The sequence below is a fragment of the Pseudomonas sp. A-R-19 genome, from assembly GCF_019956575.1.
Taxonomy (GTDB): domain Bacteria; phylum Pseudomonadota; class Gammaproteobacteria; order Pseudomonadales; family Pseudomonadaceae; genus Aquipseudomonas.
Genome location: NZ_JAHBDR010000059.1, coordinates 1 through 56,995 on the forward strand (window position 1 = coordinate 1; position 56,995 = coordinate 56,995).

Here is a 56,995-nt window from a genome sequence, read left to right on the forward strand (position 1 = left end):
CGGAAGAAGACACGGATTGATCAAACGAACTATGATTTTTCATGGACTCGCCCTCGCTGTCGTTGGCTGTTTAGACTGCCACCGTGGCGCATTGACGCCTCGGCTTGGGCGAGTCCATCCAATTACAGGGTATGTGGCGTTCACAAAACCTGTGGGAGCGGGCTCGCTCGCGAAGGCGTCAGCCGCCGCACCACTGGACCAGGATCAAACCGTCAACCGCAACCGCGCCAGATCCCGCAACGGCGGCGCCCCGAACAACCGGCTGTACTCCCGGCTGAACTGCGACGGGCTTTCATAGCCGACCCGATACCCCGCCGCCGAAGCCTCCAACCCTTCGGCCAGCATCAACCGCCGCGCTTCCTGCAGGCGCAACTGCTTCTGATACTGCAACGGACTCATCGCCGTCATCGCCTTGAAGCGGTGATGCAGGGTCGACACGCTCAGGTTCACTTCCTTCGCCAGATCATCAATACGCAACGGCTGTTCAAAATTGCCGTTGAGCCACTTGATCGCCAGGCTGATGCGATGGCTCTGACTGTTGGCGATGGCGATTTCATACAACCGGTGCCCCTGCTTGCTGCGCAACAGGCGATAGAGGATCTCCCGGCGAATCAGCGGCGCGAGCATGGCGATGTCTTTCGGCGTGTCCAGCAAACGTGCCAGGCGCAGCACCGCATCGAGCATCGCGGTGTCGAGTTTTTCGACATACAGCCCGCGTCCGGTCGGCCGTGTGGGCACGCCGAGGGGGCCGGCATCGGCGATCAGCGCGGTGATTTCCGCCGGATCGATGTCCAGGCGCAAGGCCAGGATCGGTTCCTCGGCCGAGACATCCACCACCCGTCCACTCAGTGGCATCGAGACCGAGACCACCAGGTAGTTCAACGGGTCGTAGTTGAAGTACTCATTGGCCAGCTGAACCTCCTTGCGCCCCTGGGCCATGATGCACAGCGCCGGTTGCGCGAGCACCGGTGCGAACTCGTGGGACTGGCTGTGGCGGGACATGAACAGCGAGCCGATGGCCGTGGCATAACTGCCATCTTCGGCGGTGTTGCGGCGGATGATCGCCGCCAGTTCCGCGCGCTGCTTTTCCATGTCGGTGTCCAGCGGGGCTTGAAAGTGATCGAGCGACGACATGCGCGGCATCCTCGGCTAGGCATGGAGGGAATGGGGCACAGCATATGTTTGTGCAAGTGAGAGCGGTAGACACATCCTGCCGGATGCTTGCCTGATTCTGCCCGGAGACGACCGGCGGTGTTAACACTAGAGCCTTGTGCCGCAAGAACTTGCTTGAAACTCGCATGGCAGAACCGTGACAGGGTTTTACAGCTTGTTACAGGCTTGTCATGCAGTTTCGCAGGATTGTGCAACGCCCCGGCAGGAATCGACTAACCAGACAGGCGTCGCGGCCCTTAACCTTTGATCCTGTCGCAGCCCGTCCCCCGGCTGCCACGCGACTCCCCGGGAGGGTTCACCATGTCCAAGCAGATCCCCGTCAGTCATATGGCCTTCGTTCGAGCGCGCGCCGGGCGCTCGGCGGAACTCGGTGTGCGCCTCAGCGCCCTGATCGAACCGTCCCGCGCAGCACCAGGCTGCCTGAGCTTTGCCTTGCAGCATTCGCAGTGCGATCCGCAGTTGTGGCTGGTGTCCGGCTTCTGGAGCAATCAACAAGCCATGACCGCGTACTTCAGCACGCCGGCGATGGAGGTGTTTGCCGAGTTGGTGCAGGAACTGGTGGTCGACAGCCTGGACTTCCACACCTTCAAGGAGGTTTCGGCAGCGCAGGCCCTCGGTCAGTCAGGTGCGGCGGTACACAAACTGGCCGGTTGAGGGTTTAATGACGGCATTCTCAACCAGCCAGGATTCGCGACATGGCACGTAAAGCCTTTGATCACTTCGAAGCTGTTTCCGCTGTAGTACCGGGCGAGGGCGGTTACCACGCCGCTATCGCCGTCAAAGCGCTGGGTGGTTCCGGCGCCCCGCGTTTTCACAAAGTGCTGGAAGGCCAGACCTTCAAGACCGCTCACGAGGCCGATGATGCGGCCGCCAAGGAGCTGACCCGCCTCAAGGACGTCAAGGAAAACACCGACCTGCTCTGGTGATTCTCACCGCCCCGGGCGGTACATCTTGAATAACGCCTCAGGCCCCAGCTGGAAATAATCCGCTGGCCCGCCGCCGCGCAGAATCGGTTCTGCCGCGGCGGTGTCGTATACCCCGTCTTTCAACAGCCACTTGGCGATATGCACGGCGACCACTTCGCCGAGGATCAGCCAGCTAGGCACCACATTGCCATCCGCCCGCTGCAACTGAATGATCTGCGTGACCTTGCACTCGAAGGACACCGGGCTTTGTGCCACCCGTGGCACCTGGATGACCTTGGAGGCAACGGTCGTCAGGCCGGCCAGTTCGAATTCGTTGACCTCAGGCCCGACCATGGCGCAGCTCTGGTTCATCTGCTCGGCCAGCGGTCGGGTGGCCAGGTTCCAGGCGAACTCGCCGGTTTGCTCGATGTTGTTCAGGCTGTCTTTGCGCCCGATGCTGGAAAACCCGATGATCGGCGGAATGTAGTTGAAGGCGTTGAAAAAACTGTAGGGCGCCAGGTTCAAGCGGCCCTCGGCATCCTGCGAAGAAATCCAGCCGATGGGGCGCGGGCCGACGATGGCGTTGAACGGATCGTGGGGCAGGCCGTGGCCGTTGGAGGGTTCGTAGAAGTGGATGTCGTCGGACATGGAAATTTCCAGAGCTTGCGGGGAGACGTGCATGGTGCAAGCACGCGCCGCATATTTCCAGTCGGATGACGATCACTGTAGGAGCGAGCCTGCTCGCGAAAAACTCAAGGGCACCACATTTCTCCAGGATTCGCGCGTTATCGTTGACGTCCATCGCGAGCAGGCTCGCTCCTACAGGTTTGAGGTCAGCCGATGGCTTCAGCGCTACCGGTTTTATCAAAACCGTCAGAGGCATAGGTGCGGGACTGGCTGTGTTCGATGGCAGCACTGGCGCCGGAACCGAACGAGGCCGAACCGGTTTTGTCGTAACCGTCGGCCGCAAAGGCATTGGCCGCCAGCACGGAAAGGGTCAGGGCAAGGATCAATCGGGTTTTCATGACAGGTACTCCAGGTACGTTCGCTGTGGGTACGTTCAGACACTCCTTCGAGGCCTGTAACGGATATACGTGCGTCCTGTTGATTTGGATGCAGTCAGCAGCAGGGTGCTGCCGGTGCATTAACCGATGATTAGCTTGCTGGAGGGGGAGACGAATGGTGCCCTTCGCGAGCAAGCCCGCTCCCACACTGAAGCCATGCGGTCAGTGTGGGAGCGGGCTTGCTCGCGAAGAGGCTAGAGCTGCGAGCCTCGATTTGCCGATCAGTCAGTGACGATCCGCGAGTGCTTGCGGGTGTCCTTCATGGTGACGTACACCAGCAACGACACGGCAATACACGCGGTCACGTACCAGTAGTAACCCGTTTCCATGCCGATGCTCTTGAACCACAGCGCGATGTATTCAGCGGTGCCGCCGAAGATCGATACGGTCAGTGCGTACGGCAGGCCCACGCCCAGGGCGCGGATTTCGGTCGGGAACAGTTCGGCTTTGACCACGGCGTTGATCGAGGTGTAGCCGCTGACGATGATCAGCGCCGCCATGATCAGGAAGAACGCGCCCCACCAGGTCGTGACGGTGTGCAGGGTGGTGAGGATCGGCACGGTGAACAGCGTCCCGAGGATGCCGAAGGCAATCAGGATCGGCCGGCGACCGATTTTATCCGACAGCCCGCCGACGATCGGTTGCAGGCACATGAACAGGAACAGCGTGGCGGCGGAAATGGTGGTGGAGTCGGAAATGCTCATGCCGACGGTGTTCACCAGGTATTTCTGCATGTAGGTGGTGTAGGTGTAGAACGCCAGGGTACCGCCCATGGTCAGGCCGACCACGGTCATCAGTTCCTTGGGGTGGCGCATCAAGGTGCGCATTGCGCTTTCCTTGGCCTTCTCTTTCTTGGTGAAGGACTCGGTTTCTTCCATGCCACGACGCAGGTACAACGCCACCACGGCACACAGCGCGCCGATGGCGAACGGAATGCGCCAGCCCCAGGCGTAGAGCTCCTCGGTGGTCAGGAAGTTCTGCAGGACAATCAGCACCGCCAAAGCGATGAGCTGGCCGGAGATCAGGGTCACGTACTGGAAGCTGGAGTAGAAGCCGCGACGCTCCTTGGTGGCCATCTCGCTGAGGTAAGTGGCCGAGGTGCCGTATTCGCCACCCACCGACAGGCCTTGCAGCAAGCGCGCGAACACCAGCAGGATCGGCGCGCCGATGCCGATGACTTCATAACCCGGGCTCAGGGCAATCAGCAGCGAGCCGAAGCACATCAGGTACACCGAGGCCATCAGGGCCTTTTTGCGCCCGACCTTGTCGGCATACAGGCCCATTAGCCAGCCACCGATCGGACGCATCAGGAAGCCCACGGCGAAGATCGCGGCGGTGTTGAGCAGTTGGGCGGTGGTGTCGCCCTTGGGGAAGAAGGTCTTGGCGAAGTACAGGGAGAAGGCGGCGTAGACGTACCAGTCGTACCACTCGACCATGTTGCCAACGGAACCGCTGAAGATCGATCTGATGCGGCTGGAAGTGGTTCTTTCCTTGGCCGGCACGGCAGCCGACCCAAGCGGCAGGGAGTTGGAGTTATCCATTGAAGGATCCTTCATTTAATTGTTTTTGTGGAGCGCGATTAAACGCAGCCTGCAGGGGCTATAGCAGGAGCTGTGCCAACGGGGAGAGGGCCGGTCTAGAGGGGTGAGGGTGTTTTGGTGAGCGGAAATCCGCCTATAAAAGTTTGGTGGTGAGCGGAAAACTGCTGATTCGATTTGTGGATTTGCAATGCCCGCACTGGCCTCTTCGCGGGCAAGCCCGCTCCCACAGGGGGGTTGTGTACGCCGAACATTGTGGGAGCGGGCTTGCTCGCGAAAGGGCCAGTTCAGACGCTACAGGAACATCTCCCTGCTCAACCCATGCCGCTGCATCTTTTCATTGAAGGTCCGGCGCGGCAGTTGCAGTTCTTCGAGCACCGCTTTCACATCGCCCTTGTGCCGGGTCAATGCCGCACGCAGGCATTGCGCCTCGAACGCTTCCTGCTGCGCCGCCAGCGACTGGCCGGGCTCGATGCCGATTGGCTCCGGTTCACCCAAACCCAAGACCTGACGCTCGGCGACGTTCGCCAGTTCGCGCACATTGCCCGGCCAGTCATGGCTCAGCAGGTGACTCAACTGCGCGCCGCTCAACGGTGGAAATTTACGTCCCAGCCGTTCGGCGGCGTTTTGCGCAAAGGATTCGAACAGCAGCGGAATGTCTTCGCGGCGTTCGCGCAAGGGCGGCAGGCGCAGTTCCGCGACGTTCAAACGATAAGCCAGGTCTTCGCGAAAACGACCGGCCCGCGCTTCGTCGAGCAGGTCCGGCTTGGTCGCGGCAATGATGCGCAAATCCACGCGGATGCTCTGGTTCGAGCCCAGTCGCTCGAGTTTTTGCTCTTGCAACACCCGCAGCAGTTTCACCTGCTGGGCCAGCGGCATGCTTTCGATTTCATCGAGAAACAGCGTGCCGCCGTCGGCGTATTCGAGCTTGCCGATGCGCTTGCCGGACGCCCCGGTGAACGCACCGCTCTCGTGACCGAACAGCTCGGCCTCGAACAGTTGTTCGGGGATGGCCGCGCAGTTGAGCGCGACAAACGGCTTGTCGGCCCGCGGCCCGAAGTCGTGCAGGCAACGCGCGACCAGCTCCTTGCCGCTACCGGTTTCCCCGCGAATCAGTACGTTGACCGGCAGGGTTGCCAGGTCCAGCACCTGCCGGCGCAGAGTCTGTAAACCCCGGGACACGCCGAGCAGCGTGGCATCCAGCTTGGCGCGGTTGTCCGCCTGCTCGTGCAAGGCGCGGTTTTCCAGCACCAGCCGGCGCTTGTCGAGGGCGCGGCGCAGGCTGCCGAGCAGGGTTTCCGGGCTGAAGGGTTTTTCCAGGAAGTCGTAGGCGCCGTCGCGCATGGCCTCGACGGCCATCGGTACATCGCCGTGGCCGGTCAACAGGATCACTGGCAAATCGGCATCCCGGCGTTGTACTTCGGCCAGCAGTTCCAGGCCGGTCATGCCGGGCATGCGCACGTCGCTGAGAATCACCCCGGCAAAGTGCCTGGGCAACTGCGCCAGGCACTCATCGGCGCGGCTGAACAGCTGCACCTCGAAACCCGACAGGCTCAACCATTGCTCGACGGCACTGCGAATGCTGCTTTCGTCATCGACCACGATCACTGAGTTCAGCATGGTGCATGCACCTCCAGGTCGATGGGCAGGGTCATGGTAAACACGGCACCTTTGTCATGATTGTCGGCGCTCAGGCGCCCGCCAGACTCGTGAACGATGGCAAACGATACGGCCAGACCGATCCCCAGGCCATCGCCCACCGGTTTGGTGGTGAAGAACGGATCGAACACCTTGGGCAGGTTCTCTTCGGCGATACCGCCACCGTTGTCGATCACGCTCAGGCGCCACAATTGTTCGTCGGCTTCGAGGCGGATTTCCAGGCGTTTGCAGGGTTTGTCCTGCATCGCGTCGAGGGCGTTGCGCAGCAGGTTGATCAGCACCTGCTCCAGGCGTATCGCATCGCCGCGCACCCAGGCCGGGCGGGTCAGGTGCAGCACGGTGCTGACCTGTTCGTCGCGCAACCTTGTGTCGAGAAGTTGCAGCGACTGGTCCACCACCGCCGCCAGGTCCAGGCGCTCGCGCAAACCGCTGGGGCTTTTGCGGGCGAAGGTTTTCAGGTGGCCAGTGAGGGCGGCCATGCGCGTGAGCATTTCGTCCACCGGTTTGAGCGCCTTGTAGGCGTCGTCGACACGGCCGTGGTCGAGCAGCAGCCTCAGAGTAGCAAGCTGCATGCGCTGGGCGGTGAGCGGCTGGTTGATTTCATGCGCGAGGGCGGCGGACATCTGCCCCAGCGCTGCGAGCTTGGCCGATTGCACCAGGCCTTCCTGGGCGGTGCGCAGGTCGCGGGTGCGCTCCTCTACAAGCTGTTCGAGTTCTTCACGACTGCGCTGGCGCAGTTTGGCCAGGCGCCAGCGCTGGTTGAGAAACAGCAGCAGGAACACCAGGGTCAACCACAGCCCGGCTGCGGCAAGCGCGGCGTTGCGGCTGTCTTCGAAGGCGACTTGCGGGCGCCGCAGCAGGTGCAGGGTCCAGCCTTCAGTCGTCAGCGGCAGGGATTCCCACAGGTAATCCGCCTTGCCGTCCGGGCCATCGACCCGGGCCAGGTCGCTGTTGTCGTCGAAGCGCCGCAGCGATTGAAACCCGAGCGGCGTCAGCGGCTGCTTGTCGTACTGGCGGGTGGTCTTGAGTTCGGCGTGATCGCTGTCGCTCAGCGGTTTGAGCAGGCGATAGCGCCAGCCCGGCTGGTTGGCGATAAAAATGATCCCCCGCGCATCGCTGACCAACAGCGTGTCGCTGCCCTGACGCCACTCGCGTTCCAGTTCGGGAAACTCCAGCTTCACCACCATGGCGCCGAGGAACTGGCCGTCGTCATCGGTGACCGCGCTGGAGAGGAAGTAGCCAGGAATCCCGCTGGTCACGCCCACCGCGTAAAAACGCCCGGTGCCCTGGGTGCGGGTCTGGTTGAAATAAGGGCGGAAACCGTAGTTGTGGCCGACATAACTGCTGGGCAATCGCCAGTTGCTCGCCGCCACGGCGAGGCCGGTGCGGTCGAGCAGTTCCAGGGTCGAGGACTCGGCCGCGCCGTTGATCTTTTCCAGTTTGCGGTTCAGCGCATCCTGCTGCTCGGGACTCACCGCGCCCTTGAGCGCCGAGCGCAACTCCGGGTCCAGCGCCAGCACGGCGGGCAGGGCGCGGTAACGTTCGATCAGGGTATGCAGGGACGTGGCGTACAGCGCCAGTTGTTGATTGGCACGGGCCGCGTCTTCGACCATGGATTGGCGCACGGCGTGGCGCATGGCCAGGGTGGCGGCGATGGCGGCGCCGGCGATGATCAACAGAATATACAGCGACAAACGCACGTTACGGGAAATCGGCAGCATGCTGGCACAAACAGGTAGAAAGTCGGGCGGGCACGATAGCATGGCGCACCCGCTTGAAGAGACAAGGGTTGCAGGAGATCCGCCGCCCCGCATCAGCCAAGGTTGTGTTTGACAACCTCGGCCATCCCATTGCTCAACGACTTGTCAGGCGTTCAATGGATTGTCCAGTTCGTCTGCCGTTTTGCGTGCGGCGGATCAAACAAGTCGTTCTCATCAAAGGCAATGTTGTACCAGGTGCGATAGCGTTGTTCGCGGCGCAACGGTTTCTCTTGCGGTGGATGGCCCTGCAACATTTTTTTCGCCAGAACGGTGTGTGTCGGGCGGCCGGCGGCGTCGTAGAACTGTTGGTCGTGGTAGCCCGATTCGCGAATCGAAGCGTCGTTGATGTAGCGATAGGCGCTGGCAAAGTAAGGGCGATAGATCCGCACTTTCTCACCTTTGTTGTTGTATTCGACCCGTTCGCTGACTCGCCAGCGCCGCTCTGCCTGTGCTTCCTTGGGGCGGCCGTAGTTGTCGAGTGTCAGTTCGCCATTTTCGTGCACCCACCAGGCCAGTCCGGGTTCGACTTCTTGCTTGGTTTGCAGGGAACGGCCGAAACCGTCCCAGCAGGCGATGGCCGCGCGGATTTGCAGCTCCGGATCGCCGGGATAACGGTCGGCCTGCAAGGTGACGACATGTACGGGTTCGCGATGAGCATTCTCGATGTAGCGCTGCAGCCGCTGCTCGTCCGCTGAAGGATTTTGCAAGCCCTCGAGATGCACGCGAGCCCGGCTACAGATATGGCCGTCGGGCAATACAAAACCTTCGTTGCGAGCCCAGCGCAGCCATTGCGTGGGATCGATCGCGGGGACTTTGCCCATCCAGCTGAAGGGCGCAGAGAATGTGGCAGTGGCGTAGTTGCCGATGGCTTTGTGCTTGTCGGCGATAGCGCCCGCTGGCGTGCGGTCTTCCGGTGGCTGGTAGCCGCTGAGCGGGTAGAAACCGACCTCGACACCCAGTTCCGTGCCGTGGAAGCTGGTCACCAGCACTTCGCCGAACGCGTTGTAGCGAGCCTCCTGGGTGTTTTGATTGGGGTCGATGATGCCTGCGGGCAGGAACGATCGGTAGTCGACATCGAGAATCCGTGTCGTGCAGCCATCCGGCAGGGTGACGGCGGTGCTCAGGCACCAGTGTTTGTCATAGGCGACCGTGGTGATGCCATGGCTCTTGGTCTGCTGGAACTTCTCGACGTTATAAAAACTGTCCAGGCCATGGTACGTGGGGAAGCTTTTGCGCACGGACCACAGAAAGCTCTTGGCATTGGTCGGGTCCTTGGGTTCACCTGCAGGAGCGTCTGGCAAGAACCGATCAATGATGTGATAGCCGACTTCTGGGGATTCGAGTTTCTCCTTGAGGTTGAACGGCATGTTGCCGTCCGCGTCCTTGAGTTTGTCGTAGGCGCTCAGGGCGGTGGCATCCAGTTCGGCGGTTTCCGTGTAGTCGGGCAGGGCGCTGAAGACCAGTTTATCCGGGTCCAGTAACTGGCCTGAGGCCGGATCCTGATAGCGTTGCAGCGACAAACGGGTCAGCACCGCCCGGGTTGCCCAGGCTCCGCCGTCGACGGCCCGCTCGAGGAAGTTTTCGTGGTGGATGTCGACAGGCTTGAGTTCGTCCTTATCCAGCACCAGCGCATTGCCGCGCTGACGATAGGGGATGCCCAGACGCCAACCGTCAGGATTTTCCAGATGGCGGTACTCGGCCTTGGCTTCGGTCAGGTACCAGCACTGTTGTGCTTCGTCATGGGCGTCCAGCCACCATCTGTTCTCGTAGTCTTCATCGCTTTCGTCGCCAGGCGTTTCGACGGCGAAGGGCGGACTGTCCTTGTCGGTCTTGCGCCGGGCGTAGTGCACGACAAAACCGTGGGTGAGGCTGCCGAACTTGTCCCACTGCAGGTTGAGTGTGTGCTGGACCAATGGGTCGTCGGCCACCTGCGGCTCGTATTGGTAAGCGATGCTTTCCAGCGCCAGTGATTGCAGCACGGCATAGGGATGATGTTTGCCCTTGGGGCGCAACTGGCGAATGAGCGCGCGGTTTTCCTGCACGGAGTAGGGCACGGCCGTTTCGGGATCGTCGTCGGCGGCAAACACCTCCGCGCGCAGCACCGAGCCGCTGAGGGTACGAGCTATTTCGCGGGCGAGGTCTTCGTCGGGATCAATCACACGACCCGCTGCGTCGTTGAGGTGATACTCGTGCACAAGCGTCGGGCGCAGTGGCACTGCCTTTGCGTCGCCGGCGTAGTAACCGTCGTCGCGCATGTCGATGGCGCGGCCGGTGTGAAACCAGGTTTTGCTCAGGATCGGCGCGGTGAAACCCAGGCTTGAGCGTTCAGCCGCCGAAGCTTCGGTATCGGTCTGCAGCAGCAGGCCGAACCCCCTGAACTCGCGCTCGTAACTGTCGTAAAAACCCTGGCGATAGGTGAAGCACTGGGTCAGCCGGTTATCGGTGATTTCATCCAGCTGAGTCTGCCGGCTGACCAGGTGCATGGCGAACGGCAGGTGTGAAACAGGCGCTTTGCCGGCCGCGATCAGCTCGGCTTTTTCGTCCAGCCATTCCTGGGCCGAACTGCGATAACTCACGCCTGTCACGGCGCCCATGTTGTTGTGGCTGGCATTGACCAGATACGGTTTGGCGTTGACGAAGTCATAGCGCCAATGCTGGGGCTTCATGTGAGGCACGGTGAGGATCAGACTGGAACAACCCAGCCCTTGCACGTCAGCGATGCTCACTTGGCAGAAGCGGTCGTAACGCACTCCTTGCGGCCATGGCATTTTCACATAGTCATTTTCGAAGCCTTTGCCGCCATGATTCATGTATACCCGGAAACCGTCGGACTCCAGGTAGATCAGGTCTACCGCGCCCGAGCCGTCCAGGTCCGCCAGCCGCACCCGCGACGAATCGAACTCTGCATACTTGAAATCCAGCTGGCAAAGGATGAAACCCTTGCCGAATTTTCCATGCCCCAGATTCGGCCAGACTTTGACTTCGTTGTGGCGGATGCGGATCAAGTGTTGTGTCGCGCTGCCCAGCGGATCGCTGAAAGCCACCAGTTCGGTCTGGGTGCTGCTCAACAAGGGGAGCGAGTCGTCGTCATGAGGCACGTTGGTCCCATGGCTGAACCCGACGGCGCGACGGCTTGAATACAGGCGCACGCTACGCGGGCCGATCAAGGCCAGGTCGGTCAGGCCGTCACCCACCAGGTCCGCCAATTGCGCCATGGGATGAAAAAACTCATTGGGACACGCCAGGTAGGCCACGAAGTTCGACCAGCTTCGGTCAGGATTCAGGGTGAAAAAGCCGGACAGGCCGGGGCGGGCGATTACCCAGTCGAGCTTGCCGTCGCCAGTCAGGTCGCTGAGGGACTGGCGAATGGGCTTGCTGCTATCGGCCACGGGAATACCGGGCAATAACTCCCAGTCGCCATAACTCACGTCGTTGCCACCACTGTCGGCGCGCAGCGGTTCTCGGTAGTACCAGGCCTTGTCGCTGCTGAACAGCACGCCGGGCATGCCCTCGCCATACAAGTCCACCAGTTGATAGCGCTGACCGTCATTGAGCCCCGGCATCTCGGGGAACTCGCTGTAACCTTCGCGCGTGGGGTCAAGTTCAAACGGGTTGTAGAAAAACTCCATGGGCGGGCGACTTTCCATCTGCCCCTGGTTGTCATAGGCCTGGATGTGCGCGGCGGTCAGGTGGTTGTAACCCAGCGTGCTCGGGCGATGTTCGAGCAGCAGGCGCTGGACCAGCACCGGGTCGTTACCCAGTTCTTCGGTGAACTGGTGAAACATCAGGACCTGACGGCACAGGCGCCGGGAACCCAGTTCGAACCCGTAGGCGTAGTTCCAGAAGGGGTCCTTGCGCGGTGCGCCCCACTCGCCGCGTTCTATGCCGGGCAAGTCGTAAACCGGCACTTGCGTCAGGTCGGCACTGCGTTCGCCGTAGTCAAACAGCAGGTGGAAATGCCAGGTCGCGTCTTTCCAGCCATCGGCTTTCCATGCATACAGGTTGGCGTTGGCCTGGGCATTACCGTACAGAACCCGACGCAGGTAACGCTGGCTGCGGAAGTCGCGGAACTGCGGGGCGGTCGGCGCTTCGACTTCCGCCTGGTACAGGTACACCACATGTTCACCGCGCAGGTTCAGGCTTTCATCGATCAGCCAAACACCGACGTGGGACTTTTCGATCGGATCGGCCCGGCGTGACGCTTCGGTTTTGCCGTAGCAGTGCAAGCTGCCGTCCGCACCATGGATCAGCCAGAAGCCCGCTGGATTGTCGGCATCACCCTCTTTGGTCCAGTGCTCGATCAAATCGAAAGCGCCTTCGACCCGCGGCCAGTAGCGCACGACCTGGTGAGCACCTAACTGAACGCCGTTGTATTCGGATACCAATTTTGAAATGACTTTGCCATCGTCATTCTTCTCGGGCATCCACACATCACCACCGGGGCCGACCACCTGATCGTTGCCGTCATACTTCGGCACACCCTTGACGGTGCGCAGGGTGATGGCATTGGTGGTCAGGTGCCAGCCGATGCCGAACGGACTGTTGCCGACGTCGCTGCTGTAACCCAGGCTCAGGGGCGGAACCAGGCCACGATTGGGTGCCTTGCTGATTGGCAGCGGCAGTTCCTGTGATGCGGTTCCTTTGCTACCGACACCACCCGAGCCCTTGCCGATGCTCTGGATGGCACCTCCGCCCTTGGGGAGGGCGGGGGCGTTGATTTCAATGGTGCCTTGCTGTTCAGTTGCCATGGAAGTGTCCGCCGTGACAGAGAGTGCATCGAGTGCATTCAAGCTATCAGCGACACTGATGGCTGTAACCTGTCAGATCTGACAGGTCAGCCCGGTGTTTTCAGATCAAATGATGCGCAGGTTCGAGCCTTCGATCACTTTTTATCAGGCGTAAAAAAACCGGTCCGCCATTGCTGGCAGACCGGTTCTTATTGCGTCGTGTCAGCGTTTACTGCACTTCCACCGCCAAACTTTCACTGATCTTCTTCTGCCAGATGGCAGGACCGGTGATGTGTACCGACTCGCCCTTGCTGTCGACTGCAACGGTGACCGGCATGTCCTTGACTTCGAACTCGTAGATCGCTTCCATGCCCAGTTCGGCAAACGCCAGCACCTTGGACTTCTTGATCGCCTGGGCGACCAGGTAAGCGGCGCCGCCGACGGCCATCAGGTACACGGCCTTGTTGTCCTTGATCGCTTCGATCGCGGTCGGGCCGCGCTCGGATTTGCCGATCATGCCCAGCAAGCCGGTCTGCTCGAGGATCTGGCGGGTGAACTTGTCCATCCGCGTCGCGGTGGTAGGACCGGCCGGGCCAACCACTTCGTCACCGACCGGATCAACCGGGCCGACGTAGTAGATGAAGCGACCCTTGAGGTCTACCGGCAGGGTTTCGCCCTTGTTCAGCATCTCGACCATGCGCTTGTGCGCGGCGTCGCGACCGGTGAGCATCTTGCCGTTGAGCAGGACGGTTTCGCCCGGCTTCCAGCTTTGCACGTCTTCCGGGGTCAGGGTGTCGAGGTTGACGCGGCGGGCCGACGGACCGGCTTCCCAGACGATTTCCGGGTAGGCGTCCAGCGGTGGCGCTTCCAGCGAAGCCGGGCCGGAGCCGTCGAGCACGAAGTGTGCGTGACGGGTGGCGGCGCAGTTCGGGATCATGCACACCGGCAGCGAGGCTGCGTGGGTCGGGTAGTCCATGATTTTTACGTCGAGCACGGTGGTCAGGCCACCGAGGCCCTGGGCACCGATGCCCAGCTGGTTGACCTTCTCGAACAGCTCCAGGCGCATTTCTTCAATGCGGTTCTGCGGGCCACGGGCCTTGAGCTCGTGAATGTCGATGGATTCCATCAACACTTCCTTGGCCATGACGGCGGCTTTCTCGGCGGTGCCGCCGATGCCGATGCCGAGCATGCCCGGTGGGCACCAGCCGGCGCCCATGGTCGGAACGGTCTTCAGAACCCAGTCGACGATCGAGTCGGACGGGTTGAGCATGGCCATCTTCGACTTGTTCTCGGAACCGCCGCCCTTGGCCGCCACGTCCACTTCCACGGTGTTACCCGGAACGATGGAGTAGTGGATAACGGCCGGGGTGTTGTCCTTGGTGTTCTTGCGAGCGCCCGCCGGGTCGGCGAGGATCGAAGCACGCAGGACGTTTTCCGGCAGGTTGTAGGCGCGACGCACGCCTTCGTTGATCATGTCGTCCAGGCCCATGGTGGCGCCATCCCAGCGCACGTCCATACCCACGCGGACAAACACGGTGACGATACCGGTGTCCTGGCAGATCGGCCGGTGGCCGGTGGCGCACATGCGCGAGTTGATCAGGATCTGTGCCATCGAGTCACGGGCCGCTGGCGATTCTTCGCGCAGGTAGGCTTCGTGCATTGCCTGGATGAAATCCACGGGGTGGTAATAGGAAATGAACTGCAGGGCGTCGGCAACGCTCTGAATCAGGTCGTCTTGCTTGATCACGGTCATGAGTCGCGCTCCTCTAAAAGACGGGAACATTCAATAAGGTGCTTGCAGCTTGGGTGCATCGGTCGGTTGCAAGCACCTTTCAAGGCACGCCGGGCAAGCTGGCGCGACGCTAAAAAGGCGCGGCAGTATACCGCGCATCAAAGGCAGGCACACGCGCCGGTAGTCAATCGTTGGTCGCATAGGAGCAGCTACAAGCGGCAAGTTTGAAGCGGCAAGAGGCGTGCGTGGCTTTTGTGGCGAGGGGGCTTGCCCCCGTTCGGTTGCGAAGCAACCGCAAAACCGGTGAAAACGATCCACCTGATTCAATGAGTTGTCTGTTGCCGGGACTGCTTCGCAGTCCAACGGGGCGATGCGGCGGTCCGACAAGCCCCCTCGCCACAGGTTCGTGCAAGGCTCAGTCCGTCCATCCCGAAAATTGAATGGTCATTTATAGGCCACGCCACTAAAGTGACATACGGTCTGTAGAGTAGGACGCTCTGTCAGTCTCTTTCATTTGGTGAGTCAACGATTGACCCATAACGCCATCCAGCGCCTGTTGCTCAAACGTTTCGCCCTCGCGGCCGGCACCTATGCCCTGGCACTGCTGTTGTTGTGGCTGGCTTTTATTACCGGTCACTACGACGCGCCGCTGTCCAGTGTCGCCATCGGCAGCGCACTGGTCGTAACCAGCCAGGTCATCCTGTTTGCCGTGTTCTACAGCGGCTGCAACCTGCGTTTCGCAGATCCCAGCCTGACCGAGGCGCAAGTGTTGCTGGGGCTGGGCTGGCAAACCTGGCTGATCGCCCATCTGGACGAAGCCCGAGGCGCGTTCCTGGTGTTTTACGTGCTGATCCTGCTGTTCGGCCTGTTCCATCTGTCACGCCGGTCCTTTGTGCGTTGCGCACTGCTGGTGTTTTTCAGCTTCAGCGCGATCACGCTGTGGGAGGGCTATCACTTCCAGTTACCCGACCCGGCCATGGCGGTGTTGCAGGTCTGTGTGCTGTTCATCGTGCTGGTATGGCTGGTGTTGTATGCACGTTACGTCCAGGCCTCGCGGCAGCGTATGCGCCAGCGGCGTTTTGCCTTGCAGGCGCACCAGGACACGTTGCGCGGGATGATGCGTCAGCTCGAAGACCTGGTGGCCACCGACGAGCTCACCGGTCTGTTCAATCGCCGGCACTTCCTGCGCCTGGCGTCGCGGGAATTGCACGCCATGGACGCCGATGTCGTGCACGGCCTGGCGCTGATCGACCTCGACCATTTCAAACGCATCAACGACCTGCACGGTCATGCCGCGGGCGATCAGGTGCTGCAAGCCTTTTCCGGCGTCGCGACCGCGTGCCTGCGTGACGGTGACGTTCTGGCCCGTTACGGCGGTGAAGAGTTCGTGGTGCTGCTGCCCGATTGCGATGCCGACAGTCTGACCTCGTGCTGCGAACGGCTGCGCATCGCGTTCACCGATGTCGAGTTGATCGGTCTGAATGTGCGCAACCTCAGCCTGTCCGCCGGCATGACCCTGCTGGAACTGGGCGATGACCTCGATGACGCACTGCAACGGGCCGATCAGGCGCTCTATCGCGCCAAGCGTGACGGCCGCAACCGATGCGCGGCAGCGTGGGAGAACGTCGATGCCTGAACTGCGGGTCGGCGAGCGCCACTGGTCGGTGGCGGCGGGCAGCAACCTGCTCGACGCGTTGAATCAGAACGGCGTGCCAGTGCCTTACAGTTGCCGCGCCGGCAGTTGCCATGCGTGCCTGGTGCAGTGTGTACGGGGGCTGCCGAGCGACAGCCGCCCCGATGCCCTGAGTGCTCAGCAGCGTGAACAGGGCTGGCGGCTGGCGTGCCAGTGCCAGGTGATTGAGGACTTGCAGGTGCATGCCTTCGACCCGCAAACCGATGGCCGACCGGCCGAAGTGGCTGCCGTCGATTGGTTGAGCGCCACGGTCCTGCGTCTACGCGTAATCCCCCAGCGACCGTTGCGCTACAGCGCCGGCCAGCACCTGGTGTTGTGGGCGGGCAGCGTGGCGCGGCCATACTCCCTCGCGAGCCTGCCGCAGGAAGACCGATTCCTGGAGTTTCATCTCGATTGCCGCAAGCCCGGGGAATTCAGCGATTCCGCCAGGCAACTGCGCATCGGCGATGCGATCCGTCTCGGTGAGCTGCGCGGCGGCGCCTTGCATTACGACCCGGATTGGCATGCCCGGCCGTTGTGGTTGATGGCCGCCGGTACCGGGTTGGGGCCATTGTTTGGCGTATTGCGCGAAGCGTTGCGGCAGGATCACCAGGGCGCCATCCGCGTCATTCACCTGGCCCATGATGCGGATGAGCATTACCTGGCCAAACCGCTGCAAGCCATGGCCGCCAGCCGTCCGAACCTGAGTGTCGAACTGTGGACCCCGGCCGAGTTGCCAGCGGCTTTGGCGCAACTGCGCCTTGTTTCGCGGCAAACCCTGGCCTTACTCTGCGGAGCCCCCGACAGTGTCGACGCCTTTGCCCGGCGCCTGTACCTGGCGGGATTGCCGCGCAATCAACTGCTGGCCGATGTGTTCCTGCCCCGTGGTTGAGCGCTGAAACCGCTGTTGTGGCGAGCGAGCTTGCTCGCGCTTGAGTGCGCAGCGCTCACAGGTTTTTAGGGCCGCTGCGCAGCCCGGCGCGAGCAAGCTCGCTCGCCACAATGAAATTTTCTGACCTCGCACCGCCGAGACCTGCCATGACCGATGCCATCCAAGTTGAACGCGAACGCGGCCTGTTGACCCTGCGCCTGAATCGCCCGGACAAGAAAAACGCCCTGACCCGCGCCATGTACAGCCATCTGGCCGAGGCGTTGAAACAGGCTGACGCCGACCCCGAGATCAACGCCGTGCTGATCAGCGGTTCCGCCGAATGCTTCACCGCCGGCAACGACATCGCCGATTTCGTCCAGCAACCGCCGACCGGCCTCGACAGCCCGGTGTTCCACTTCATGCTCAATCTGCTCGAATGCCGCAAACCGGTGATCGCCGCCGTGGCTGGCGCGGCGGTGGGCATTGGTACGACGATGCTGCTGCATTGCGATCTGGTCTATGTCAGCCGCGATGCACGGTTGCGCATGCCGTTCGTCAACCTTGGCCTGTGTCCGGAGTTCGGCTCCAGCCTGATCCTGCCGCGCTTGCTCGGGCAGGCGAAAGCGGCGGAGTTGCTGCTGCTCGGTGAGGGTTTCAATGGTGAACAGGCTGCGGCGTGGGGCATCGCGTCCGAAGCCTTGGGCAGTGGCGAAGAGGCCTTGGCCAAGGCTCGGGAGATGGCGTTGCGCTTTGAGTCGCTGCCGCCGGAAGCGGTGCGCATCAGCAAGCAATTGATGAAGGCGCCGGACCGGGAGCTGTTACGCAAGGTGATTGAAGAGGAGGGGGCGTTGTTTACCCAGCGGCTGAGATCGCCGGAGGCGTTGGCGGCGTTGACCGGGTTTATCAAACGGCATTGAATTTGTGGTGACAGGGGCGGCCCCTTCGCGAGCAAGCCCGCTCCCACATTGACCGGGGTTGTTCACAAATCATGTGATCAACACAAAACCCTGTGTGTGGGCTTGCTCGCGAAGAAGCCGGATCAGCCAATACACCTTCCGGATCAGAAAGCAAAAAGCCCCGCCATTCACATGGCGGGGCTTTTGTTTTTCAGCAAGCGGTCACTCAGACCATCGGATCGCCAACGTGCAGGATCTTCATGCCGTTGGTGCCGCCGGTGGTGTGGTAGCTGTCGCCCTTGGTCAGGATGACCCAGTCGCCTTTCTGTACGACGCCGCGCTTGACCAGCTCGTCGATCGCCTTCTGGCTGACTTCGTTCGGCGCCAGCGAAGCCGGGTCGAACGGGATGGTGTACACGCCACGGAACATTGCCGCGCGAGCCTGGGCTTCGCGGTGCGGGGTGAACGCGTAGATCGGCACCGAGGAGCGGATGCGCGACATGATCAGCGGGGTGTAGCCACTTTCGGTCAGGGCGATGATCGCCTTCACGCCCGGGAAGTGGTTGGCGGTGTACATGGTCGCCAGGGCGATGCTTTCGTCGCAGCGCTCGAACTCTTTGCCGATGCGGTGGCTGGAGGTCTTGCTGGTCGGGTGCTTTTCGGCGCCGACGCAGATACGCGCCATGGCCTGAACGGCTTCCAGCGGATACAGGCCAGCGGCACTTTCGGCCGAGAGCATCACGGCGTCGGTGTAGTCGAGCACGGCGTTGGCTACGTCGGACACTTCGGCGCGGGTTGGCATCGGGTTCTGGATCATCGACTCCATCATCTGGGTCGCGACGATCACTGCCTTGTTGTGGCGGCGTGCGTGCAGAATGATTTTCTTCTGGATGCCCACCAGCTCGGCGTCGCCGATTTCCACACCGAGGTCACCACGGGCAACCATCACCGCGTCGGACGCCTTGATCAGGCCGTCGAGGGTTTCGTCGTCGGCCACGGCTTCGGCGCGTTCGATCTTCGCCACCAGCCAGGCGGTGCCGCCGGCTTCGTCGCGCAGTTGACGGGCGTATTCCATGTCGGCGGCGTCACGCGGGAAGGAGACTGCGAGGTAGTCGACTTCCATTTCCGCGGCGAGCTTGATGTCGGCCTTGTCTTTTTCAGTCAGGGCCGGAGCGGTCAGGCCGCCACCGCGACGGTTGATGCCTTTGTGGTCGGACAGCGGGCCGCCGATGGTCACGGTGCAGTGCAGTTCGGTGGCCGTGGCGGTATCGACGCGCATCACCACGCGACCGTCGTCGAGCAGCAGCTCGTCGCCTACGCCGCAGTCCTTGACCAGATCCGGGTAGTCGATGCCGACCACTTGCTGGTTGCCTTCGGTCAGAGGATGGCTGGTGGAGAAGGTGAATTGATCACCGATCTTCAGCTCGATCTTCTTGTTGGCGAATTTGGCGATACGGATTTTCGGGCCTTGCAGGTCACCCAGCAGGGCGACGAAGCGGCCATGCTTGGCAGCCAGGTCACGCACCAGCTTCGCGCGAGCCTTGTGCTCGTCGGGGGTGCCGTGGGAGAAGTTCAGGCGGGCGACGTCCAGGCCAGCCAGGATCAGCTGTTCGAGAACTTCCGGCGAGTTACTGGCCGGGCCAAGGGTGGCGACGATTTTGGTACGACGGACGGACATGCAAAGACTCCTGAGTTCAAGCGCTGAGTGAGGCTACTATGCTCCGAAGGTGTAGTCATTGTTCGTATGCACTACTTTTCGTGAAGAGCTTGGTTTTTTCGAAGAACCTGGTTATTGCCTTCTTTATTGATCCTGGCAACTTTGTATCTGGCACCTGAAGATTTTCGCCCACGGGTCGATACAGCGTTCAAGACAGGAGATCCCCATGCGATTCGTACTCATTGCTGCCCTTGCCGTCGGCGCCCTCAGTGCCACGGGCTGCACCCGTTGGGCAATGAACCATCACTTGAACAATGCCTACAGCGCCTATGACCGGGGCAATTGCGAGCAGGTGATGCTCGAACTGTCCAAGGTCGAGCGCGACAGCCGCGCGCGGCCTTACGTGTGGCCGGAAGTGTCGATGATGCGCGGCCAGTGCCTGGAGCGGCAGAAGATGTTTATCGACGCGGCCCAGACCTATCAGTTCATTATCGCTGCCTATCCGCAAAGCGAATACGCCTACCGCGCCCGTGCCCGCCTGGAAACCTTGCAGAGCCTGGGCCACTACCCATTGCGCAGTGCCGCGACGGTAAAGCCGACGCAGTTCTGATGGCAGTTGCCATGCAATCGCTGGCTCCCAGGCGGTGGTGAGCTATAGTCCAAGGAACCGGTTTTAGAGCCTTGCCTCTGAGCCGGGGCAACACCTGTGACCGGCATAAGCAGGACTCAGCGCTGTATGGACTGGCGCACCGGGAGCGGGGAGAGCGGGCCAAGACTCATGCACACCCGTTCCGAAGCAGTAGTGCGGCTCTGCTTAAGAGCCTTGCATGGCGAAATTGCACATGTTCACCGACCGCCGAATCGAGCGGCATCAACTGCCGTATTTCCTCAAAGTGTTCAACGGAATCACCGGCAAACCCATTGGTTATCTGGGCAATGTCTCCGAAGACGGACTGATGCTAATCAGCCACCTGCCGATGATGATCGGCGCGGACTTCAACCTGCGCCTGAAAATTCCCGCCAGCGAAGGTGGCCAGCGGATCATCGATCTGCAGGCCTGTTGCCTGTGGTGCCACGAAGACGCAACCCCCCGACATTACGACGCCGGGTTCAGCCTGCAACGGGCGCCACCGGAATATGGGCAACTGGTGCAGGCGCTGAAGCAGTATTTCAGTTTTCTGCCGCTGCCGGCTTCGGCCTGAGATCAATGGGCGTTCGGCTGTAAGTGACTGCCCAGGCTCAAACTCCGGTTCTTTTCCAGCCCAGGTACCGAGTCACCAGCTCTGCCCCCAACTCGCCGGGCCGTGCATCCATCACCAACACGCCATGAGCGCTCAAGCGCTCATGGAGTTCTGCGCGTGCATTCAGGTAGTCCACGGTCCCGCAATAGGCCAGCGCTTCGGGCAAAGTCTGCACGGGTGACTGGCGCAGGGTGTCGAGCACGTCTTCGCGCAGGCTCGCGACCAGTACCTGATGTTGCTGACTCAGGCGCTTGACCGCCGGGAGCAACTCATCGTCGTCTTCTTCGCGCAGGTTGGTCACCAGCACCACCAGTGCCCGGCGTTTTTGCCGTGCCAGCAGTTGCGTGGCCGCGGCTTGATAGTCGGCGCTGCGTTGGCTGCTGTTCAAGTCATAGACGCTGTTGAGCAGGGTGTTGAGATGGCTGGTGCCCTTGACCGGCGCGAGGTGGCGCGGTTGTTCGCTGGCGAATGTACTCAGGCCCACCGCGTCGCCCTGGCGTAGCGCGACATAGCTGAGCAACAGACAGGCGTTGAGGGCATGGTCGAAGTGCGACAGCTCATCATCCTGGCTGCGCATGTGCCGGCCGCAGTCGAGCATGAAAATGATCTGCTGATCGCGTTCGTCCTGATACTCCCGGGCAATCGGCGTGCGCTGGCGCGCTGTGGCTTTCCAGTCGATCTGCCGCAGGCTGTCGCCCTCGCGAAACTCGCGCAGTTGGTGAAATTCCAGGCCCAGGCCGCGCCGCTGTTTCTGGCGGACGCCAAGCTGGCTGAGCCAGTTATCCACCGCCAGTAATTGCCCCTCATAGAGACGGGCGAAGTCGGGGTAGACGCGAGTGGCGTCCGGTAGTTCGAGCAAGCGTCTGTCCGACCAGAGCCCCAAGGGACTTGGCAGGTCGATTTCGCAGTGTTCGAAGTTGAAGTGACCACGCTGGAGCGGACGCAGGCGATAACCGGCCTGGCTGTGCCGGCCGGGTTGCAGCTCGACCGTCAGGGGCAGGTGTTCGAAGCTCAGGCCCGGCGGTACGTGGTCGAAAACTTCTACGTTAAACGGTTGGGTAAAGTCGTGTTCCAGGTTCAGTTGCACCTCGCTCCATCGACCCAGTGCCAGGCTGCCGGGCAACTGGCGTTTCAGCCGGGGTGAAGGCAGGCGTTTGACGCGAACGGCATCCAGCAGGGCCAGGGCCAGCAGCGCCAGGAGCAGTCCCCAGTTGATCGCCATGAGATTCGCCGGAACCGCGAATTCCAACGCGCGCAAAGTACCCGACGCAATGCCGCAGGCCAGCAGGACCAGCAGCCAGGCGAGCATCAGGCGCGAGGGCTTCACAGGCGCGGCGCCGGCACTTGGTCGAGCATCTGCCGGAGCACCTGATCGACATCCAGTCCCTCGATGTCCAGCTCCGGCGCGATGCGCACACGATGGCGCAGCACGGCCAGGGCGCAACCCTTGATGTCATCCGGAATCACGAACTCACCACCGCGCAGCAACGCGCGGGCGCGAGCACAACGCACCAGCGCAATGGACGCGCGTGGGCCGGCGCCGAGGATCAAACCGGGCCAACTGCGGGTGGCGCGGGACAGGCGCACGGCGTAATCGAGCACCTGATCGTCCAGTGCCAGGTCGCTGGCAATGCGTTGCAGGGCCAGTACATCCTTGGCCTGCAACAATGTGCGCATTGGCTGGACATCGAGCATGTCGGCCCGAGTCGAGCGGCTGACCTGACGCACCATGTTCAGCTCTTGCTCGGCGTCGGGGTAATCCATGCGCACTTTGAGCATGAAGCGGTCCAGTTCAGCTTCCGGCAAGGGGTAAGTACCTTCCTGCTCGATCGGGTTTTGCGTGGCAAGCACCATGAACGGTTGCGCAATCGGCAATGGTTGGCCTTCGAGGGTGACTTGCCGTTCCTGCATGGCTTCGAGCAGCGCCGCCTGGGTTTTCGCCGGGGCGCGGTTGATCTCGTCGGCCAGTAGCAGATTGGTGAATAACGGCCCCTTGCGCAGCTTGAATTTCTCGGTCTGCAAGTCATACACCGCGTGCCCGGTGACGTCGCTGGGCATCAGGTCCGGGGTGAACTGGATGCGTGCGAACTCACCGCCGAAACAACGGGCGAGGGCGCGCACCAACAAGGTCTTGCCCAGTCCCGGCACGCCTTCGAGCAACACGTGGCCGCCGGCGATCAACGCCGTCAAGACGTCGTCGATCACGCTGTCCTGGCCAATCACTGCTTTTTGCAATTCCTTGCGTACGGCCTGGGCCAGATGGCCGGCACGCTGACGCTGCTGAGCGGCATGGCTCGCTGCGTCGGTTTCGATCGGTTCACTCATAAGGCGTTCCTCAGGGATTGCAGGTGGGCGACCTGACGGCTGAATTCAACGCTGGAAAGCCGTTGCTTCGGTCGCGGGCTCATGGCCTGGCTGATAGCGCGTGTGGGTTGGCCGGTCAGGCGTGCGAGCACCAGCCATTGTTCGGCGACGCCGAGTTGTTCGAAGCCGGGGTGGCGACGGCGCACGCGCCGCAGAATGTCCTGCTGCAAGGCTTGCAACAGGCCGGCCTGACCATTGCGGCGCAACAGGAAGTCGGCACTGGCGCGCAGGTGTTCCTGCAGTTGCCGGCGCGCTTTCGGTGCCGGTTCCAGCAAGGGACCCCGACGCACGCCGAAATGCCAGAACCCAAGGCCGATCAAGGCGAGCAAGGCGACCAGTGCCTGGGGGAAATAACGCAGCAGCAAGGTCGGCACGCTGTCGTGATCGGTGTTGAAGATCAGTGTCACGCGGGTGTCGGCGGTCAAGTACCAAAGCAGCCAGGCGTTGTCGTATTGCTCGATGGCCGGGGTTTTCCACAAGTCGGCATCGGTGACCACGATGATCGAGCCGAGGCCGTAACTGAGTTGCATCATGTGCGTGGCCCTGGCGCTGTTGGCCCAGGCCTGGGCGAGGTTCTTCGGGTCTTCGAGGTGGAACGCGGTATCGAAACCGGCATAGGCCGGGGCGTCTTCGTCTTCCAGATAGAGCTTGGTCAGGTGCGGGTACGGATCTTCGCCGACATTGGGTGGCGGCTCCTTGAGGTCTTTGCTCAGGGACTGGCGCAGTTGCACCCGATCAAGCAGCAGGTCATTGCTGTGGCCGAGTTTTTCATCCCACAACGATTCGGCAACGAACAGCAGTCGCCCGCCGGCCCGGGTCCAGTTCATCACTTGGTCGATCTGTCGTGGCGTCATGTTGTAGCGGTCCCCGAGCAACAGCAGGCTGTGCTGATGGGGGTCGAGACTGGGCAGGATGTCGAGGCCGTTGGCGTGGCCGACATTCAGGCCATGCTTGCGTAAAAAGAGCTCCGCCGCCAGATAAGGGTTGGCATTGGCTTCGGGGGAGGGACCGTGGTCGATTTCGCTCTGGTAGGGGACGGCCTTGAGGTACAGATAAAGGCTGAGCGCAGCCAGCAATACGGCGACCAACGCACCGGCCATCGCCCCCTGGCGCCGACTCAATGGACCGCCCCCGCGTCGAACAACACTCGCCAGCCATCACACAGTTCCTGTTGCACCTGTTCGGGTGGCAAGCGGTGACCATAGGCCATGTTTTGCCAGTGCCCGGTCAGGTTTTTGCTGTAGGCCAGCAAGGCTGGTTGCTGTAACAACTCGACACTGCGCAGCACCTGTCCTTCGGTGTCGGCGGCTTTGAGCGCGATGTTGAAGTCGTGCAACAGGCGGCTGAGCAGGGCGCGATAGAGCAAGCCGAGGGCTTCGCGCGGCTGGGTCTGCCAGAGGCTTTCAGCGCGGGTGGCAATGTCGGCGGGCAGGGACTCGGGCTTGAGGTCCAGGCCGAACGCCTGCTGCGGTAATGGTCGGGGGGCTTTGACCTTGAGCGTCGGTTGCCGGCTGACGAACGCCTGCAACCAGTCGCGATAGCGCCAGATCAACAGGCCGATGCTGGCGATGACGGTGCCCCACAGCGCGATTTCAATCAGTGTCGCCAGTGCCCCGAAGTTCTGCCCCTCGAACAGCTTCAACAGCGCCTTCAACCATTGCGGTGTCTGGCCGGCGTCCGAGGCATCAACGCCCGGTTTGTCGTCGCCCAAGCGATAGCGGGTCACCGTTTCCCGGTTCTTGAAGGGCGGCTGTTCGAGGATCGTCTTGATGCTGTCCCTGGAGGCCTGGCTGGTCAGTGGCTGGTCCAGCAAGCGCGGGCTGTCGAGTGAATGGGCCGGTTCTGCGGCCCACACGCTGTGTGTGGCTGGCATCAGCGCAATCACGGCCAACAGCAAGACAGCGCCTGTATTGACCAGGCGTTGGCGCATTCGGCGGAACACCAGTTCGATATCCCAGGCCTCAAGCACGGTGCGCCGGTTCAGGTAAAGGCTGAAGCCGCAGGCGACATAGATCGGCTCCCAGACCACCAGCACCAGTGCATAAAAGGCATTGGTCAGGTGTTCCAGCCAGCGCCAGTCCTGGTTGGCCGCCGAGATCAGCGACTGCCAGCTCCAGTCGAGCGCGACCTGTTGTGGCAGCAGCAGATAGAACAACACCATCAAGCCGATCCACAACGCGCCTTCCAAGTGCGTACCGATGATCGTCAGCCAGCGTGCGGCACCAGCATCTCGCTGCAAAAGCACCTGTAGACGTTGCTGGCGTTGCGCTCCGTCGAGGCCTTCGAGTTGCACCACCGGCATCACGAAACTGCGGTACAGGCTCAGGCGGCGCCAGGTCAGGCTGGCCAGCAATTGCGGTTTGAGCAGGCGTGGCCATTGTTGCAGGGCCTGCTTCAGCGTGGGCGTTTCACCGAACATGGCTTTGGACAGGATGTACAAGGGCAGGCGTTCGAACGCTGGTTTCAGCCACCAGAATATGAACAGGGCGAGGGAAGGTGAATCCCAGAGTCCCCAACTGAGCAGCGCGAAAATGGGCAAGGTGATCATGGCCCAACTGGTCAGCAGCAGGCGTCGGTGGCGCTGGCTCAGGAGCACGCCGAGGTCCATGGCTTCCCAGGTCGAGCGCGGGCGAATCACCACGGTGGCGTCACTCAGGCGCATGGCGGCGACGTCCGGCAAACACGAGATAAACCACCACCAGCAACCAGAGCGCCGCGCCAACCAGGTACTTGGTCTGGTACGACGGGCCAGTCATTGATGACCAGTAGGCTTCGATAAACGCTGCAATCAACAGAAACAGCATGACCCCGCAGATCAGCAGCACACTCTTGCGCGCCGCCAATCGCAAGGCCTCGGCGCGTGGCAGGCGTCCCGGGGCGATCAGCGCCCAGCCCAGCTTCAGGCCGGCGGCACCGGCCAGGGCGATGGCGCTGAGTTCGAAGGCGCCGTGGCCGATCACGAATGACCAAAAGGTTTGCCCGTAGCCGACGTAGGTCAGGTGCCCGGCTACCGCACCAATCATCAGGCCGTTGAAAATCAGGAAAAACACACTGCCCAAACCAAACAGCAAACCGCTGGCGAAGGTCTGAAAGGCAATGCCGATGTTATGCATGATGTAGTAGCCGAACATCGCCCAGTCTTCGCTGGCTGCCCGTTCGACCGTGCGCCCGAGGTGACCGGCAACGGGGTCGTACATGCTTTGCATCTCGCTGACCTGTTCGTTGGGGATCAGGTTGTAGACCAGGTCCGGGTACAGGTACACCAGCAGCGCGAAACCGGCCAGGCTGCCAAAGAACATCAGGCTGGCGGCGAGGACGAAACGCCACTGCTCACGCACCAGTCGCGGAAAGTCGGCCAGGATGAATGCCAGCACGCTGGCGCCCAAACGGCTGCGGTGACGGTAGAGTTGCTGGTGTCCGCGCAGGACTTGTTGCTGCAAGGAGTCGATCAGAAAGCTGCTGTAGCCACGCTCTCGTGCCAATGCCAGGTGTTGGCAGAGGCGTCGGTAGTCCTTCGGGAAGCTGCCGGCATCGGTGGCTTTGCCGTCCCGTTCCAACCGCTCGAGCAGGGCGCAGAAGCGTTCCCATTCGGCTTTGTGCCGGCTTTCGAAAAGGCTTTGTTTCATGTCGGCCCCAACAAGCCGCGGGCGATGCCGTTAAGCTCGTTCACCGCCTGCGGGGCCGGGACTTGCAAGGGTTGGGCGAGAATCACGGCCAGCTCATCGGTCCGCGCCTGGGAGAGTTCGCCCTGGCGCTCGGCAAACCCGAGAATGGCCCGTTGTTCGGCGAGTGTCAGGGCAAAGGGCGGGCGGCGGGGCTGGGCTTCAGGGAGTTCGGGGCGGGTGTGCGATTGTTCGCGATAGATCACCAGGGTCCCGGCGGCGAGATCGCCGAGGCGCTTGAAGTGGGGGTGTTGCAGGCAACTGATGGCCCCGAGGAAGTAACCGAAGGGTAGCAGGTCGACAACGCGCAGCAGGTTGCGCAGCAGGGACGCGGACCACCCGACCGGGGTGCCATCGTCGTGTACCACGCGCAATCCCATCCAGTGCTTGCCCGGCGAACGGCCCTGGTTCAGTACCTCGAACAGCACCATGTACCACCAGCTCACCACGAACAGCAGGATCGACCCGAGCCCGGCACCCAGTTTGCCGAGCATGGCCAGCACAATGAACAGCACGCCCAGGATCAGGCCGCGTAAACCCAGGTCAATGGAGAACGCCAGCGCACGGACCATCAACCCGGCTGGGCGCAGTGGCAGGTCGACACCTTCTGGCGTTTCGACTTGATACCGCGTATCCAGTGGCGGTGACAGCGGCGCATTCCCTGGCAGTGCTGTGGTCTCGAGCATGGGCAACCTGATGAATGTGGCCTGGATCGGGATTCTGTGTTCATCCGATGCTAGCAGCCTATGCGGGGGGAAACGATATAACTGTGTATTGCCTGGTGAGTCGCACAAGGTGTTTGAATGACAAGACACTGGTCGGGGTGGGAGGTGAACGCCTAGACTTTGCCGATCTTCAGTTCAGGAATCGCCCGTGACCTCCATCTTCTGGTACGACTACGAAACCACTGGCATCAATCCCCGTCGCGATCGTCCATTGCAAATGGCCGGCCTGCGCACGGACTTCGATCTCAATGAAATCGACGAACCGGTCAATCTTTACTGCCAGCCCAGTGACGACATCCTGCCGCACCCGGCCGCCTGTGCGATCACCGGCATCACCCCCGGGCAACTGCAGGCGCAAGGCTTGCGCGAAGCCGACTTCATGACCCGGGTGCATGCCCAGCTCGCGGCGCCGGGCACCTGTGGCGCGGGGTATAACACCTTGCGTTTCGATGACGAGATGACCCGCTACAGCCTGTACCGAAACTTTTTCGACCCTTATGCGCGGGAGTGGCAGGGTGGCAACAGCCGCTGGGACCTGATCGACGTGGTGCGCGCCGCCTATGCCTTGCGCCCCGATGGGCTGGTCTGGCCGACCGATGACGAGGGACGGGTCACGCTCAAGCTCGAACGCCTGACCGCTGCCAACGGCATCGATCATGGCAATGCCCACGAAGCGCTGTCGGACGTGCGCGCGACGATCGCCCTGGCGCGCCTGATACGGGAAAAACAGCCGAAGTTGTACGACTGGTTGTTTCAGCTACGCAGCAAGCAAAAAGTCATGGACCAGATACGCCTGCTGCAACCGCTGGTGCATGTTTCCGGGCGCTTTTCGGCCGCGCGCAGCTATGTGGGTGTGGTGTTGCCGCTGGCCTGGCACCCGCGCAACAAGAACGCCCTGATTGTCTGTGACCTGCACCTCGATCCCCAGGGCCTGTTCGATCTGGATGCTGAAAGCTTGCGCCAGCGCCTGTATACCCGCCGCGACGAACTGGCCGAAGGCGAGCTGCCAGTGCCGTTGAAGCTGATTCACATCAACAAGTGCCCGGTGGTGGCACCGTTGTCGGTACTTCGCCAGGAAGACCAGCAACGCCTGGGGCTGGATATGGCGCTGTATCAGCAGCGGGTGTTGCGGCTAAATGACGCGCAGAAAGTTTGGCTGGATAAAGTCCTGGCGGTTTATGCCCGAGAAGATTTTTCCCAGAGCCAGGATCCGGAGCAACAGTTATACGATGGATTTATCGGTGATCGGGATCGGCGATTGTGTGAACAAGTCAGAACCGTGGATCCGCAGCAATTGGCACAAGAGCAGTGGCCTTTCGATGACGAACGTTTGCCTCAATTGCTGTTTCGATATCGCGCACGCAACTTTCCCGAGACATTGAATGCCGAGGAGCAAGAACGCTGGCGAATATTCTGTCAGAAACGTTTGTCAGAACCCGAGTGGGGTGCACCCAATACCCTTGAAAGTTTTGTAGAGGCCGCGGCCCAGTTGAGCGTTACAGCTACTCCGCTTCAGCAGGGGGTGCTCGGTGAGTGGCAGGATTATGTCCAGGGACTGCGCCAGCGTTTGTGTCTTTGAATTCGAACATGCCGGGGCTTAAATACGGTGCATAAAAAAACGCCAGCATTTGCTGGCGTTCTTTTTTTGTCACGGATCCATCTGCGACAAGCTCTGAGGCTTAGCCCAGCAGGGTAGCCCAGCCTTCCACCACGTCACCGCCCCACTTGGCTTTCCACTCTTTCAGAGTCTTGTGGTTGCCACCTTTGGTTTCGATGACTTCGCCGTTGTGCGGGTTTTTGTATTGTTTAACTTTGCGAGCACGCTTGGTGCCGGTAGTTTTCACTGCACCGCCGCGTGGTGCCTTGGTTTTGGATTCTGGATCCAGCAGCGCGATGATGTCACGCAGGGACTTGGAGTATTCACCCATCAGGGTGCGCAGTTTGCCTTCGAATTCCAGCTCGGTTTGCAGTTTGTCGTCTTGGGACAGGTTCTTCAAACGGGCTTGCAGCTCTTTGATAGCTTCTTCGGTGGCGCGATATTCGTTGATCAAGGACATGTGGACTACCTTATGTTTGCGCTGGATGGCAGGGTGACAGTGCCGCAATAATAGTCACGGTGTTTCATCAAGTAAACATTTAAGCCAACTTTATTTAATTTAGTTGCCGTGTCTTTGGCGCACATTGGTAGTGCAGTTATTGTCGGTCAGATATACATAAATTAACAATTGAGCGGCATCGCTAGAGCGACGGTGCTAACAAGCATGGGTGTTGTCCGACCTGCCGCACCGACCTTCCGGCAGGGCGAAACGTCAACAATACTGCAGTTTTGCTGCGCAATCGCTAGAATGGCGGCCTTTGCGAAGTTCTGGAGTTTCCCCCTCATGCGCACTTTTCGTCTGGTGATTTCTTGCCCGGACCGTGTTGGCATCGTTGCCAAAGTCAGTAACTTTCTGGCATCACACAACGGCTGGATCACTGAAGCGAGCCATCACTCGGACAATCTCAGTGGCTGGTTCTTCATGCGTCACGAAATCCGTGCCGACTCCCTGCCATTTGGTATCGAAGCGTTTCGCGAAGCCTTTGCGCCGATCGCCGAAGAGTTCTCGATGGACTGGCGCGTCACCGATACCGAACAAAAGAAGCGCGTGGTCCTGATGGCCAGCCGCGAGTCGCACTGCCTGGCCGACCTGCTGCACCGCTGGCACAGCGATGAACTGGACTGCGAAATCTCCTGTGTGATTTCCAACCATGATGACCTGCGCAGCATGGTGGAGTGGCACGGCATTCCGTACTACCACGTCCCGGTCAACCCGCAGGACAAGCAACCGGCCTTCGCCGAGGTTTCGCGCCTGGTCAAACAGCACGATGCCGAAGTGGTGGTGCTTGCCCGTTACATGCAAATCCTGCCGCCGGAGTTGTGCAGCGAATACGCGCACAAGGTGATCAACATTCACCACAGCTTCCTGCCGTCGTTCGTCGGTGCCAAGCCGTATCACCAGGCCTCCCTGCGGGGCGTGAAGCTGATCGGCGCGACCTGCCACTATGTGACCGAAGAGCTGGATGCCGGCCCGATCATCGAACAGGACGTGGTGCGCGTAAGCCACAGCGACAGCATCGAAGACATGGTGCGTTTCGGCCGTGATGTCGAGAAGATGGTGCTGGCCCGTGGTCTGCGTTATCACCTGGAAGACCGGGTGTTGGTGCACGGCAACAAAACCGTCGTCTTCTGATAGAAGAACACCGCGGTTGAAATTCGAAGGGCCTGGGCGTTCAATCGCTTCAGGCCCTTCGCCGTTTCTGCACCGAGGACAAGACCATGGCCGATCCACTGGACAAAGCCACAGCCAAGGCGCCCGCCACACTGGGCGAGGGTTGCCTGAGCCGCTACGACCCGGATGACATGGGGCCTGAAACGGGTACGGAGTTTCCGGATGCCGCGCAATTGTGGGAGGAATTGAACGCAGGAGCCGGCTTGCCGGCGATAGAGTCCCAGGCTTGCAGTGATTTCCAGGGCCCTATCGCTGGCAAGCCAGCTTCTACGGATAGACGTTCTTGATCAATTTCTTGAGCAGCGGCCGGCCGAGCATCAGCAAAAACACCGGCCCACCGATCAGCAAGTAGAAGTAATACGTCACTGCCCGCCAAATCAGAATCGCCGCCGCCGCTGTGGATTTCCCGACCATGGGCGCCAGCAACGCCGCCGACGTCAGCTCCGCAGCACCGGCTCCGCCCGGCAGAAGGCTGAATTGCCCGGCACTCAGCGCCAGCATCTGGATCAGAAAACTCCAGGCCCACTGCAAATCCGCGCCGAGCCCGCGCAACGCCAGATAGAGCACGCTGTAGCGCAAGACCCAATGCACGCAGGTCAGGGCAAATACCTTGATCAAGGTCTGCACGGGTAATTTCAGCGTGTCGGTAAACGCTGCGAGAAACTGCAGGAGCTTGCGCGCCCAGCGCATTCGCGTGGCGGTTTGCACATTGGCTCGGGCGAGCCAGCGGCCACTCAGGCGAATCAAAGAGCGGTGATAGCGCGCCACCACGACGCAACTGATCAGGCCACCGAACAGCGAAACGGCGCTGACGGTCAGCATCCATTCCATGCGCTGGCTGAGGTGCTGGAACAGGGCGTAAATCAGAATCCCGCTCAGTGCACAGAGGAAAAACAGCAAGTCGCTCAACTGATCCATGGCGAACACCGCGCTGCCCCTGGCCGGGCGCACGCCGTGACGCGCCAGCAACGCCATGATCGTCAGAGGACCGCCGCTGCCGCCAGGCGTGGCGCAGTAGGCAAATTCGGCGGCCATCACCACGCCGAGGCTTCTGAGCGGGCTGACCTTGTCGCATTGGTCCCCCAGCAACAAGCGCAATCGCAAGGTATTCACGCCCCAGCACAGCAGGATCATGCCAAACATGATCAATAGCCAAGGCAGCGCAAAGCTGGTCAGCCGGGACCAGGTCTCGCTGCCGCCCAGCAGTGTCGGAATCAGCACCGCCGCGAGCAGGCCGAGAGTCAACAGCAGTCCGCGACTCATGCGGCACAGCCCATTCGGTCGTTTTGCAGCGCCAGCCACTGGGCCTTGGTCATCGGAACGCGTCCGCCATCGAGCAGGCGCTCGAGGGTTTGCAGCCAGTATCGACGGGAAAACTCATGGCGCATGTCCACCGGGTGCAGGCCCAGGCGAATCACCGGGGCGTGCTGCCAGCGTTGTTCGCGGCGGTCGCTGACCAGCTTCGATACGCCCCGGCGCCAAGCGCTGCGCGCACTCCAGACCAGACCTGGCGCCTCGATCGCGGTGAAGTCCGGCAGCCGGTATAAATGCTGCGAGTCGCTGGTGTAACTCAGCGGCAATTCGCGCAATGCCTGGCGAGTGCCTTGGCTCATCAGCCAGGCGGGGGCGACGAACCCTTCCAGCGGCCAGTCATGGCGGTGGAACATCTCGATGCCCGAACGCAGGCGGGAGAGGGCGGCTTCTCGCGATAAACGGTAAAACTCGCCTTCATGGGTATAGATCCGACGCATGAACCAGTCGCGGGGATTGCGCGTTATTGGCCCGTCGTCGCAATGGAAGTAGCCATGCAATGCCAATTCGTCACCCCGGGTGACCCGTGCAGAGAGCTGGCGGCAAAATTGCGGATGGGCGTCCAGAGGGTTGTGTTTATGGAAATCCGGCACCACCAGCCAGGTCATCGGCACGTCACCCAGGGCGTCGACGGCTCTGACGAACGGCTGGTAGTCGGCCCAGGTTGGCGGAGCCACGTCGTGCAGCACCAGCAGTAAAACGGGGCTGTTCATGGACTCAACCATTGGCCGTCAGCGGCCACTGGCTGCCGAGCACAGCGTGGTAGTGGCGCAGCAGGCTGTTGACCACGGTGTCCCAGGCGTAATGCCGTTCGACATGCAACCGTGCCTGTTTGCCAAGCGCTGCGCTGCCCGAGCCGAACAATTCTCGAACGGCGGTGGCCATCGCGGCGGGGTTGTTCGGTGCGCAGAGCCGGCCGCAGTCCTCGCTGACGATTTCCTCGAAAGCCCCGGCCGCTACGGCTACTACGGGAATGCCACTGGCCATGGCTTCGAGTATCACCAGGCCAAAGGTTTCCTGATCGCCGGCGTGCAACAGTGCATCGGCACTGGCCATGAGGCGGGCTACCTGCGCGGCGGGGCAGAATTCGTCGATCACCGTCACGTTGGCCGGCACGGCCGTGGGCATCGACGAGCCCACCAGAATCAGGTGATAGCGTCGGCCCAGGCGCTGCATGCAGTCGAGCAGCACCGGCAGGTTTTTTTCCTTGGAACCGCGCCCGGCGAAAATCAGCAGGCGGGTGTTTTCGTCCAGACCCAACTCGGCTCGCAGCCCCGGGTCCCGGGCATCTGGATGGAAGGTTTGCAGGTCGACGCCGAGCGGTTGCACGAAGACATTCCTGACCCCAAGCCCGGTCAATTTGTCGGCCATGACCCGACTGGGCGCCAGGACCCGGTCGAAGTTGCCGTAGAGCTTGCTGACATAGGCTTCGACGTTGTTGGTCACCCAATTGCCCATGCGGTTGCGGACCAGCAGGGGCAGGTCCGAGTGATAGAAGCCGATGACCGGCACGTCGAGTTGGCGCCGCGCGTCCAGTGCTGCCCATGCGGTGAGATAGGGGTCGCCGACTTCGATCAGGTCGGGCTGCAAGTCCTGCAGGACATTGCGCCAGGGTGCGAGGCGCAGCGGGAAGCGATAGCCCTTGCCGAAGGGCAAGGCGGGGGCCGGGACGGTGAAGATGCCATCCTGCTCGCTAAAAGAGGATCCGGGGATCAGCAAACTGTGGCGAATGCCCGGCTTGATGCCCAGGCGACGATGCTTTGCATCCAGATAAGTGCGTACGCCACCGCTGGCAGGGGCGTAGAACATGGTGATGTCAGCGATATGCACGATGAACGATCCTCCGGTCCCGGTACTCCCTTGGTTGACCTTTATGAAGGATAGATGTTCGGTTGAGGTTATGTGCTGGCCTCATCGCCGGCAAGCCGGCTCCTACAAGAGCGCGATCCACCTGTAGGAGCTGGCTTGCCAGCGATGAGGCCGGTTCAGACGCTAGATACGGAAACTGCCTACCAACTGCTTCAACCGCGCCGCCTGCTGTTCAAGGTCCGAACACGCGCGCAAGGTCGATTGCAGGTTTTCCACACCCTCCTGGTTCAGCGTGTTGATCTCGGTGATGTCGACGTTGATCGACTCCACCACGGCGGTCTGCTCCTCGGTTGCGGTGGCCACCGACTGGTTCATGCCGTCGATTTCACCGATACGCAAGGTCACGCTGTTCAGGCGCTCGCCTGCGAGGTTGGCGATTTCCACGCTGTCCTGACTGTGGCGCTGACTGTCGCTCATGGTGCTGACCGATTCCCGGGCGCCGACTTGCAGTTCCTCGATCATGGTCTGTACCTGTTGCGCCGATTCCTGCGTGCGGTGTGCCAGGTTGCGCACCTCGTCTGCCACCACGGCAAAACCGCGACCGGCCTCACCGGCGCGCGCAGCTTCAATGGCAGCGTTGAGCGCCAGCAGGTTGGTTTGTTGGGAAATGCTGGTGATCACTTCGAGAATCTGCCCGATGTTCACCGTTTTACTGTTCAGCGATTCGATGTTGGTACTCGATGCGCTGAGCATGCTCGACAGTTGATTCATCGCCACGATACTGCGGTCCACCACTTGCTGGCCGTCTTCGGCCAGGCTGCGGGCATCGCTGGCCTGGCTCGAAGCCTGAGCAGCGTTGCGGGCAATTTCCTGGGCGGCGGCGCCCAGTTGGTTGATGGCGGCCGCGACGCTGCTGGTGCGCGAGGCTTGCTGGTCGGAGTTGAACATCGACGAGTTGGAAGCGGCCACTACACGCAACGCCACTTCGTTGACTTGCCCGGTCGCCGAGGACACTTCGCGGATTGAACCGTGAATGCGCTCGACGAAGCGGTTGAACGCGGTGCCGAGGGTACCGAATTCGTCGTTGTTCTGGATGGTCAGGCGCTTGGTCAGGTCGCCTTCGCCATCGGCGATGTCGGCCATGGCGCGGGTCATGACGTGCAAAGGCTGGATCAGGATGCGAATCAACATGCCCAGCAGGGCGATGATGATCGCCACCGCAATGATGGTCGCAACCACAGCAGAGGCGCGGAATTTGCTGAGCATCGAGTAGGCTTTTTCTTTGTCGACCGACAGACCGATGTACCAGTTGACCGAAGGCAGGCCCTTGATCGGGGTGAAGCTGACGATGCGCGTCTTGCCATCGACGTCCACTTCGCTGAAGCCGTTGCCGATGCGCGGGGTGTCTTTCGGATACGCCTCGCTCAGGGACTTCATCACCAGCGCTTTGTCCGGGTGAACCAGGATCTTGCCGTCGGCGCTGACCAGGAACGCGTAACCCATGCCATCAAAGTCGCGGGCACTGAGGGTATCGATCAGGGTTTGCAGGCTCAGGTCGCCGCCTACCACTCCCACGCTCTGGCCGGCCTTTTTCGAAGCCGTGGCCATGGAGATGATCAATTGGCCGGTTGCCGCATCGATGTAAGGTTCGGTCAGGGTCGGCGTACTGCTGCTTTCGGCGCCTTTGTACCAGGGGCGAACACGCGGGTCGAAACCGTCCGGCATCTTCGCGTCCGGACGAATGGTGAAGTGCCCGGTGGCGTCACCCAGGTAGGACGCCATGAACGTCGACGTCAGGGTTTTCTGCTCAAGCAGGCTGGCGACGTTGCTTTGTTCCGGGTTGATGGCGATGTTTTGCGAGAGGTTCTCGATCAACAAAATTCGCCCGGCCAGCCAGGTCTGGATGTTGTTGGCGGTGACGTCGCCCATCTCGTTGAGATAGTTATTGAGGTCTTCGCGGATGGCGTTGCGCTGTAGATAGTCGTTGTACAGCGTGAATGAAGCGAAGGCGGCAATCACAATGAGGGCGGCGGCAAGCAGGATTTTATGGCTGAAACGCAGATTTTTGTTCATGGCTTGGGGTTCCGCTAAGGTCTTAATGTCCAGCGCGTGCTTTTATAAAGAGGCGCATTACGGGCAAGTTTGAAAGCAAGTGAATTTTCCGACTCTCCTTAGGGAAATTTCCGACCAGATCGTGTCTGACTGCTTTGTCGTTATCTCTATCGGCCGTGTAGGACCAAAGATTAATCATGGGTGACCAAATGCCTGACTCACTGCAACTCGTTATCGGCGCCGATCTCACAGGACAGCCGATTGCCCAGGCCATGCGCCTGGCGAACCGCCACGGTTTGATCGCGGGCGCGACCGGCACCGGCAAAACCGTCACTTTGCAACGATTGGCCGAAGCCTTCAGCGATGCCGGGGTAGCGGTGTTCGCCGCCGACATCAAGGGCGACCTGTGCGGCCTGGGTGCCGCCGGCAACCCCCAGGGCAAGATCGCCGAGCGGATTGCCGGGATGCCCTGGCTCAACCACAAGCCTCAGGCTTATCCGGTGACGTTGTGGGACGTACACGGTCAGTCCGGTCATCCTTTACGTACAACCTTGAGCGAAATGGGGCCGCTGCTGCTGGGCAGCCTGCTGGAACTGACCGACAGTCAGCAGTCGGCACTGTACGCGGCGTTCAAGGTGGCGGACCGCGAAGGCCTGTTGTTGCTCGATCTCAAGGACCTGAAGGCGTTGCTCAATCACTTGCGGGACAATCCCGAGTTGCTGGGCGACGATGCGGCATTGATGACCACCGGCTCCAGTCAGGCGCTGCTCAGACGTCTGGCGACCCTGGAGCAACAAGGCGCCGAAGCCTTGTTCGGCGAGCCGGCGCTGCAACTCGAAGACATCCTCCAGCCCACTGCGGATGGCCGCGGGCGCATTCATTTGCTTGATGCCCGCCGTCTTGTGCACGAAGCACCGAAGGTCTACGCGACGTTCCTGTTGTGGCTGCTGGCTGAGCTGTTCGAGCAACTGCCTGAGCGTGGCGATGCCGACAAACCATTGCTGGCGCTATTCTTCGACGAGGCGCACTTGCTGTTCAACGGTACGCCCCAGGCGTTGCGTGACCGTCTTGAGCAAGTCGTGAGGCTGATTCGTTCGAAAGGCGTGGGCGTGTATTTCGTCACGCAATCGCCGGGTGACCTGCCGGATGATGTGCTGGCGCAATTGGGCTTGCGTATCCAGCATGGCTTGCGTGCGTTCACCGCCAAAGAGCAGAAGTCCCTGCGCGCGGTAGCCGAAGGTTTCCGGCCGAATCCGGCGTTCGATACGTTGTCAGTGTTGACCGAGCTCGGGATCGGCGAGGCGCTGGTCGGCACCTTGCAGGAAAAGGGCACGCCGGAAATGGTCCAGCGGGTGCTGGTAGCGCCGCCGCAATCGCGGATCGGGCCTTTGACCGATGCCGAGCGCACGGCGCTGATTGCCGGGTCGCCGTTGCAGGGGCGGTATGACAAACCGGTTGACCGTGAATCGGCCTATGAGGTGCTGATGGCGCGCAAGGGCCTGGCGCCGGCACCGGAAGCGGCACCGGGTAAACCGGCACCCGAGGAGCCAAGCTTCACCGAGCAGGCCGGGGAGTTTCTTGGAACCGCGGCAGGGAAGGCGCTGAAATCGGCGATGCAACAGGCGGCGAACCAGATTGGCCGACAGTTGGTGCGCGGCTTGATGGGCTCATTACTGGGCGGCAGCAAACGCCGCTAACTTGAGCGAGTACAGTCTGACAGTGGAAGCGGGCTTGCTCGCGAAGGCGTCAGCACATTCAACATTGATGTGACTGATGTAGCGCTTTCGCGAGCAAGCCCGCTCCCACAAGGTTTCTGTGTCAGGTTTTGGATTTGGCGTGCGCCGCCAGTCGCTCCAGCGCCGCCCGCAGGTTCGGATCGCTGATCCCGTCGGCCGTGGCCTGAATAGTTGCCGCAGCATCGTGCGACAGGTCCATGGTGTGCCCGGTCGCGCCCCGCTGGACGGTAGGTGGCTGCACCTTGAACAGGATTCGTGTCAGGTTGGCAAATTCGTCGAACATTTGCAGTTGCCGTTGCAGGCGCTTTTGCTGGTAGCGCAGGCGGGTTGCCCAATGACCGTCTGTGACAATCAGCAACAAACTGCCTTCGCGCCAGGAAGCCACATGGCAATGCTCGCGAGCGGCGGGCTGCAGTTGGCTCTCGAGCAAGCGTTGCAGATGACCCAGGCGTTGAGCGTGGCCGAGAATGGCTTTCAGCGGCTTGGCTTCGCGTAATAGAACGGCAGGTACTTTGGCCGTAAGTGGGCGAAATGCCATGATCAGACACCTGAAGTAACAGAGGCGCCATGGTAGCAGAAAGCACCGGATGCACCCGCCCATTGCTTTTGTGGGTGCTTTACCCATTAAATCAACAACTAACTTCTGCCCTCAACGGCTTGAAGTTGAGCAAAACGCCCCTATTTAAAGTGAGCCCCGTCAAAGCGCAGTGCCAGCATCGTGGAATTTCGCCACTTTCCTCACCACCGTTTCCGGGTAGAATGCTCGTTCGCATGCGGCCATGAGGGCTGCACGGGCGACTCACGGGGCCGCCCTCCATCCCTTTAGTGTGGAAGATCCTGCCGATATGTTTGCGCCTTTGTTAAAGAAACTTTTTGGAAGCAAGAATGAGCGTGAAGTCAAACGCATGCTCAAGACGGTGCAACTCGTCAATGCCTTCGAAGAGCAAATGGTGGCCCTTTCGGACGATCAATTGCGTGCCAAGACAGACGAGTTCAAGGCCCGCATCGCCAAAGGGGAAACCCTCGACAAGCTCCTGCCAGAAGCCTTTGCGGTCGCCCGCGAAGCCGGCAAGCGTGTCATGGGCATGCGTCACTTCGACGTCCAACTGATCGGCGGCATGACCTTGCATGAAGGCATGATCGCGGAAATGCGTACCGGTGAAGGCAAGACCCTGGTGGCAACACTGGGCGTTTACCTCAACGCGCTGTCCGGCAAGGGCGTGCACGTTGTGACGGTGAACGACTATCTGGCCCGCCGCGACGCCAACTGGATGCGTCCGCTGTATGAATTCCTCGGCCTCACGGTCGGCGTGGTCACGCCGTTCCAGCCGCCGGAAGAAAAGCGCGCTGCCTACGCCGCCGACATCACCTACGGCACCAACAACGAATTCGGTTTCGATTACCTGCGCGACAACATGGCGTTCAGCATGGAAGAAAAATTCCAGCGCGAACTCAATTTTGCCGTGATCGACGAAGTCGACTCCATCCTCATCGACGAAGCCCGTACGCCGCTGATCATCTCCGGTCAGGCCGAGGACAGCTCCAAGCTGTACATCGAGATCAACAAGCTGATCCCGCGGCTGGAATTGCATGTCGAAGAAGTCGAAGGCGAAGTCACCAAGGCTGGCCATTACACTGTCGACGAGAAGACCCGCCAGGTCGAGCTCAACGAAGCCGGTCATCAGTTCGTTGAAGAATCGCTGACCTCCCTCGGCCTGCTGGCTGAAGGCGAAAGCCTGTACTCGGCGCACAACCTGAGCCTGCTGACTCACGTCTACGCCGGCCTGCGCGCGCACAAACTGTTCCATCGCAACGTCGAATACATCGTGCAGGACGGTCAGGTCGTACTGGTCGACGAGCACACCGGTCGTACCATGCCGGGTCGCCGTTTGTCCGAAGGCCTGCACCAGGCCATCGAAGCGAAGGAAAACCTGAACATCCAGGCCGAAAGCCAGACCCTGGCGTCGACCACCTTCCAGAACTACTTCCGTCTGTACAACAAACTGTCCGGCATGACCGGTACGGCCGACACCGAAGCGTTCGAATTCCACCAGATCTATGGCCTGCAGGTCATGGTGATTCCGCCGAACAAGCCTTTGGCGCGTAAAGACTACAACGACCTGGTGTTCCTGACGGCCGACGAGAAGTACGCGGCAATCGTGGCCGATATCAAGGAAAGCATGGCCGCAGGCCGTCCGGTCCTGGTCGGTACCGCCACCATCGAAACCTCCGAGCACATGTCCAGCCTGCTCGTGAAGGAAGGCATCGAACACAAGGTCCTGAACGCCAAGTTCCATGAAAAGGAAGCCGAGATCATTGCCCAGGCCGGTCGCCCGGGCGCACTGACCATCGCCACCAACATGGCCGGTCGTGGTACCGACATCCTGTTGGGCGGTAACTGGGAAGTGGAAGTGGCCTCCCTGGAAAGCCCGACCCCTGAGCAGATTGCCCAGATCAAAGCTGACTGGCAGAAGCGTCACCAGCAAGTGCTCGAGTCGGGCGGTTTGCAGGTCATTGCGTCCGAGCGTCACGAATCCCGCCGTATCGACAACCAGCTGCGTGGTCGTGCCGGTCGTCAGGGCGACGCCGGTTCCAGCCGCTTCTACCTGTCTCTGGAAGACAGCCTGATGCGCATCTTCGCCTCTGACCGGGTGAAGAATTTCATGAAGGCCCTGGGCATGCAGCCTGGCGAAGCGATCGAGCACCGCATGGTGACCAACTCCATCGAAAAGGCCCAGCGCAAGGTTGAAGGCCGCAACTTCGACATTCGCAAGCAACTGCTCGAGTTCGACGACGTCAACAACGAACAGCGTAAAGTGATCTATCACATGCGTAACACGTTGCTGGCCGCCGACAACATCGGCGAGACCATCGCTGACTTCCGTCAGGACGTGCTCAACGCCACCGTCAGCGCACACATTCCTCCGCAATCGCTGCCTGAACAGTGGGACGTGGCCGGTCTGGAAGCTGCGCTGCAGAGCGACTTCGGTGTGGCGCTGCCGATCCAGCAGTGGCTCGACGAAGACGATCACCTGTACGAGGAAACCCTGCGCGAGAAGCTCATGAACGAGCTCATCGCGGCGTACAACGAGAAAGAAGACCAGGCGGGCGCCGAAGCGCTGCGCACCTTCGAGAAGCAAATCGTTCTGCGTGTACTGGACGACCTGTGGAAAGACCACCTGTCGACCATGGACCACCTGCGTCACGGTATCCACTTGCGTGGTTATGCCCAGAAGAACCCGAAGCAGGAATACAAGCGCGAGTCGTTCACCCTGTTCTCCGAGTTGCTGGATTCGATCAAGCGCGACTCGATCCGTGTGCTGTCCCACGTTCAGGTTCGTCGCGAAGATCCGATCGAAGAAGAGCAGCGCCTGCGCCAGGAAGCCGAGGCGCTGGCCGCTCGCATGCAGTTCCTGCATGAAGAAGCCCCGGGCCTGGAGCAACCGGAAGTGTTGGGCGAAGAAGTCGATCTTGCCCTCGCTGCCGCGCCGGTACGCAACGAGCAGAAGCTGGGTCGCAATGAGCTGTGCTACTGCGGTTCGGGCAAGAAGTTCAAGCATTGCCACGGGCAGATCCAGTAAAACCCGTTTCAATCGCTGAAATACCCGCGCCGCGACCGGCTTCTGCCGTCGCGGCGTTTTACCATTCGAACCACCGTTTTTGCTGAAACGGTTGCTGACATCATTTTTAGAGGAGCGCATTCATGGCTGTTGGTCTTGGTCCTTTGCCAACGTTGCACCCGGTTGCCGGTTTTGAACTCGGTATTGCCTCGGCCGGCATCAAGCGCCCGGGGCGCAAGGATGTTGTGGTCATGCGCTGTGTTGAAGGCTCCACGGTTGCCGGCGTGTTCACCTTGAACGCCTTTTGCGCCGCACCGGTGATCCTGGCCAAGCAACGCGTGCAAGGCCCGGTGCGTTACCTGCTGACCAATACCGGCAATGCCAACGCCGGCACCGGCGAGCCAGGCCTGGCTGCTGCCGAGCGCACCTGCGCCAAGCTGGCCGAGCTGACGGGTGTCGATGCCAGCCAGGTGCTGCCGTACTCCACCGGCGTGATCGGCGAGCCGCTGCCCGTGGAAAAAATCGAAGGTGCGCTGCAAGCAGCCCTCGATGATCTGTCGATCCACAACTGGGAAGCTGCCGCCACCGGCATCATGACCACCGACACCCTGCCAAAAGGCGCGAGCCGTCAGTTCCAGCATGACGGCGTGACCATCACCGTCACCGGCATCAGCAAGGGTGCGGGCATGATTCGCCCGAACATGGCGACCATGCTCGGTTATATCGCCACCGACGCCAAGGTTTCCCGCGACGTGTTGCAAAACCTGATGCTCGATGGCGCCAACAAGTCGTTCAACCGCATCACCATCGATGGTGATACCTCGACCAACGACTGCTGCATGCTGATCGCCACGGGTCAGGCCGCGCTGCCGGAAATCACCCGTGCCGAAGGCGAGTTGTTCGCCAAGCTGAAGCAAGCGGTATTCGAAGTGTGCATGGACGTGGCCCAGGCCATCGTGCGCGACGGCGAAGGCGCGACCAAGTTCGTCACCGTTGAAGTCAACGGCGGTGGCAATCACCAGGAGTGCCTGGACGTCGGTTACACCGTGGCTCACTCGCCGCTGATCAAGACCGCGTTGTTTGCTTCCGATCCGAACTGGGGCCGTATCCTGGCCGCGGTTGGTCGTGCCGGCGTACCTGACCTGGACGTGAGCAAGATCGATGTGTTCCTCGGCGACGTGTGCATTGCCAGCCGTGGCGCGCGTGCGGCGACCTACACCGAAGCCCAGGGCTCGGCGGTGATGCAGCAGGAAGAAATCACGATTCGTATTGAGCTGGGTCGTGGCGATTGCAGCGAAACCATCTGGACCACCGACCTGTCCCACGAGTACGTGAAGATCAACGCCGAGTACCGTACTTAATACGCGGCTCAAGACCGAGTCGTCCCATTGGTGAGCAAGCCCGCTCCCACAGGTTCAGTGGCGTACACAAACGTTGTGTTCAACGCGATCACTGTGGGAGCGGGCTTGCTCGCGAAGGTTGACGACCAGACGCCAGAGATTTTGGCCTGTCCCCTCATCAAAAGGTCCCGAACATGAGCCTGCACCTGATCATCGGCGACAAACTGCATTCCTCCTGGTCCCTGCGCGGTGCCCTGGCCCTCGATCTGGCTGGCGCCGCCTATACCGAAGAACTGATCAAGCTGAACCAGCCCGACACCCGCGAGCGTCTGCTCAAGCATTCGCCGACCGGCAAGGTCCCGCTGCTGAAAACCGAACACGGCACCATCGCCGACTCCCTGGCGATTGCCGAATACCTGGCGGAACAGTTCCCGGCCGCGGGCCTCTGGCCCAAAGACACCGCCGCCCGCGCCCAGGCGCGCTCGGCGTGTGCGCAGATGCACAGTGGATTCTTTGCCATGCGCGGCAACATGCCGTTCGACCTGAGCCATGATGCCCCTTTGTCGCCGGTCCCGGCTGACGTTCAGGCCGACATCGAACGCATGTCGGCGCTGTGGGCTGAATGCTGTGCCGCCGCGACTGAAACCGGGCCGTACCTGTTTGGTCATATCAGTCTGGCTGACGTGTTTTTTGCGCCGATTGCCGTGCGCTTGCGCACCTATCAGGTAAAACTGTCTGCCACTGACGAAGCCTATGTCGATACCCTCTACCAATGGCCGGCGTTCAAGGCCTGGCAGAAGGCCGGACTGGAGGAGTTGGAAAAGTGAAACGAGTGCATGTCGCCGCCGCCGTCATCCGCGATGGCAGTGGCCAAATCCTGATCGCCCGCCGTGCTGATTCACAGCATCAGGGTGGTCTGTGGGAGTTTCCCGGGGGCAAGGTCGAGGCCGACGAGTCGGTCGAAACCGCACTGGCCCGCGAACTCCATGAGGAACTGGGCATTGTGGTTGGCGCGGCGCGCCCGTTGATCAAGATTCGGCACGATTACCCGGACAAGCAGGTGTTGCTGGATGTCTGGGAAGTCTCGGCGTTTTCCGGCGAGCCCCATGGTGCCGAGGGACAACCGCTGGTCTGGGTGGCACCTCGTGATTTGTCGAATTACGAGTTCCCGGAGGCCAATCAGCCGATCGTCGCGGCCGCGAAATTACCCGCTCAGTACTTGATTACCCCGGAAGATCTGGAAACACCGGCCTTGCTGCGGGGAATCCAGAAAGCCATCGCGGGAGGCATCAAGCTGATCCAGTTGCGTGCACCGAACGGTTACGATCCGAAGTATCGCGACCTGGCTGTCGATGCGGTGGGCCTGTGTGCCGGTAAGGCACAGTTGATGATCAAGGGGCCGTTCGAATGGCTGGGCGACTTCCCGTCCGCGGGTTGGCACATTACCTCGGCGCAGCTGCGCAAGTACGCCGCGGCTGGGCGACCGCTACCGGCTTCGCGTTGGCTTGCGGCGTCGTGCCATAACGCTGAAGAGCTGGCACTGGCCGAACAGATGGGGGTGGATTTCGTGACCCTGTCGCCGGTTCAACCGACTTTGACGCATCCTGGTGCCGAGCCGTTGGGTTGGGAGCAGGCTTCAAGCTTGATCGAAGGGTTCAGCAAGCCGGTGTTCCTGCTCGGCGGTGTTGGCCCGGCCGAGGTCGAGAAAGCCTGGGCGGCGGGTGCGCAGGGTGTGGCGGGGATTCGGGCGTTTTGGCCTGAGGCCTGATTTTGTAGCGCTCCTGCTGGCCTCTTCGCGGGCAAGCCCGCTCCCATAGGTTTTGTGAGTGCCACAAATCCACTGTGGGAGCGGGCTTGCTCGCGAAGGGCCCCGAGAGGCGCCGACTAAACCTCAGGCTTCGCCGCAGGCTGCCAAAGAATCTCCGTCACTCCCTGACGCTTGGCAATCAGCCGCGCCACCACAAACAGCAAGTCCGACAATCGATTGATGTACGCCAGGCCAACCCCGGCCAACGGCTCAATCGCATTGAGTTGCTGACACCGCCGCTCTGCGCTGCGCGCCAGGCTTCGACAGACATGAGCCTGGGCAATCAGCGTCGAGCCGCCAGGCAAGATGAAGTTTTCCAGCGGTCCCAACTCTTCATTCCATACATCGATCGCGGCTTCCAGGCGTTCGATTTCCGCTGCATTCAACGCTTGATACACCGGCATCGCCAGTTCGCCACCCAGATCAAATAACCGATGCTGGCAGGGAGCCAATACCTCGATCACTTCGTTCAAGCCTGGAAACCGGGCGGTTTCTGCCGCCAGCCCGGCCAGGAGTACCCCAACCTGGCTGTTCAGCGTATCGACCTCACCGATTGCTTCAATGCGCGGGTGATCCTTGGGTACGCGGCGTCCGTCGCCCAGCCCGGTCTCGCCTTTGTCGCCAGTGCGGGTGTAAATCTTCGACAAACGAAAGCCCATGGTTACCTCGATAGCAGATTGAGTTCTTGCGAGACAGGTGGCGTGCTCGCCAGGGGCAGGCGCAAGGTGAAGCACGTGCCCTGGCCCAGGGTCGATTGCACTTCCATCTGCCCCTTGTGGTTGTTGGTGATGATGAAATACGACACCGACAGTCCAAGGCCGGTGCCCTGGCCGATTTCCTTGGTCGTGAAGAACGGCTCGAAGGTGCGTTTGCGCACGCTTTCGCTCATGCCGATGCCGTTGTCCTCGACCTGGATTTCCGCCCATGGCGGGTTCAGCCGGGTGCGCAGAATGATCCGCCCCGGCTCGCTGTCGTCTTCGCGCTGGTGGATGGCTTGCGCGGCGTTTTTCAACAGGTTGAGCAGCACTTGCTCCAGTTCGTTGGCGGTGCCGGGTACCGGACCCAGCGCCGGATCGAACTGACGAATGATGGCCTGGCCCTTGAAATCGAAGCCGATCGCCAGGTCGAAATCGTTGCCGGCAATCTCTACCGCCTGATCGATCAGGGCGGGCAGATCGCACGGGGCCATTTGGCGGGTGCTGCGACGGCTGAAACTGAGCATGTGGGTGACGATTTTGGCGGCCCGGGCGCCGGCCTGCTGGATGCCGTCGAGCAACTGCGGCACTTCGCGGATTTGCAGGTACTGATTGACCGTCGCCAGTTCGATTGCGGCCTGTTCGGCTACTTCCAGGTTCTTCGGCAGATCGGGGGACAGGCGTCGGCGAATGTTTTGCACGTTGTGCAGTATCGCACCCAGCGGGTTGTTGATCTCGTGGGCCATGCCGGCGGCAAGACCGCCAACCGAGAGCATTTTCTCCGACTGCACCATCATCTCTTCCAGGGACAGGCGCTGGGTGATGTCGTCGATCCGGATCACCACGCCACGCCCGGCGCCGCCCATCAACGGGTAGAAAGTCAGGGCGTAGTGGCGGGGCTCTTCGTCCTTGAGCCAGGTGACACGTTCGATCTTGGCCACCGTGTGTTGTTCGACCGTTTGCTTGAGTTGCGGCAGGAACGGCTTGAGCGGTTCGAAGGCAAGGAAAATCGGCTGGTTCAGGGCTTCGTCGAGGCGAGTGCCGGAAAGGGCGCTCGCTTCCTGGTTCCATTGCGTCACATAGAGCTGTTCGTCGAGGGCGATCAATGCCGACGGCATGGAGTCAATGATGCTGTTGAGGTAGTTCTGGAAGCCGGTGAGCTTTTTCTCGATCTTGCTGCGCACCTGGACTTCCAGCTCCAGCTTGCGGTTGGTATGGCGGGTTTCTTCCGCCAGGCCCTGGGCCTGGTCGTAGGCAGCCTGGGAGTCGTCCCGGGCACGTTTGAGTTGCTGCTCCCGGGCCTCGATACGCGAGAGCATGGTGTTGAACGCCTCGGCGAGACTGCCGATTTCATCGTGGTTACCTCGCGAAGCACGCAGTGCGTAGTTTTCTTCACGGGTTACCTGGCGGGACAACTCTTCGAGCTGATGGATCGGCCGGGTAATCAGGCGCTTGATCTGGCGGGCGATGATCAGCCACAGCAGCACACTGAAAATCAGAATGCCCAGGCTGGCCGTCAGGGTCCCGGTGTAGAACGCCACTGGCAGTTCACTGCTGGCGACCAACAGCAAATGCCCTGGTGCGGTTCCGGGGCGGGGCAGGGTGATGACCTGGTTGCTGCGAAACTCGGTCACCTGCCAGTCTTCGATATGCCGGAACCGTTTCGGCAACTCCAGTTTGTCGCCGCGCTGCAGTTGCGCCAACTGTTCGCCCTTTCCGTCATACAGGACTGCTGCGCGCAGCGGTGAATAACTGTTGAGTTCGTTGAGCAGGCGCTCGGCGCTTTGCGGCGATTCCAGGGCTTCGGACACCAGGCTCGGGTTCGATACCAGTCGGCCGATGGTCTGCAGGGCCTGTGGCGCCATGCTTTCCTGGGATATGTAGTAGGCGGCGCTGATAAAGGTCAGGTTGGCAACCAGCAGGACGGTGACCATCAGTACCAGCAGGGCGGCCAGCAGTTTCTGGCCGACGGGCAGGTTTTCAAGGCGCTGGCGCAATGGCATCGGATTCATCGCAGACAAGGAACAAGTGGCCAGCGTAGCCGCTGCTCAGTCGCTGGGCAATCCAAGGCTTTGCAGGCGGGCAATCAACCTCGACTCAAGCTGATTGAGGTGAGGCAGGTTCAGTTGATGGCGCCCGGCCACTTTGCAGGCGTAGCCCAGCAGGTAGCTGATTTCTGTGCGGCGCTGGCTCGTGACGTCCTGATGCATCGAGGAGTAGTTGGCTGCAGTGGCGTGAATCACCCGTTCAACTTCCTGTTGCAGGTTTTCGGCGGCAGCCGGTTGACCGCAACGCTCAAGCAGCTCCACCAACTCGCCGCACAGGGTGGCGACTTCGCAGTGATGTTGCTGCAAGCCGCCGTTGCGGCAATCGTGTAGCACCGTCAGCGGATTGATCGCACAGTTGAGGGCGAGTTTGCGCCACAGCCGGGTCAGGATTTCGGTGCTCCACTCGTGGGGGATACCGGCAGCGCTCAGGTCGTCGAGCCAGATCGGCGCGACCGGATGGCTCGCGTCCCCCAGCCAGGTGAAGCCATGCCCGGCAAACACCACGCGCCAATCACCGTCGCGAAAGGCACCTTCGGTGCTCGACGCATAGATGCAGCGTGCCTGCGGAACCTGTGCGGCCACCGCGTCCTGGCTGCCCAGCCCATTTTGCAGCAGGATCAGCTCGGCACCGGGGGCCAGGCGCGGCGCCAATCGGGCCACCGCGCTTTCGGTGTCGTAGGCTTTACAGGCCACCAACAGGCGGTGGATCGGCTGTGTGCTGTCGGCTGTCTCGGCGGGTACGGCATAGTGTTGCGCCTCGCCGTGTTCCACCAGTGTCAAACCACCGGCCGCCTCATAGGCCTGTAGTCTCGCGGTGTCCCGCAGGATCAGCTTCACGGGTACGCCAGCCCGTGCCAGACGTGTTGACCATAAAGTGCCGAGGCTGCCGGCGCCCAGAACATGCCAGGTGGTGGACATCAGCTTTTTGCTCTCTTTAAGGCGTGCATCGGCAGCTCACAGTGAATGATGGGAAAGACCCGTTATAATCAGCGCGGATTTTAACCGCAAGCCAGGCGTGCTCCATCGGCGCGCCTTTATATTGGAGAGATTACATGCCGTCGTTCGACGTGGTATCCGAACTGGACAAACACGAAGTCACCAACGCGGTCGAGAACGCCGTCAAGGAACTCGATCGTCGTTATGACCTGAAAGGCAAAGGCAGCTTCGAGTTCAAGGAAAAAGACCTGACCGTCAACCTGACAGCGGAAGCGGACTTCCAGCTTGAAGCGATGATTGAGATCCTCAAGCTGGCCCTGGTCAAGCGCAAAATCGACGTGCAGTGCCTTGAGGTCAAGGACGCCTTCGCGTCGGGCAAGTTGATGAAGCAGGAAGCGGTCCTCAAGGAAGGCATCGACAAGGAGTTGGCGAAGAAAATCGTCGCTCACGTCAAGGACGCCAAGCTCAAGGTCCAGGCTGCCATTCAGGGCGAGCAGGTGCGGATTACCGGCAAGAAGCGTGATGACCTGCAGGAAGCCATTGCTGCGCTGCGAGCCAAGGAATTCGGTATGCCGCTGCAGTTCAACAACTTCCGCGACTGACTTGAAAGCGGGAACCTATCGGCGTTTGTGACGTCGGAGGCCCAAGCAACGGCAGAAACGATTGAGCCCGTCGCGGTTCGATCTTTCTGCCGCTTTTTTTTATGCATGCCGGATAGCCGGAAAACAGGAGCAAGTAGATGGACTTAAATGCTGAGGTAGATAACCTGGTCAAGGTTTCCCAAACCTGGATCCCGATGATCATGGAGTACGGCAGTCGTGTACTGCTGGCGGTCATCACCCTGGCCATCGGCTGGTGGCTGATCAACAAAGTCACGAAAAAGCTCGGCGGCCTGATTGCCTTGCGCAACGCTGACCTTGCGCTGCAAGGTTTTATCAGCAGCCTGGCGAACATCATCCTCAAGATCCTGCTGATCGTCAGCGTAGCCTCGATGATCGGTGTGGAAACCACTTCGTTTGTCGCGGCGATTGGTGCGGCGGGTCTGGCCATCGGCCTGGCCTTGCAGGGCAGCCTGGCAAACTTCGCCGGCGGCGTGCTGATCTTGCTGTTCCGTCCGTTTCGTATCGGTGACTGGATCGAGGCTCAGGGGATCGCCGGCACCGTCGACAGCATCCAGATTTTCCATACCGTGCTGCGTACCGGTGACAACAAGACCATCATCGTTCCCAACGGTAATCTGTCGAACGGCATCATCACCAACACCAATCGTCAGCCGACCCGCAAAGTCGTGTTTGATGTAGGCGTTGATTACGAAGCGGACTTGCAGAAAGCCCGTGAAGTATTGCTGGAACTGGCCAAGGATCCCCGTGTATTGACGGACCCGGCACCTCAGGCAGTCATTTCGACATTGGGTGACAGTTCTATCACTGTTTCCCTGCGTGTCTGGGTGAAGACGGCCGATTATTGGGATGTGATGTTCATGTTCAACGAACTGTCCCGTGATCACCTGAGACAGGCTGGCATCGATATTCCATTTCCACAGCGGGTTATTCGCGTGGTTCAGGAGTCCGCAGTGCAGTGATAGACCTTGCAATACATGTCTGACTTTTCGGTCAGGCATGTATGGCGATTGTTCAATAATTGAACAATTTGCACAGGCAATAAAAAAGGCCCATCCGAAGATGGGCCTTTTGTTTTGTTACCGCAAACTAACTGGATGCGATTACAAAACCGACAGCGGGTAGTCGACGATGAAACGGAACTCTTTCACGTCGCCTTCACCTTCGTCAGCGTTAGCGAAGTGCCATGCTTGACGAATACGGAAGGACAGGTCTTTTGCCGGGCCTGACTGAACAACGTACTTGGCTTCGAAGTTGGTTTCGTTGTGCTTGCCGTCTTCGCCATACAGACCAGCGTAAGGGCTGCCTGCTGGAGTTTTGGTGCCGTCGATGTCCCAGCCTTTAACGTAACGGGTCATGAAGCTCAGACCTGGAACGCCGTACTCAGCCATTTTCAGGTCGTAACGAACCTGGGCAGACTTCTCGCCAGGGGCGTTGAAGTCAGAGTACTGGATGGAGTTGGCGAGGAAGATCGAGTCGCCGCCGCGGTTGTTTTTGCCCACGCCGATGTAGTCGAACGGAGTGTCACCGTTAACCTTCTGGAAGGCGAGGGTGATGGTGTGTGCTTTCATGAACGAGAAAGCGGCTGCCAGGGAGTAAGCAGTGTTGCTGATCTCGCCTGCTTTGGCATCACCAGTGTCTTTGGTGTTGTAGATGTTACCGTCCAGGTTCAGCGACTCGTCGCCACCCATCGGGATGGTGTAGTTCAGGTTGGCGTAGTACTGGTTCCAGACGTCTTCCAGCTTGGCGCCGTACAGCGATGCCGACAGGTTGTCGGTGATGCCGTATTTGCCACCGAAGTAGTCGATGGAGTTGGCTTCTACGCCAGCGTAGGTTGCAAACAGGCCGCCGTCACGAGCGTTACGGTCCTGGCTGGTCGCCGAGTAGAAGTGACCGGCTTCGAGGTCAAGGTCTTTGACTTCGCTGCTCTGCAGCTGGATGCCGCTGGCAGTTTGAGGAAGGATACGGGAGCCGCCAACTGCAAACACTGGAGCAGTGCTTGGCTGCATGTCGCCGACTTTCAGCTCGGTTTTGGATACGCGGAATTTAACAGCGCCACCGGCTTTGCCCTGGCTGTTGTTGACTTCGCCATCGGCGTCGCGGCTCATGTTACCGGTGCCGCCGGTGCCATCACCGCCGTCCAGTTTGATTGCCAGGTAACCGAATGCATCAACACCAACACCGATCAGACCCTGAGTGTAACCGGAGCTGAAGTTGCCCCAGATGCCTTGGGTCCAGTCTTTCTGGTCGGTTGCGCCATCTTTGCGGTCGCGGTTGAAGTAGTAGTTGCGAACCAGCAAGTTCAGCGTGCTGTCTTCAACAATACCTTTGGCTTCAGCCTGGTCACTTACGAAAGGGGCGGCCGTAGCCAATTGGGTACTGGCTGCTGCTGCAACTGCCAGTGCGATCATGCTCCACTTCATCACGCGCATCGTGATTTGCTCCTTTGGTTTTAGAAGAGTACTGCCGTCCCACCTGTTTTATTATCTGGGCGGCTCTTTCTTTTTGTGTCGGCGCAAACTTATATCACGCCGACAATGTTGGCGATACTTGCGTATCTAACCTTTCGCGTTCTTTACGACCCTGTCGCAAACAGCGAGGTAGATGTCGCAAATTTCGAGCTCCGACGCAACCGGGCTGACAACTTTAATGCTGTTTTCTGAGCCTCGGTGTCGGTAAAAAGAGTCCTGGTGAAACGTTTGAATCTCCATCGGGCTACCTTGCCACTGTCTTTTTTTGCCTGAAGGTCCCCACTTCCAGCGGGTGTCACATCAGGTGATGTTGGGTATCAATGCAACAAGCGTGCACAAAATCGGATTTTGTTACGCTTTTTTTCCAACTGATTGCCTGGGGTTGTGAAAACCTCGTGAAACCGGGGGGTTCAAGCGCCTCTGGTTTGGACTTGACGCCTTGCCTGGCTTCGTGTTGCGTCCCGCTGGTCGATTGCCTGACAACCAAAAATGTTACCCGTTCACCCCGTGAGTGAGTAAACGGCGGATGTCGAAGCGTTCAGCGTAGACCCACTGTTCGGTTTTGGTGCAAAAAATTTTTATCCAGGTGTTGAACTCTGGCCTGTTGATCGCGTGTCCGGCGAGAACTCTTCGTTGTTAATCAGTCATTTCGGTGCTTTTTCTCATGTAGTCGGTTCTGTAATGGTGCGTGGCAGCAAAAAGTGTCTCATCCGGGGGCGGTCTGCCGGTTTTTTGTTGGTGCTCTTCACCACTGTGCAAGGTTCGCCGTGAAGCGTGCGCCGTTCACAGGTATGCTGCCGTCCGGTCGCTTGGTGCGCTGTCCCTCTGGATGGGCGCTAAGCTGAAAAATGATGACCCGGCGGGAGTACGCGCAGTGTTCGCTTTAGATCCACGACTTCAACAAGACACGTTACCGATCGGGGACTTTCCGCTCTGCCGGTTGCTGCTGTCCAACGATTCGAACTATCCCTGGTTCATCCTGGTACCTCGTCGTGAGGCTATCAGTGAGATATTTCAGTTGGATGTCGCAGACCAGCAGCAGCTTTGGCGCGAGACAACGGCGCTTTCGCAGGTGCTCAAGGACTCGTTCGACGCGGACAAGTTGAATGTTGCGGCGCTGGGCAATGTCGTCAGTCAGTTGCACATGCATGTGATCGTGCGCAAGCGCGAAGATGCCGCCTGGCCAGCGCCGGTTTGGGGTAAGCATCCGGCAAAACCCTACAGTTCGGAGCAGATTGCCGCCATTCGCGAGCGTTTGCGTCTGATTTTGACCGATGATTTTACGTTTCTGGAGGGCTGAATCATGAGCCTGGAAGAACGCGTTACCGACCTTGAAAGCCGCCTGGCCTTTCAGGATGACACCATCCAGGCATTGAATGATGTGCTGGTCGCGCAGCAACGGGTGGTTGAGCGTCTGCAGCTGCAAATGGCTGCGTTGCTCAAGCGGCAGGAGGAAATGGTCGGCCAGTTCGAGTCGTTCGAAGAAGAAGCGCCACCGCCGCACTATTAAGCAATATGCAGGCATAAAAAAACCGCGGGCAGCCAGGCTGTCCGCGGTTTTTTTTAGCCTTGAATCAGCGGCGCGGCAATGCGGCGATCACATCTTCGGCTTGCAGGCCCTTGTCACGATTCATGACAGAGAACTCCACGCGCTGGCCTTCTACCAGGACGCGGTGGCCTTCACCGCGAATGGCCCGGAAGTGAACGAAGATATCGTCGCCGGAGTCGCGGGAAATGAAGCCAAAGCCTTTGGACGTGTTGAACCACTTGACGGTGCCGGTATCGCGGTTGCTCATGTCGTAGCTAGGCGAAGCGGCGGCCGGTGACGATTTGTAGAAGCTGACACCCAGGTGCAGGGCAACAGCGATCACGGCTGCGACCAGGCTGAACAGAACGGCCGGTTGGCCGGCAATGACCGGCATCGGTGCGATCAGCGTCAGGGTTTGCAGGACTACCGCCAGCACCAGCAGGGCACTGACCAGATTCTGCAGTTGGTGGCGCGGACCTTTGTTCCAGTAAGGGATGACAGGTGCAAGCGTGAGGTTGAGCAGGCCGAAAAAGGCCAGGTACAGCGCGTCAGGTTGTTGCAGGTAAGGTAATGCTTCGGAGTGCAGGCTAGGGATGAAGGACAGCAGCAAGGCCGCTGTGCCTATCAACAGGTGGACGATTTTCAACATTTTAATTAACTCACGTTAAGACAACTCACAAGGAAGAGCTGATGGCGCACGGTTCGCTTCAAAACAATTAAAGAGGCGTTGGACACGTACCCGGTATCAGCCTATGCGCCATACCCGGAAAAATAGGCACTGACGACACGCTGTCTATTTAACAGCAAAGCCGCAGGCTACTCAAATCAGGGCGTCCGGCGGCTCTTTGCGGGCGATTTGCCGCAGGTTGCGCGAAGTTCCGAGGCTGCGGCAAGGCGGCAGGCTTGCTAGAGTGGGTGGGCACCTGCTGGCTGAAATTCATCACCGTTAGGGGAAAAACATGGCAATCGATATCGGTATCAGTGAAGAGGACCGCAAGTCCATCGTCGACGGGCTTTCGCGCCTGCTGTCGGACACCTACGTACTTTATTTGAAAACCCATAATTTCCATTGGAACGTCACCGGTCCGATGTTTCGGACTCTGCACCTGATGTTCGAAGAGCAATATAACGAACTGGCCCTGGCGGTCGATTCGATTGCCGAGCGCATTCGCGCACTGGGGTTTCCTGCTCCCGGCGCCTATTCCGTTTATGCGCGGCTTTCCTCCATCAAGGAGGAGGTGGGTGTGCCTGCCGCCGAAGACATGATCAGGCAATTGGTCGAGGGGCAGGAGGCGGTCACGCGGACGGCGCGGGGGATTTTCCCCTTGCTCGACAAGGTTAGCGATGAACCTACGGCGGACTTGCTGACCCAGCGTATGCAGGTGCATGAAAAAACGGCGTGGATGCTTCGCGCTCTGCTGGACCAGTAACGCTCGCTTGCGCGGACGACACATTAAGGTGTCGTCCGCGCTCTTCTTTCCTACGCCATTCAATCAGGTGCTTCTGAAGGGGGCATCACTTCGCTGCGTGGGAAAAAGTCCGGAGTAGGACGCTCTCCAGGGTCTGCCAACAGTTGTTGGCTTATCCTACGTCGAAGGCCATAAAGTCATCTGGATATACCTTTGTAGCTGCGTTTTTATAAGTCGACACACAGTTGCGCTTATGGAAGCCAGGATGGCAAGGGAGTGTCAGCGTTATGCTTTATGAACGGCAGGAAGGGGTGCGATACGGTTCGCACAAGGATGTAAGGGTCGATCCGTTTGTTCGCGAGTTCGATATGGGGTTGGCCCAACCCTTGTCCCGCTCGGTACGACTGAATGGCTTCGCCACCTGTTTGCGGCTTGAACAGGTTTACTGGGATATTTTGGGGGGAATGGCCCGGGCCAATGATTGCTCGGTCAGTAGCCTGTTATCCCACGTGGATCGCGAAGTTCACCTGCGTCACGGCGGGGTGAGGAATTTCAGTGGGTTGGTGCGGGTTGTCTGTGTCGTACACAGCCTCAAGGAAGGAGGTTGCATCGTCACGGCCTAGTCTGGGCGGCGAAAACAGCAGAGTGTCGGTCTGTGCAGTCTTACGGCTGCACAGGCCGCATTTAATGGATATAATCCCGCTCTTTGCCGCAAAACCCAGCGTGTGCGGTAGCAATCTGATCGCCGAGACAACCTCCATGCCGATGTACGATTATCAATGTGCTTCCTGTGGTCATCAGTTGGAAGCCATTCAAAAGATCAGCGATGCACCGCTGGTCGACTGCCCTGCCTGTCAGGCGCCAGAGCTGAAAAAAATGCTGTCCATGCCGGGCTTCCGCCTCAGCGGCACCGGTTGGTACGAAACCGATTTCAAGACCGGTTCCAAGAAGAACCTGGCCGGCGGCGACAAAGCTGACTAAGGTCCTGGACCTGAATTGAACGACACGCGCGAGTTCTTGCAGCATCCCCAGCGGATGTGCCCAGGGCCTCCAACCGAATTTCGAATTACGAGAAGTGAAACCACGACCATGATGCGCAGCCATTATTGCGGCCAACTGAACGAAAGCCTGGACGGCCAGGAAATTACCCTTTGCGGATGGGTCCATCGTCGCCGTGACCACGGTGGGGTGATTTTCCTCGATATCCGTGATCGTGATGGTCTGGCCCAGGTCGTGTTCGATCCAGACCGTGCTGAAACCTTCGCCGCAGCCGATCGCGTGCGCAGCGAGTACGTCGTGAAGATCACCGGCAAGGTTCGCCTGCGTCCGGCCGGTGCGACCAACGCCAACATGGCGTCGGGCATGATCGAAGTCCTCGGCTACGAGCTGGAAGTGCTGAACGAATCGGAAACCCCGCCGTTCCCGCTGAACGAGTTCTCCGACGTCGGTGAAGAAACCCGTCTGCGCTACCGCTTCCTCGACCTGCGTCGCCCGGAAATGGCCGAGAAGCTGCGTCTGCGTTCGCGCATGACCACCAGCATCCGCCGCTTCCTGGACGAGAACGGCTTCCTCGACGTCGAGACGCCGATCCTGACCCGTGCCACCCCTGAAGGTGCGCGTGACTACCTGGTGCCGAGCCGTACTCATGCCGGTTCGTTCTTCGCCTTGCCGCAATCGCCGCAGCTGTTCAAGCAACTGCTGATGGTGGCCGGCTTCGATCGTTACTACCAGATCGCCAAGTGCTTCCGTGACGAAGACCTGCGTGCCGACCGTCAGCCGGAATTCACCCAGATCGACATCGAGACCAGCTTCCTCGATGAAAAAGAGATCATGGGCCTGACCGAGCAAATGATCCGCAACCTGTTCAAGGAAGTGCTGGATCTGGAATTCGGCGATTTCCCACACATGACCTTCGAAGAAGCCATGCGCCGCTACGGTTCCGACAAGCCAGACCTGCGTAACCCGCTGGAACTGGTGGACGTTGCCGATCAGCTCAAGGAAGTCGACTTCAAGGTGTTCAGCGGCCCGGCCAACGACCCGAAATGCCGTATCGCCGCCTTGCGCGTACCTGGCGGCGCGAGCATGCCGCGCAAGCAGATCGACGACTACACCAAGTTCGTCGGCATCTACGGTGCCAAGGGCCTGGCGTACATCAAGGTCAACGAGCGCGCTGCCGGTGTTGACGGTCTGCAATCGCCGATCGTGAAGAACATCCCTGAAGCCAACCTCAATGTGATCCTGGATCGTGTTGGTGCAGTTGACGGCGACATCGTGTTCTTCGGCGCCGACAAGGCCAAGATCGTCAGCGAAGCGTTGGGCGCATTGCGCATCAAGCTCGGTCACGACTTGAGCCTGCTGACCTGCGAATGGGCTCCGATGTGGGTCGTTGACTTCCCGATGTTCGAAGAGAACGACGACGGCAGCTTCAGCGCCTTGCACCACCCGTTCACCGCGCCGAAGTGCTCCCCGGCGGAGTTGGAAGCCAACCCGGCGGGCGCTCTGTCCCGTGCCTACGACATGGTGTTGAACGGCACCGAGCTGGGTGGCGGTTCGATCCGTATCCACCGCAAAGAGATGCAACAAGCGGTCTTCCGCCTGCTGGGCATCAACGAAGTGGAACAGGAAGAGAAATTCGGCTTCCTGCTCGACGCCCTGAAATACGGCGCGCCGCCGCACGGTGGCCTGGCGTTTGGCCTGGACCGTCTGGTGATGCTGATGACCGGCGCCCAGTCGATCCGTGAAGTGATCGCCTTCCCGA

General features: G+C 60.4%; 49 protein-coding genes (1 of these 49 cut by a window edge). 23 read left to right on the top strand and 26 right to left on the bottom strand.

Features of this window, described 5'->3' with window-relative positions:
• Positions 1–204: 204 nt before the first annotated feature.
• Positions 205–1,134 (bottom strand): AraC family transcriptional regulator, encoded by a 930-nt coding sequence (locus tag KGA88_RS16060; RefSeq protein ID WP_223592557.1) that lies wholly within the window; start codon positions 1,132–1,134, stop codon positions 205–207.
• Positions 1,135–1,473: 339 nt separating this feature from the next.
• On the opposite strand from KGA88_RS16060, the gene KGA88_RS16065 reads away from it, so the two are divergent.
• Both KGA88_RS16065 and KGA88_RS16070 read left to right on the top strand, forming a co-directional pair.
• Complete coding sequence (locus tag KGA88_RS16065) at positions 1,474–1,827, top strand: putative quinol monooxygenase (RefSeq protein ID WP_110661889.1); 354 nt, start codon at positions 1,474–1,476, stop codon at positions 1,825–1,827.
• A 41-nt stretch (positions 1,828–1,868) separates the two neighbouring features.
• Positions 1,869–2,099, top strand: coding sequence for a hypothetical protein (locus KGA88_RS16070; RefSeq protein ID WP_110661890.1), 231 nt, complete (start codon positions 1,869–1,871; stop codon positions 2,097–2,099).
• Positions 2,100–2,102: 3 nt separating this feature from the next.
• Here the strand turns inward: KGA88_RS16070 and KGA88_RS16075 are convergent, their stop codons facing one another.
• The 7 genes from KGA88_RS16075 to KGA88_RS16105 form a co-directional block, all read right to left on the bottom strand.
• A complete protein-coding gene (locus KGA88_RS16075) occupies positions 2,103–2,726 on the bottom strand; it encodes a flavin reductase family protein (protein WP_223592559.1) in 624 nt (207 codons plus the stop codon).
• A gap of 185 nt (positions 2,727–2,911) precedes the next feature.
• Positions 2,912–3,103, bottom strand: a complete 192-nt coding sequence (locus tag KGA88_RS16080; protein WP_110663357.1) for a hypothetical protein — start codon at positions 3,101–3,103, stop codon at positions 2,912–2,914.
• A 260-nt stretch (positions 3,104–3,363) separates the two neighbouring features.
• Complete coding sequence (locus tag KGA88_RS16085) at positions 3,364–4,683, bottom strand: MFS transporter (RefSeq protein ID WP_223592561.1); 1,320 nt, start codon at positions 4,681–4,683, stop codon at positions 3,364–3,366.
• Between the two features lie 291 nt (positions 4,684–4,974).
• Positions 4,975–6,300, bottom strand: a complete 1,326-nt coding sequence (locus KGA88_RS16090; protein WP_223592563.1) for a sigma-54-dependent transcriptional regulator — start codon at positions 6,298–6,300, stop codon at positions 4,975–4,977.
• Positions 6,294–8,060: an ATP-binding protein gene (locus tag KGA88_RS16095; RefSeq protein WP_223592565.1), complete on the bottom strand. Its 1,767-nt coding sequence runs from the start codon at positions 8,058–8,060 to the stop codon at positions 6,294–6,296. Before KGA88_RS16095 ends, KGA88_RS16090 begins: the two co-directional genes overlap by 7 nt.
• 152 nt (positions 8,061–8,212) lie before the next feature.
• Positions 8,213–12,847: a SpvB/TcaC N-terminal domain-containing protein gene (locus KGA88_RS16100; protein ID WP_223592567.1), complete on the bottom strand. Its 4,635-nt coding sequence runs from the start codon at positions 12,845–12,847 to the stop codon at positions 8,213–8,215.
• Between the two features lie 208 nt (positions 12,848–13,055).
• Positions 13,056–14,579 carry a fumarate hydratase gene (locus tag KGA88_RS16105; RefSeq protein WP_160389258.1) on the bottom strand — a complete coding sequence of 508 codons (1,524 nt, stop codon included), beginning with the start codon at positions 14,577–14,579 and terminating at the stop codon, positions 13,056–13,058.
• Between the two features lie 508 nt (positions 14,580–15,087).
• On the opposite strand from KGA88_RS16105, the gene KGA88_RS16110 reads away from it, so the two are divergent.
• The 3 genes from KGA88_RS16110 (at position 15,088) to KGA88_RS16120 (ending at position 18,018) form a co-directional block, all read left to right on the top strand.
• On the top strand, positions 15,088–16,194 hold the full coding sequence (locus KGA88_RS16110) for a GGDEF domain-containing protein (protein WP_223592569.1): 1,107 nt from the start codon (positions 15,088–15,090) through the stop codon (positions 16,192–16,194).
• A complete protein-coding gene (locus KGA88_RS16115; RefSeq protein WP_110662205.1) occupies positions 16,187–17,122 on the top strand; it encodes an iron-sulfur-binding ferredoxin reductase in 936 nt (311 codons plus the stop codon). The genes KGA88_RS16110 and KGA88_RS16115 overlap by 8 nt, the downstream gene beginning before the upstream one ends.
• A gap of 146 nt (positions 17,123–17,268) precedes the next feature.
• On the top strand, positions 17,269–18,018 hold the full coding sequence (locus tag KGA88_RS16120; protein WP_223592571.1) for an enoyl-CoA hydratase-related protein: 750 nt from the start codon (positions 17,269–17,271) through the stop codon (positions 18,016–18,018).
• Positions 18,019–18,223: 205 nt separating this feature from the next.
• Here KGA88_RS16120 and pyk read toward each other — a convergent pair whose 3' ends face one another.
• Positions 18,224–19,675 (bottom strand): pyruvate kinase, encoded by a 1,452-nt coding sequence (gene pyk / locus KGA88_RS16125; protein WP_056726085.1) that lies wholly within the window; start codon positions 19,673–19,675, stop codon positions 18,224–18,226.
• Positions 19,676–19,880: 205 nt separating this feature from the next.
• Here pyk and KGA88_RS16130 point away from each other — a divergent pair, with 205 nt between their 5' ends.
• Both KGA88_RS16130 and KGA88_RS16135 read left to right on the top strand, forming a co-directional pair.
• On the top strand, positions 19,881–20,264 hold the full coding sequence (locus tag KGA88_RS16130; RefSeq protein WP_110660910.1) for a tetratricopeptide repeat protein: 384 nt from the start codon (positions 19,881–19,883) through the stop codon (positions 20,262–20,264).
• A 232-nt stretch (positions 20,265–20,496) separates the two neighbouring features.
• Positions 20,497–20,856 (top strand): PilZ domain-containing protein, encoded by a 360-nt coding sequence (locus KGA88_RS16135; protein WP_110660911.1) that lies wholly within the window; start codon positions 20,497–20,499, stop codon positions 20,854–20,856.
• A 37-nt stretch (positions 20,857–20,893) separates the two neighbouring features.
• On the opposite strand, the gene KGA88_RS16140 is transcribed toward KGA88_RS16135, so the two are convergent.
• Genes KGA88_RS16140 through KGA88_RS16165 form a run of 6 tightly spaced genes read right to left on the bottom strand, consistent with a single transcriptional unit; the run spans position 20,894 to position 27,607 of the window.
• Positions 20,894–22,222, bottom strand: coding sequence for a DUF58 domain-containing protein (locus tag KGA88_RS16140; RefSeq protein ID WP_223592578.1), 1,329 nt, complete (start codon positions 22,220–22,222; stop codon positions 20,894–20,896).
• Positions 22,219–23,220, bottom strand: coding sequence for an AAA family ATPase (locus tag KGA88_RS16145; RefSeq protein ID WP_223592580.1), 1,002 nt, complete (start codon positions 23,218–23,220; stop codon positions 22,219–22,221). The genes KGA88_RS16140 and KGA88_RS16145 overlap by 4 nt, the downstream gene beginning before the upstream one ends.
• Positions 23,217–24,359 carry a DUF4350 domain-containing protein gene (locus KGA88_RS16150; RefSeq protein ID WP_223592653.1) on the bottom strand — a complete coding sequence of 381 codons (1,143 nt, stop codon included), beginning with the start codon at positions 24,357–24,359 and terminating at the stop codon, positions 23,217–23,219. The genes KGA88_RS16145 and KGA88_RS16150 overlap by 4 nt, the downstream gene beginning before the upstream one ends.
• A gap of 17 nt (positions 24,360–24,376) precedes the next feature.
• Positions 24,377–25,921, bottom strand: coding sequence for a DUF4129 domain-containing protein (locus tag KGA88_RS16155; protein ID WP_223592588.1), 1,545 nt, complete (start codon positions 25,919–25,921; stop codon positions 24,377–24,379).
• On the bottom strand, positions 25,908–26,885 hold the full coding sequence (locus KGA88_RS16160) for a stage II sporulation protein M (protein WP_223592590.1): 978 nt from the start codon (positions 26,883–26,885) through the stop codon (positions 25,908–25,910). The genes KGA88_RS16155 and KGA88_RS16160 overlap by 14 nt, the downstream gene beginning before the upstream one ends.
• Positions 26,882–27,607: an RDD family protein gene (locus KGA88_RS16165; RefSeq protein WP_223592592.1), complete on the bottom strand. Its 726-nt coding sequence runs from the start codon at positions 27,605–27,607 to the stop codon at positions 26,882–26,884. Before KGA88_RS16165 ends, KGA88_RS16160 begins: the two co-directional genes overlap by 4 nt.
• Positions 27,608–27,794: 187 nt before the next feature.
• Between KGA88_RS16165 and sbcB the strand changes: the two genes are divergently transcribed.
• On the top strand, positions 27,795–29,225 hold the full coding sequence (sbcB, locus tag KGA88_RS16170) for an exodeoxyribonuclease I (protein WP_223592603.1): 1,431 nt from the start codon (positions 27,795–27,797) through the stop codon (positions 29,223–29,225).
• A 100-nt stretch (positions 29,226–29,325) separates the two neighbouring features.
• Here sbcB and mvaT read toward each other — a convergent pair whose 3' ends face one another.
• Positions 29,326–29,703, bottom strand: a complete 378-nt coding sequence (gene mvaT / locus KGA88_RS16175) for a histone-like nucleoid-structuring protein MvaT (RefSeq protein ID WP_007933316.1) — start codon at positions 29,701–29,703, stop codon at positions 29,326–29,328.
• A 324-nt stretch (positions 29,704–30,027) separates the two neighbouring features.
• On the opposite strand from mvaT, the gene purU reads away from it, so the two are divergent.
• Together purU and KGA88_RS16185 are read left to right on the top strand one after the other, a co-directional pair.
• Positions 30,028–30,876: a formyltetrahydrofolate deformylase gene (purU, locus tag KGA88_RS16180; RefSeq protein ID WP_223592605.1), complete on the top strand. Its 849-nt coding sequence runs from the start codon at positions 30,028–30,030 to the stop codon at positions 30,874–30,876.
• Between the two features lie 86 nt (positions 30,877–30,962).
• Positions 30,963–31,202: a hypothetical protein gene (locus tag KGA88_RS16185; protein ID WP_223592657.1), complete on the top strand. Its 240-nt coding sequence runs from the start codon at positions 30,963–30,965 to the stop codon at positions 31,200–31,202.
• On the opposite strand, the gene KGA88_RS16190 is transcribed toward KGA88_RS16185, so the two are convergent.
• The 4 genes from KGA88_RS16190 to KGA88_RS16205 form a co-directional block, all read right to left on the bottom strand.
• Positions 31,183–32,178: a YbhN family protein gene (locus KGA88_RS16190; protein ID WP_223592607.1), complete on the bottom strand. Its 996-nt coding sequence runs from the start codon at positions 32,176–32,178 to the stop codon at positions 31,183–31,185. The genes KGA88_RS16185 and KGA88_RS16190 overlap by 20 nt on opposite strands.
• The gene (locus KGA88_RS16195) at positions 32,175–32,951 is read right to left on the bottom strand and encodes a DUF2334 domain-containing protein (RefSeq protein WP_223592609.1); all 777 of its coding nucleotides are present in this window, start codon (positions 32,949–32,951) and stop codon (positions 32,175–32,177) included. Before KGA88_RS16195 ends, KGA88_RS16190 begins: the two co-directional genes overlap by 4 nt.
• The gene (locus KGA88_RS16200; RefSeq protein ID WP_223592617.1) at positions 32,944–34,056 is read right to left on the bottom strand and encodes a glycosyltransferase family 4 protein; all 1,113 of its coding nucleotides are present in this window, start codon (positions 34,054–34,056) and stop codon (positions 32,944–32,946) included. Before KGA88_RS16200 ends, KGA88_RS16195 begins: the two co-directional genes overlap by 8 nt.
• Before the next feature lie 162 nt (positions 34,057–34,218).
• The gene (locus KGA88_RS16205) at positions 34,219–36,108 is read right to left on the bottom strand and encodes a methyl-accepting chemotaxis protein (RefSeq protein WP_110660429.1); all 1,890 of its coding nucleotides are present in this window, start codon (positions 36,106–36,108) and stop codon (positions 34,219–34,221) included.
• 188 nt (positions 36,109–36,296) lie between these two features.
• Here KGA88_RS16205 and KGA88_RS16210 point away from each other — a divergent pair, with 188 nt between their 5' ends.
• The gene (locus KGA88_RS16210; protein WP_223592619.1) at positions 36,297–37,784 is read left to right on the top strand and encodes a helicase HerA-like domain-containing protein; all 1,488 of its coding nucleotides are present in this window, start codon (positions 36,297–36,299) and stop codon (positions 37,782–37,784) included.
• Positions 37,785–37,905: 121 nt separating this feature from the next.
• Here KGA88_RS16210 and KGA88_RS16215 read toward each other — a convergent pair whose 3' ends face one another.
• Positions 37,906–38,361: a DUF721 domain-containing protein gene (locus KGA88_RS16215; protein ID WP_110660430.1), complete on the bottom strand. Its 456-nt coding sequence runs from the start codon at positions 38,359–38,361 to the stop codon at positions 37,906–37,908.
• A 307-nt stretch (positions 38,362–38,668) separates the two neighbouring features.
• Here KGA88_RS16215 and secA point away from each other — a divergent pair, with 307 nt between their 5' ends.
• The 4 genes from secA to KGA88_RS16235 all read left to right on the top strand — a co-directional run bounded on the left by secA (position 38,669) and on the right by KGA88_RS16235 (position 44,491).
• Positions 38,669–41,404, top strand: coding sequence for a preprotein translocase subunit SecA (gene secA, locus KGA88_RS16220; protein ID WP_223592621.1), 2,736 nt, complete (start codon positions 38,669–38,671; stop codon positions 41,402–41,404).
• Between the two features lie 122 nt (positions 41,405–41,526).
• Positions 41,527–42,744 carry a bifunctional glutamate N-acetyltransferase/amino-acid acetyltransferase ArgJ gene (gene argJ / locus KGA88_RS16225; protein ID WP_223592624.1) on the top strand — a complete coding sequence of 406 codons (1,218 nt, stop codon included), beginning with the start codon at positions 41,527–41,529 and terminating at the stop codon, positions 42,742–42,744.
• A 173-nt stretch (positions 42,745–42,917) separates the two neighbouring features.
• The gene (locus tag KGA88_RS16230) at positions 42,918–43,550 is read left to right on the top strand and encodes a glutathione S-transferase (protein ID WP_223592626.1); all 633 of its coding nucleotides are present in this window, start codon (positions 42,918–42,920) and stop codon (positions 43,548–43,550) included.
• Positions 43,547–44,491 carry a Nudix family hydrolase gene (locus KGA88_RS16235; RefSeq protein WP_223592628.1) on the top strand — a complete coding sequence of 315 codons (945 nt, stop codon included), beginning with the start codon at positions 43,547–43,549 and terminating at the stop codon, positions 44,489–44,491. Before KGA88_RS16230 ends, KGA88_RS16235 begins: the two co-directional genes overlap by 4 nt.
• 116 nt (positions 44,492–44,607) lie before the next feature.
• Here the strand turns inward: KGA88_RS16235 and KGA88_RS16240 are convergent, their stop codons facing one another.
• Genes KGA88_RS16240 through KGA88_RS16250 form a run of 3 tightly spaced genes read right to left on the bottom strand, consistent with a single transcriptional unit; the run spans position 44,608 to position 48,191 of the window.
• Positions 44,608–45,189, bottom strand: a complete 582-nt coding sequence (locus KGA88_RS16240; protein WP_223592637.1) for a cob(I)yrinic acid a,c-diamide adenosyltransferase — start codon at positions 45,187–45,189, stop codon at positions 44,608–44,610.
• Between the two features lie 2 nt (positions 45,190–45,191).
• Positions 45,192–47,228 carry a HAMP domain-containing sensor histidine kinase gene (locus KGA88_RS16245; protein WP_223592655.1) on the bottom strand — a complete coding sequence of 679 codons (2,037 nt, stop codon included), beginning with the start codon at positions 47,226–47,228 and terminating at the stop codon, positions 45,192–45,194.
• 45 nt (positions 47,229–47,273) lie between these two features.
• On the bottom strand, positions 47,274–48,191 hold the full coding sequence (locus KGA88_RS16250) for a putative 2-dehydropantoate 2-reductase (RefSeq protein WP_223592640.1): 918 nt from the start codon (positions 48,189–48,191) through the stop codon (positions 47,274–47,276).
• 134 nt (positions 48,192–48,325) lie between these two features.
• Here KGA88_RS16250 and KGA88_RS16255 point away from each other — a divergent pair, with 134 nt between their 5' ends.
• Together KGA88_RS16255 and KGA88_RS16260 are read left to right on the top strand one after the other, a co-directional pair.
• Positions 48,326–48,811, top strand: coding sequence for a YajQ family cyclic di-GMP-binding protein (locus tag KGA88_RS16255; RefSeq protein WP_053155306.1), 486 nt, complete (start codon positions 48,326–48,328; stop codon positions 48,809–48,811).
• 137 nt (positions 48,812–48,948) lie between these two features.
• Positions 48,949–49,791 carry a mechanosensitive ion channel family protein gene (locus KGA88_RS16260; RefSeq protein WP_160389287.1) on the top strand — a complete coding sequence of 281 codons (843 nt, stop codon included), beginning with the start codon at positions 48,949–48,951 and terminating at the stop codon, positions 49,789–49,791.
• A 141-nt stretch (positions 49,792–49,932) separates the two neighbouring features.
• Here KGA88_RS16260 and KGA88_RS16265 read toward each other — a convergent pair whose 3' ends face one another.
• Complete coding sequence (locus tag KGA88_RS16265; protein ID WP_223592642.1) at positions 49,933–51,261, bottom strand: OprD family porin; 1,329 nt, start codon at positions 51,259–51,261, stop codon at positions 49,933–49,935.
• 913 nt (positions 51,262–52,174) lie between these two features.
• Between KGA88_RS16265 and KGA88_RS16270 the strand changes: the two genes are divergently transcribed.
• Together KGA88_RS16270 and KGA88_RS16275 are read left to right on the top strand one after the other, a co-directional pair.
• Positions 52,175–52,600, top strand: coding sequence for an HIT domain-containing protein (locus tag KGA88_RS16270; protein WP_110662385.1), 426 nt, complete (start codon positions 52,175–52,177; stop codon positions 52,598–52,600).
• 3 nt (positions 52,601–52,603) lie between these two features.
• On the top strand, positions 52,604–52,810 hold the full coding sequence (locus tag KGA88_RS16275) for a SlyX family protein (protein WP_007977339.1): 207 nt from the start codon (positions 52,604–52,606) through the stop codon (positions 52,808–52,810).
• 64 nt (positions 52,811–52,874) lie between these two features.
• Here the strand turns inward: KGA88_RS16275 and KGA88_RS31580 are convergent, their stop codons facing one another.
• Positions 52,875–53,477 (bottom strand): cold-shock protein, encoded by a 603-nt coding sequence (locus KGA88_RS31580; RefSeq protein WP_317851671.1) that lies wholly within the window; start codon positions 53,475–53,477, stop codon positions 52,875–52,877.
• Between the two features lie 310 nt (positions 53,478–53,787).
• On the opposite strand from KGA88_RS31580, the gene KGA88_RS16285 reads away from it, so the two are divergent.
• From KGA88_RS16285 to aspS, 4 genes are all read left to right on the top strand, one after another.
• Positions 53,788–54,258, top strand: coding sequence for a Dps family protein (locus tag KGA88_RS16285; RefSeq protein ID WP_110661919.1), 471 nt, complete (start codon positions 53,788–53,790; stop codon positions 54,256–54,258).
• 266 nt (positions 54,259–54,524) lie between these two features.
• Positions 54,525–54,860, top strand: a complete 336-nt coding sequence (locus KGA88_RS16290; RefSeq protein ID WP_223592644.1) for a ribbon-helix-helix domain-containing protein — start codon at positions 54,525–54,527, stop codon at positions 54,858–54,860.
• A gap of 136 nt (positions 54,861–54,996) precedes the next feature.
• Positions 54,997–55,218: an FmdB family zinc ribbon protein gene (locus KGA88_RS16295; RefSeq protein WP_007977333.1), complete on the top strand. Its 222-nt coding sequence runs from the start codon at positions 54,997–54,999 to the stop codon at positions 55,216–55,218.
• A 108-nt stretch (positions 55,219–55,326) separates the two neighbouring features.
• Positions 55,327–56,995: the 5' portion of an aspartate--tRNA ligase gene (gene aspS / locus KGA88_RS16300; RefSeq protein WP_110661921.1), read on the top strand. It continues 107 nt past the right edge of the window; only the first 1,669 of its 1,776 coding nucleotides appear in the window; the start codon lies at positions 55,327–55,329; the stop codon falls past the right edge of the window.

What these genes read in the sequence shown, in the direction of transcription:
- KGA88_RS16060 (WP_223592557.1), bottom strand. Translation starts at nt 1,134, where the DNA reads ATGTCGTCGCTCGATCACTTTCAAGCCCCGCTGGACACCGACATGGAA.
- KGA88_RS16065 (WP_110661889.1), top strand. Translation starts at nt 1,474, where the DNA reads ATGTCCAAGCAGATCCCCGTCAGTCATATGGCCTTCGTTCGAGCGCGC.
- KGA88_RS16070 (WP_110661890.1), top strand. Translation starts at nt 1,869, where the DNA reads ATGGCACGTAAAGCCTTTGATCACTTCGAAGCTGTTTCCGCTGTAGTA.
- KGA88_RS16075 (WP_223592559.1), bottom strand. Translation starts at nt 2,726, where the DNA reads ATGTCCGACGACATCCACTTCTACGAACCCTCCAACGGCCACGGCCTG.
- KGA88_RS16080 (WP_110663357.1), bottom strand. Translation starts at nt 3,103, where the DNA reads ATGAAAACCCGATTGATCCTTGCCCTGACCCTTTCCGTGCTGGCGGCC.
- KGA88_RS16085 (WP_223592561.1), bottom strand. Translation starts at nt 4,683, where the DNA reads ATGGATAACTCCAACTCCCTGCCGCTTGGGTCGGCTGCCGTGCCGGCC.
- KGA88_RS16090 (WP_223592563.1), bottom strand. Translation starts at nt 6,300, where the DNA reads ATGCTGAACTCAGTGATCGTGGTCGATGACGAAAGCAGCATTCGCAGT.
- KGA88_RS16095 (WP_223592565.1), bottom strand. Translation starts at nt 8,060, where the DNA reads ATGCTGCCGATTTCCCGTAACGTGCGTTTGTCGCTGTATATTCTGTTG.
- KGA88_RS16100 (WP_223592567.1), bottom strand. Translation starts at nt 12,847, where the DNA reads ATGGCAACTGAACAGCAAGGCACCATTGAAATCAACGCCCCCGCCCTC.
- KGA88_RS16105 (WP_160389258.1), bottom strand. Translation starts at nt 14,579, where the DNA reads ATGACCGTGATCAAGCAAGACGACCTGATTCAGAGCGTTGCCGACGCC.
- KGA88_RS16115 (WP_110662205.1), top strand. Translation starts at nt 16,187, where the DNA reads ATGCCTGAACTGCGGGTCGGCGAGCGCCACTGGTCGGTGGCGGCGGGC.
- KGA88_RS16120 (WP_223592571.1), top strand. Translation starts at nt 17,269, where the DNA reads ATGACCGATGCCATCCAAGTTGAACGCGAACGCGGCCTGTTGACCCTG.
- pyk (WP_056726085.1), bottom strand. Translation starts at nt 19,675, where the DNA reads ATGTCCGTCCGTCGTACCAAAATCGTCGCCACCCTTGGCCCGGCCAGT.
- KGA88_RS16130 (WP_110660910.1), top strand. Translation starts at nt 19,881, where the DNA reads ATGCGATTCGTACTCATTGCTGCCCTTGCCGTCGGCGCCCTCAGTGCC.
- KGA88_RS16135 (WP_110660911.1), top strand. Translation starts at nt 20,497, where the DNA reads ATGTTCACCGACCGCCGAATCGAGCGGCATCAACTGCCGTATTTCCTC.
- KGA88_RS16145 (WP_223592580.1), bottom strand. Translation starts at nt 23,220, where the DNA reads ATGAGTGAACCGATCGAAACCGACGCAGCGAGCCATGCCGCTCAGCAG.
- KGA88_RS16150 (WP_223592653.1), bottom strand. Translation starts at nt 24,359, where the DNA reads ATGGCCGGTGCGTTGGTCGCCGTATTGCTGGCTGCGCTCAGCCTTTAT.
- KGA88_RS16155 (WP_223592588.1), bottom strand. Translation starts at nt 25,921, where the DNA reads ATGCGCCTGAGTGACGCCACCGTGGTGATTCGCCCGCGCTCGACCTGG.
- KGA88_RS16160 (WP_223592590.1), bottom strand. Translation starts at nt 26,885, where the DNA reads ATGAAACAAAGCCTTTTCGAAAGCCGGCACAAAGCCGAATGGGAACGC.
- KGA88_RS16165 (WP_223592592.1), bottom strand. Translation starts at nt 27,607, where the DNA reads ATGCTCGAGACCACAGCACTGCCAGGGAATGCGCCGCTGTCACCGCCA.
- mvaT (WP_007933316.1), bottom strand. Translation starts at nt 29,703, where the DNA reads ATGTCCTTGATCAACGAATATCGCGCCACCGAAGAAGCTATCAAAGAG.
- purU (WP_223592605.1), top strand. Translation starts at nt 30,028, where the DNA reads ATGCGCACTTTTCGTCTGGTGATTTCTTGCCCGGACCGTGTTGGCATC.
- KGA88_RS16185 (WP_223592657.1), top strand. Translation starts at nt 30,963, where the DNA reads ATGGCCGATCCACTGGACAAAGCCACAGCCAAGGCGCCCGCCACACTG.
- KGA88_RS16190 (WP_223592607.1), bottom strand. Translation starts at nt 32,178, where the DNA reads ATGAGTCGCGGACTGCTGTTGACTCTCGGCCTGCTCGCGGCGGTGCTG.
- KGA88_RS16195 (WP_223592609.1), bottom strand. Translation starts at nt 32,951, where the DNA reads ATGGTTGAGTCCATGAACAGCCCCGTTTTACTGCTGGTGCTGCACGAC.
- KGA88_RS16205 (WP_110660429.1), bottom strand. Translation starts at nt 36,108, where the DNA reads ATGAACAAAAATCTGCGTTTCAGCCATAAAATCCTGCTTGCCGCCGCC.
- KGA88_RS16210 (WP_223592619.1), top strand. Translation starts at nt 36,297, where the DNA reads ATGCCTGACTCACTGCAACTCGTTATCGGCGCCGATCTCACAGGACAG.
- KGA88_RS16215 (WP_110660430.1), bottom strand. Translation starts at nt 38,361, where the DNA reads ATGGCATTTCGCCCACTTACGGCCAAAGTACCTGCCGTTCTATTACGC.
- secA (WP_223592621.1), top strand. Translation starts at nt 38,669, where the DNA reads ATGTTTGCGCCTTTGTTAAAGAAACTTTTTGGAAGCAAGAATGAGCGT.
- argJ (WP_223592624.1), top strand. Translation starts at nt 41,527, where the DNA reads ATGGCTGTTGGTCTTGGTCCTTTGCCAACGTTGCACCCGGTTGCCGGT.
- KGA88_RS16230 (WP_223592626.1), top strand. Translation starts at nt 42,918, where the DNA reads ATGAGCCTGCACCTGATCATCGGCGACAAACTGCATTCCTCCTGGTCC.
- KGA88_RS16240 (WP_223592637.1), bottom strand. Translation starts at nt 45,189, where the DNA reads ATGGGCTTTCGTTTGTCGAAGATTTACACCCGCACTGGCGACAAAGGC.
- KGA88_RS16245 (WP_223592655.1), bottom strand. Translation starts at nt 47,228, where the DNA reads ATGCCATTGCGCCAGCGCCTTGAAAACCTGCCCGTCGGCCAGAAACTG.
- KGA88_RS16250 (WP_223592640.1), bottom strand. Translation starts at nt 48,191, where the DNA reads ATGTCCACCACCTGGCATGTTCTGGGCGCCGGCAGCCTCGGCACTTTA.
- KGA88_RS16255 (WP_053155306.1), top strand. Translation starts at nt 48,326, where the DNA reads ATGCCGTCGTTCGACGTGGTATCCGAACTGGACAAACACGAAGTCACC.
- KGA88_RS16260 (WP_160389287.1), top strand. Translation starts at nt 48,949, where the DNA reads ATGGACTTAAATGCTGAGGTAGATAACCTGGTCAAGGTTTCCCAAACC.
- KGA88_RS16265 (WP_223592642.1), bottom strand. Translation starts at nt 51,261, where the DNA reads ATGCGCGTGATGAAGTGGAGCATGATCGCACTGGCAGTTGCAGCAGCA.
- KGA88_RS16275 (WP_007977339.1), top strand. Translation starts at nt 52,604, where the DNA reads ATGAGCCTGGAAGAACGCGTTACCGACCTTGAAAGCCGCCTGGCCTTT.
- KGA88_RS31580 (WP_317851671.1), bottom strand. Translation starts at nt 53,477, where the DNA reads ATGTTGAAAATCGTCCACCTGTTGATAGGCACAGCGGCCTTGCTGCTG.
- KGA88_RS16285 (WP_110661919.1), top strand. Translation starts at nt 53,788, where the DNA reads ATGGCAATCGATATCGGTATCAGTGAAGAGGACCGCAAGTCCATCGTC.
- KGA88_RS16290 (WP_223592644.1), top strand. Translation starts at nt 54,525, where the DNA reads ATGCTTTATGAACGGCAGGAAGGGGTGCGATACGGTTCGCACAAGGAT.
- KGA88_RS16295 (WP_007977333.1), top strand. Translation starts at nt 54,997, where the DNA reads ATGCCGATGTACGATTATCAATGTGCTTCCTGTGGTCATCAGTTGGAA.